Source organism: Nocardia sp. NPDC058633 (genome assembly GCF_042717045.1).
Taxonomy (GTDB): Bacteria; Actinomycetota; Actinomycetes; order Mycobacteriales; family Mycobacteriaceae; genus Nocardia.
This window is the reverse complement of sequence record NZ_JBHXRA010000028.1, coordinates 1-48,066: the sequence shown is the minus strand read 5'-3', so window position 1 is coordinate 48,066 and position 48,066 is coordinate 1. Positions and strand designations below refer to the sequence as shown.

Annotated in this window: 79 protein-coding genes and 1 pseudogene; 71 read left to right on the top strand and 9 right to left on the bottom strand. The window is 67.7% G+C overall.

All coding sequences use genetic code 11. The annotated features are described in order from the left end of the window. Window positions 1–165: 165 nt before the first annotated feature. The 3 genes from ACFWUR_RS28240 (at window position 166) to ACFWUR_RS28230 (ending at window position 2,674) form a co-directional block, all read left to right on the top strand. A complete protein-coding gene (locus tag ACFWUR_RS28240; RefSeq protein WP_378910861.1) occupies window positions 166–1,704 on the top strand; it encodes a tyrosine-type recombinase/integrase in 1,539 nt (512 codons plus the stop codon). 34 nt (window positions 1,705–1,738) lie between these two features. Beyond that, complete coding sequence (locus ACFWUR_RS28235) at window positions 1,739–2,224, top strand: hypothetical protein (RefSeq protein ID WP_378910859.1); 486 nt, start codon at window positions 1,739–1,741, stop codon at window positions 2,222–2,224. Between the two features lie 294 nt (window positions 2,225–2,518). Beyond that, a complete protein-coding gene (locus ACFWUR_RS28230) occupies window positions 2,519–2,674 on the top strand; it encodes a hypothetical protein (RefSeq protein ID WP_378910858.1) in 156 nt (51 codons plus the stop codon). A gap of 14 nt (window positions 2,675–2,688) precedes the next feature. On the opposite strand, the gene ACFWUR_RS28225 is transcribed toward ACFWUR_RS28230, so the two are convergent. Continuing rightward, window positions 2,689–2,955 (bottom strand): helix-turn-helix transcriptional regulator, encoded by a 267-nt coding sequence (locus ACFWUR_RS28225; protein WP_378910857.1) that lies wholly within the window; start codon window positions 2,953–2,955, stop codon window positions 2,689–2,691. 223 nt (window positions 2,956–3,178) lie between these two features. On the opposite strand from ACFWUR_RS28225, the gene ACFWUR_RS28220 reads away from it, so the two are divergent. The 34 genes and pseudogenes from ACFWUR_RS28220 (at window position 3,179) to ACFWUR_RS28055 (ending at window position 18,669) form a co-directional block, all read left to right on the top strand. After that, window positions 3,179–3,406 carry a helix-turn-helix domain-containing protein gene (locus ACFWUR_RS28220; protein ID WP_378910855.1) on the top strand — a complete coding sequence of 76 codons (228 nt, stop codon included), beginning with the start codon at window positions 3,179–3,181 and terminating at the stop codon, window positions 3,404–3,406. Beyond that, on the top strand, window positions 3,403–3,645 hold the full coding sequence (locus ACFWUR_RS28215) for a helix-turn-helix domain-containing protein (RefSeq protein ID WP_378910854.1): 243 nt from the start codon (window positions 3,403–3,405) through the stop codon (window positions 3,643–3,645). Before ACFWUR_RS28220 ends, ACFWUR_RS28215 begins: the two co-directional genes overlap by 4 nt. After that, complete coding sequence (locus ACFWUR_RS28210; protein WP_378910853.1) at window positions 3,642–3,959, top strand: hypothetical protein; 318 nt, start codon at window positions 3,642–3,644, stop codon at window positions 3,957–3,959. The genes ACFWUR_RS28215 and ACFWUR_RS28210 overlap by 4 nt, the downstream gene beginning before the upstream one ends. 213 nt (window positions 3,960–4,172) lie before the next feature. After that, the gene (locus tag ACFWUR_RS28205) at window positions 4,173–4,700 is read left to right on the top strand and encodes a hypothetical protein (RefSeq protein WP_378910852.1); all 528 of its coding nucleotides are present in this window, start codon (window positions 4,173–4,175) and stop codon (window positions 4,698–4,700) included. Next, the gene (locus ACFWUR_RS28200; protein WP_378910851.1) at window positions 4,697–5,032 is read left to right on the top strand and encodes a hypothetical protein; all 336 of its coding nucleotides are present in this window, start codon (window positions 4,697–4,699) and stop codon (window positions 5,030–5,032) included. The genes ACFWUR_RS28205 and ACFWUR_RS28200 overlap by 4 nt, the downstream gene beginning before the upstream one ends. Then, complete coding sequence (locus ACFWUR_RS28195) at window positions 5,025–5,684, top strand: hypothetical protein (RefSeq protein ID WP_378910850.1); 660 nt, start codon at window positions 5,025–5,027, stop codon at window positions 5,682–5,684. Before ACFWUR_RS28200 ends, ACFWUR_RS28195 begins: the two co-directional genes overlap by 8 nt. Next, window positions 5,684–5,992 carry a hypothetical protein gene (locus tag ACFWUR_RS28190; RefSeq protein WP_378910849.1) on the top strand — a complete coding sequence of 103 codons (309 nt, stop codon included), beginning with the start codon at window positions 5,684–5,686 and terminating at the stop codon, window positions 5,990–5,992. The genes ACFWUR_RS28195 and ACFWUR_RS28190 overlap by 1 nt, the downstream gene beginning before the upstream one ends. After that, window positions 5,989–6,159, top strand: a complete 171-nt coding sequence (locus tag ACFWUR_RS28185) for a hypothetical protein (protein WP_378910848.1) — start codon at window positions 5,989–5,991, stop codon at window positions 6,157–6,159. The genes ACFWUR_RS28190 and ACFWUR_RS28185 overlap by 4 nt, the downstream gene beginning before the upstream one ends. Then, window positions 6,159–6,461: a hypothetical protein gene (locus ACFWUR_RS28180; RefSeq protein ID WP_378910846.1), complete on the top strand. Its 303-nt coding sequence runs from the start codon at window positions 6,159–6,161 to the stop codon at window positions 6,459–6,461. Before ACFWUR_RS28185 ends, ACFWUR_RS28180 begins: the two co-directional genes overlap by 1 nt. Further along, window positions 6,458–6,682: pseudogene (locus tag ACFWUR_RS28175) on the top strand (WhiB family transcriptional regulator); the annotation flags it as partial. The gene ACFWUR_RS28180 and the pseudogene ACFWUR_RS28175, both read left to right, overlap by 4 nt. Window positions 6,683–6,981: 299 nt before the next feature. Continuing rightward, a complete protein-coding gene (locus tag ACFWUR_RS28170; protein ID WP_378910844.1) occupies window positions 6,982–7,812 on the top strand; it encodes a PD-(D/E)XK nuclease-like domain-containing protein in 831 nt (276 codons plus the stop codon). Then, the gene (locus ACFWUR_RS28165) at window positions 7,809–9,032 is read left to right on the top strand and encodes a hypothetical protein (protein ID WP_378910843.1); all 1,224 of its coding nucleotides are present in this window, start codon (window positions 7,809–7,811) and stop codon (window positions 9,030–9,032) included. Before ACFWUR_RS28170 ends, ACFWUR_RS28165 begins: the two co-directional genes overlap by 4 nt. Next, window positions 9,029–9,370: a hypothetical protein gene (locus ACFWUR_RS28160; RefSeq protein WP_378910842.1), complete on the top strand. Its 342-nt coding sequence runs from the start codon at window positions 9,029–9,031 to the stop codon at window positions 9,368–9,370. The genes ACFWUR_RS28165 and ACFWUR_RS28160 overlap by 4 nt, the downstream gene beginning before the upstream one ends. Next, the gene (locus ACFWUR_RS28155; RefSeq protein ID WP_378910841.1) at window positions 9,363–9,779 is read left to right on the top strand and encodes a hypothetical protein; all 417 of its coding nucleotides are present in this window, start codon (window positions 9,363–9,365) and stop codon (window positions 9,777–9,779) included. Before ACFWUR_RS28160 ends, ACFWUR_RS28155 begins: the two co-directional genes overlap by 8 nt. Before the next feature lie 62 nt (window positions 9,780–9,841). Further along, complete coding sequence (locus ACFWUR_RS28150) at window positions 9,842–10,600, top strand: hypothetical protein (RefSeq protein ID WP_378910840.1); 759 nt, start codon at window positions 9,842–9,844, stop codon at window positions 10,598–10,600. A gap of 125 nt (window positions 10,601–10,725) precedes the next feature. Continuing rightward, window positions 10,726–11,052 (top strand): hypothetical protein, encoded by a 327-nt coding sequence (locus tag ACFWUR_RS28145; protein ID WP_378910839.1) that lies wholly within the window; start codon window positions 10,726–10,728, stop codon window positions 11,050–11,052. A gap of 319 nt (window positions 11,053–11,371) precedes the next feature. Then, the gene (locus ACFWUR_RS28140; protein ID WP_378910838.1) at window positions 11,372–11,629 is read left to right on the top strand and encodes a hypothetical protein; all 258 of its coding nucleotides are present in this window, start codon (window positions 11,372–11,374) and stop codon (window positions 11,627–11,629) included. Continuing rightward, window positions 11,626–11,973 (top strand): hypothetical protein, encoded by a 348-nt coding sequence (locus ACFWUR_RS28135; RefSeq protein ID WP_378910837.1) that lies wholly within the window; start codon window positions 11,626–11,628, stop codon window positions 11,971–11,973. Before ACFWUR_RS28140 ends, ACFWUR_RS28135 begins: the two co-directional genes overlap by 4 nt. After that, a complete protein-coding gene (locus ACFWUR_RS28130; protein WP_378910835.1) occupies window positions 11,970–12,296 on the top strand; it encodes a hypothetical protein in 327 nt (108 codons plus the stop codon). Before ACFWUR_RS28135 ends, ACFWUR_RS28130 begins: the two co-directional genes overlap by 4 nt. Further along, window positions 12,293–13,027, top strand: coding sequence for a hypothetical protein (locus ACFWUR_RS28125; RefSeq protein ID WP_378910834.1), 735 nt, complete (start codon window positions 12,293–12,295; stop codon window positions 13,025–13,027). The genes ACFWUR_RS28130 and ACFWUR_RS28125 overlap by 4 nt, the downstream gene beginning before the upstream one ends. Further along, window positions 13,020–13,544 (top strand): hypothetical protein, encoded by a 525-nt coding sequence (locus ACFWUR_RS28120; RefSeq protein ID WP_378910832.1) that lies wholly within the window; start codon window positions 13,020–13,022, stop codon window positions 13,542–13,544. The genes ACFWUR_RS28125 and ACFWUR_RS28120 overlap by 8 nt, the downstream gene beginning before the upstream one ends. Further along, a complete protein-coding gene (locus tag ACFWUR_RS28115; RefSeq protein ID WP_378910831.1) occupies window positions 13,537–13,839 on the top strand; it encodes a hypothetical protein in 303 nt (100 codons plus the stop codon). The genes ACFWUR_RS28120 and ACFWUR_RS28115 overlap by 8 nt, the downstream gene beginning before the upstream one ends. Next, window positions 13,832–14,563: a hypothetical protein gene (locus ACFWUR_RS28110; protein ID WP_378910829.1), complete on the top strand. Its 732-nt coding sequence runs from the start codon at window positions 13,832–13,834 to the stop codon at window positions 14,561–14,563. The genes ACFWUR_RS28115 and ACFWUR_RS28110 overlap by 8 nt, the downstream gene beginning before the upstream one ends. After that, window positions 14,556–14,771 carry a hypothetical protein gene (locus ACFWUR_RS28105; RefSeq protein WP_378910828.1) on the top strand — a complete coding sequence of 72 codons (216 nt, stop codon included), beginning with the start codon at window positions 14,556–14,558 and terminating at the stop codon, window positions 14,769–14,771. Before ACFWUR_RS28110 ends, ACFWUR_RS28105 begins: the two co-directional genes overlap by 8 nt. Then, window positions 14,768–15,049 carry a hypothetical protein gene (locus tag ACFWUR_RS28100; protein WP_378910827.1) on the top strand — a complete coding sequence of 94 codons (282 nt, stop codon included), beginning with the start codon at window positions 14,768–14,770 and terminating at the stop codon, window positions 15,047–15,049. Before ACFWUR_RS28105 ends, ACFWUR_RS28100 begins: the two co-directional genes overlap by 4 nt. Beyond that, window positions 15,042–15,680, top strand: a complete 639-nt coding sequence (locus ACFWUR_RS28095; protein WP_378910825.1) for a hypothetical protein — start codon at window positions 15,042–15,044, stop codon at window positions 15,678–15,680. The genes ACFWUR_RS28100 and ACFWUR_RS28095 overlap by 8 nt, the downstream gene beginning before the upstream one ends. Then, window positions 15,677–15,916: a hypothetical protein gene (locus tag ACFWUR_RS28090; RefSeq protein ID WP_378910824.1), complete on the top strand. Its 240-nt coding sequence runs from the start codon at window positions 15,677–15,679 to the stop codon at window positions 15,914–15,916. The genes ACFWUR_RS28095 and ACFWUR_RS28090 overlap by 4 nt, the downstream gene beginning before the upstream one ends. Continuing rightward, window positions 15,913–16,113 (top strand): hypothetical protein, encoded by a 201-nt coding sequence (locus ACFWUR_RS28085; protein ID WP_378910822.1) that lies wholly within the window; start codon window positions 15,913–15,915, stop codon window positions 16,111–16,113. Before ACFWUR_RS28090 ends, ACFWUR_RS28085 begins: the two co-directional genes overlap by 4 nt. Next, window positions 16,110–16,784 carry a RusA family crossover junction endodeoxyribonuclease gene (locus tag ACFWUR_RS28080; protein WP_378910821.1) on the top strand — a complete coding sequence of 225 codons (675 nt, stop codon included), beginning with the start codon at window positions 16,110–16,112 and terminating at the stop codon, window positions 16,782–16,784. The genes ACFWUR_RS28085 and ACFWUR_RS28080 overlap by 4 nt, the downstream gene beginning before the upstream one ends. Next, a complete protein-coding gene (locus tag ACFWUR_RS28075) occupies window positions 16,784–17,002 on the top strand; it encodes a hypothetical protein (protein WP_378910819.1) in 219 nt (72 codons plus the stop codon). The genes ACFWUR_RS28080 and ACFWUR_RS28075 overlap by 1 nt, the downstream gene beginning before the upstream one ends. Further along, window positions 16,999–17,373: a hypothetical protein gene (locus ACFWUR_RS28070; protein ID WP_378910818.1), complete on the top strand. Its 375-nt coding sequence runs from the start codon at window positions 16,999–17,001 to the stop codon at window positions 17,371–17,373. Before ACFWUR_RS28075 ends, ACFWUR_RS28070 begins: the two co-directional genes overlap by 4 nt. Next, window positions 17,370–18,239 (top strand): hypothetical protein, encoded by an 870-nt coding sequence (locus ACFWUR_RS28065; protein ID WP_378910816.1) that lies wholly within the window; start codon window positions 17,370–17,372, stop codon window positions 18,237–18,239. Before ACFWUR_RS28070 ends, ACFWUR_RS28065 begins: the two co-directional genes overlap by 4 nt. Next, complete coding sequence (locus ACFWUR_RS28060; protein ID WP_378910814.1) at window positions 18,236–18,388, top strand: hypothetical protein; 153 nt, start codon at window positions 18,236–18,238, stop codon at window positions 18,386–18,388. Before ACFWUR_RS28065 ends, ACFWUR_RS28060 begins: the two co-directional genes overlap by 4 nt. Continuing rightward, window positions 18,385–18,669, top strand: coding sequence for a hypothetical protein (locus ACFWUR_RS28055; protein WP_378910813.1), 285 nt, complete (start codon window positions 18,385–18,387; stop codon window positions 18,667–18,669). Before ACFWUR_RS28060 ends, ACFWUR_RS28055 begins: the two co-directional genes overlap by 4 nt. Before the next feature lie 54 nt (window positions 18,670–18,723). Here the strand turns inward: ACFWUR_RS28055 and ACFWUR_RS28050 are convergent, their stop codons facing one another. After that, entirely contained in the window at window positions 18,724–19,077 is a 354-nt protein-coding gene (locus ACFWUR_RS28050) for a hypothetical protein (protein WP_378910812.1), read from the bottom strand. A 125-nt stretch (window positions 19,078–19,202) separates the two neighbouring features. Between ACFWUR_RS28050 and ACFWUR_RS28045 the strand changes: the two genes are divergently transcribed. The 34 genes from ACFWUR_RS28045 to ACFWUR_RS27880 all read left to right on the top strand — a co-directional run bounded on the left by ACFWUR_RS28045 (window position 19,203) and on the right by ACFWUR_RS27880 (window position 44,181). Continuing rightward, on the top strand, window positions 19,203–19,388 hold the full coding sequence (locus tag ACFWUR_RS28045; protein ID WP_378910811.1) for a hypothetical protein: 186 nt from the start codon (window positions 19,203–19,205) through the stop codon (window positions 19,386–19,388). Continuing rightward, window positions 19,385–19,783, top strand: a complete 399-nt coding sequence (locus ACFWUR_RS28040) for a DUF6221 family protein (protein WP_378910809.1) — start codon at window positions 19,385–19,387, stop codon at window positions 19,781–19,783. Before ACFWUR_RS28045 ends, ACFWUR_RS28040 begins: the two co-directional genes overlap by 4 nt. A 492-nt stretch (window positions 19,784–20,275) precedes the next feature. Then, window positions 20,276–20,590, top strand: a complete 315-nt coding sequence (locus tag ACFWUR_RS28035; RefSeq protein ID WP_378910807.1) for a hypothetical protein — start codon at window positions 20,276–20,278, stop codon at window positions 20,588–20,590. Next, entirely contained in the window at window positions 20,587–20,778 is a 192-nt protein-coding gene (locus ACFWUR_RS28030; RefSeq protein ID WP_378910806.1) for a hypothetical protein, read from the top strand. The genes ACFWUR_RS28035 and ACFWUR_RS28030 overlap by 4 nt, the downstream gene beginning before the upstream one ends. Continuing rightward, window positions 20,742–21,128, top strand: coding sequence for a hypothetical protein (locus tag ACFWUR_RS28025; RefSeq protein ID WP_378910805.1), 387 nt, complete (start codon window positions 20,742–20,744; stop codon window positions 21,126–21,128). Before ACFWUR_RS28030 ends, ACFWUR_RS28025 begins: the two co-directional genes overlap by 37 nt. 113 nt (window positions 21,129–21,241) lie before the next feature. Continuing rightward, window positions 21,242–21,562, top strand: a complete 321-nt coding sequence (locus ACFWUR_RS28020) for a hypothetical protein (protein WP_378910803.1) — start codon at window positions 21,242–21,244, stop codon at window positions 21,560–21,562. Further along, a complete protein-coding gene (locus tag ACFWUR_RS28015; protein ID WP_378910800.1) occupies window positions 21,540–23,123 on the top strand; it encodes a hypothetical protein in 1,584 nt (527 codons plus the stop codon). The genes ACFWUR_RS28020 and ACFWUR_RS28015 overlap by 23 nt, the downstream gene beginning before the upstream one ends. Window positions 23,124–23,142: 19 nt before the next feature. Then, window positions 23,143–24,504, top strand: coding sequence for a DUF935 family protein (locus ACFWUR_RS28010; RefSeq protein WP_378910798.1), 1,362 nt, complete (start codon window positions 23,143–23,145; stop codon window positions 24,502–24,504). Then, the gene (locus ACFWUR_RS28005) at window positions 24,501–25,976 is read left to right on the top strand and encodes a phage protease (protein WP_378910797.1); all 1,476 of its coding nucleotides are present in this window, start codon (window positions 24,501–24,503) and stop codon (window positions 25,974–25,976) included. The genes ACFWUR_RS28010 and ACFWUR_RS28005 overlap by 4 nt, the downstream gene beginning before the upstream one ends. Window position 25,977: 1 nt before the next feature. Then, the gene (locus ACFWUR_RS28000; RefSeq protein ID WP_378910795.1) at window positions 25,978–26,430 is read left to right on the top strand and encodes a hypothetical protein; all 453 of its coding nucleotides are present in this window, start codon (window positions 25,978–25,980) and stop codon (window positions 26,428–26,430) included. Window positions 26,431–26,461: 31 nt separating this feature from the next. Further along, window positions 26,462–27,394 (top strand): hypothetical protein, encoded by a 933-nt coding sequence (locus ACFWUR_RS27995; protein WP_378910794.1) that lies wholly within the window; start codon window positions 26,462–26,464, stop codon window positions 27,392–27,394. After that, a complete protein-coding gene (locus ACFWUR_RS27990; RefSeq protein ID WP_378910793.1) occupies window positions 27,367–27,834 on the top strand; it encodes a hypothetical protein in 468 nt (155 codons plus the stop codon). The genes ACFWUR_RS27995 and ACFWUR_RS27990 overlap by 28 nt, the downstream gene beginning before the upstream one ends. A gap of 1 nt (window position 27,835) precedes the next feature. Next, complete coding sequence (locus ACFWUR_RS27985; protein WP_378910792.1) at window positions 27,836–28,213, top strand: hypothetical protein; 378 nt, start codon at window positions 27,836–27,838, stop codon at window positions 28,211–28,213. Continuing rightward, window positions 28,210–28,521 (top strand): head-tail adaptor protein, encoded by a 312-nt coding sequence (locus ACFWUR_RS27980; protein WP_378910791.1) that lies wholly within the window; start codon window positions 28,210–28,212, stop codon window positions 28,519–28,521. Before ACFWUR_RS27985 ends, ACFWUR_RS27980 begins: the two co-directional genes overlap by 4 nt. A gap of 3 nt (window positions 28,522–28,524) precedes the next feature. Then, on the top strand, window positions 28,525–28,788 hold the full coding sequence (locus ACFWUR_RS27975; protein WP_378910790.1) for a hypothetical protein: 264 nt from the start codon (window positions 28,525–28,527) through the stop codon (window positions 28,786–28,788). Continuing rightward, window positions 28,785–29,198, top strand: coding sequence for a hypothetical protein (locus ACFWUR_RS27970; RefSeq protein ID WP_378910789.1), 414 nt, complete (start codon window positions 28,785–28,787; stop codon window positions 29,196–29,198). Before ACFWUR_RS27975 ends, ACFWUR_RS27970 begins: the two co-directional genes overlap by 4 nt. 73 nt (window positions 29,199–29,271) lie before the next feature. Then, window positions 29,272–30,093, top strand: coding sequence for a hypothetical protein (locus tag ACFWUR_RS27965; RefSeq protein ID WP_378910788.1), 822 nt, complete (start codon window positions 29,272–29,274; stop codon window positions 30,091–30,093). Window positions 30,094–30,174: 81 nt separating this feature from the next. Beyond that, entirely contained in the window at window positions 30,175–30,498 is a 324-nt protein-coding gene (locus ACFWUR_RS27960) for a hypothetical protein (RefSeq protein ID WP_378910786.1), read from the top strand. Then, window positions 30,495–30,842: a hypothetical protein gene (locus tag ACFWUR_RS27955; protein WP_378910785.1), complete on the top strand. Its 348-nt coding sequence runs from the start codon at window positions 30,495–30,497 to the stop codon at window positions 30,840–30,842. Before ACFWUR_RS27960 ends, ACFWUR_RS27955 begins: the two co-directional genes overlap by 4 nt. Before the next feature lie 107 nt (window positions 30,843–30,949). Further along, entirely contained in the window at window positions 30,950–31,225 is a 276-nt protein-coding gene (locus ACFWUR_RS27950) for a hypothetical protein (RefSeq protein WP_378910783.1), read from the top strand. Between the two features lie 20 nt (window positions 31,226–31,245). Continuing rightward, window positions 31,246–35,193 carry a hypothetical protein gene (locus ACFWUR_RS27945; protein WP_378910780.1) on the top strand — a complete coding sequence of 1,316 codons (3,948 nt, stop codon included), beginning with the start codon at window positions 31,246–31,248 and terminating at the stop codon, window positions 35,191–35,193. Between the two features lies 1 nt (window position 35,194). Then, entirely contained in the window at window positions 35,195–36,160 is a 966-nt protein-coding gene (locus tag ACFWUR_RS27940; protein ID WP_378910778.1) for a hypothetical protein, read from the top strand. A 10-nt stretch (window positions 36,161–36,170) separates the two neighbouring features. Next, window positions 36,171–37,850 carry a phage tail protein gene (locus ACFWUR_RS27935; RefSeq protein WP_378910777.1) on the top strand — a complete coding sequence of 560 codons (1,680 nt, stop codon included), beginning with the start codon at window positions 36,171–36,173 and terminating at the stop codon, window positions 37,848–37,850. Window positions 37,851–37,884: 34 nt separating this feature from the next. Beyond that, entirely contained in the window at window positions 37,885–38,127 is a 243-nt protein-coding gene (locus ACFWUR_RS27930; protein ID WP_378910776.1) for a hypothetical protein, read from the top strand. After that, window positions 38,124–38,810 (top strand): DUF2744 domain-containing protein, encoded by a 687-nt coding sequence (locus tag ACFWUR_RS27925; RefSeq protein WP_378910775.1) that lies wholly within the window; start codon window positions 38,124–38,126, stop codon window positions 38,808–38,810. The genes ACFWUR_RS27930 and ACFWUR_RS27925 overlap by 4 nt, the downstream gene beginning before the upstream one ends. 2 nt (window positions 38,811–38,812) lie before the next feature. Further along, the gene (locus ACFWUR_RS27920; protein WP_378910773.1) at window positions 38,813–39,415 is read left to right on the top strand and encodes a C39 family peptidase; all 603 of its coding nucleotides are present in this window, start codon (window positions 38,813–38,815) and stop codon (window positions 39,413–39,415) included. After that, on the top strand, window positions 39,415–40,335 hold the full coding sequence (locus tag ACFWUR_RS27915) for a glycoside hydrolase family 25 protein (protein ID WP_378910772.1): 921 nt from the start codon (window positions 39,415–39,417) through the stop codon (window positions 40,333–40,335). The genes ACFWUR_RS27920 and ACFWUR_RS27915 overlap by 1 nt, the downstream gene beginning before the upstream one ends. Further along, window positions 40,332–40,604 (top strand): hypothetical protein, encoded by a 273-nt coding sequence (locus ACFWUR_RS27910; RefSeq protein WP_378910770.1) that lies wholly within the window; start codon window positions 40,332–40,334, stop codon window positions 40,602–40,604. The genes ACFWUR_RS27915 and ACFWUR_RS27910 overlap by 4 nt, the downstream gene beginning before the upstream one ends. A 44-nt stretch (window positions 40,605–40,648) precedes the next feature. After that, a complete protein-coding gene (locus tag ACFWUR_RS27905; RefSeq protein ID WP_378910769.1) occupies window positions 40,649–40,903 on the top strand; it encodes a hypothetical protein in 255 nt (84 codons plus the stop codon). Continuing rightward, a complete protein-coding gene (locus ACFWUR_RS27900; protein WP_378910767.1) occupies window positions 40,881–41,483 on the top strand; it encodes a hypothetical protein in 603 nt (200 codons plus the stop codon). The genes ACFWUR_RS27905 and ACFWUR_RS27900 overlap by 23 nt, the downstream gene beginning before the upstream one ends. Beyond that, window positions 41,398–42,309: a hypothetical protein gene (locus tag ACFWUR_RS27895; RefSeq protein ID WP_378910766.1), complete on the top strand. Its 912-nt coding sequence runs from the start codon at window positions 41,398–41,400 to the stop codon at window positions 42,307–42,309. Before ACFWUR_RS27900 ends, ACFWUR_RS27895 begins: the two co-directional genes overlap by 86 nt. Window positions 42,310–42,318: 9 nt before the next feature. Further along, window positions 42,319–42,627 carry a hypothetical protein gene (locus tag ACFWUR_RS27890; protein ID WP_378910764.1) on the top strand — a complete coding sequence of 103 codons (309 nt, stop codon included), beginning with the start codon at window positions 42,319–42,321 and terminating at the stop codon, window positions 42,625–42,627. Between the two features lie 27 nt (window positions 42,628–42,654). Further along, window positions 42,655–42,996 (top strand): hypothetical protein, encoded by a 342-nt coding sequence (locus tag ACFWUR_RS27885; RefSeq protein ID WP_378910763.1) that lies wholly within the window; start codon window positions 42,655–42,657, stop codon window positions 42,994–42,996. A 477-nt stretch (window positions 42,997–43,473) separates the two neighbouring features. After that, the gene (locus ACFWUR_RS27880; protein WP_378910761.1) at window positions 43,474–44,181 is read left to right on the top strand and encodes a hypothetical protein; all 708 of its coding nucleotides are present in this window, start codon (window positions 43,474–43,476) and stop codon (window positions 44,179–44,181) included. 69 nt (window positions 44,182–44,250) lie between these two features. Here the strand turns inward: ACFWUR_RS27880 and ACFWUR_RS27875 are convergent, their stop codons facing one another. From ACFWUR_RS27875 to ACFWUR_RS27845, 7 genes are all read right to left on the bottom strand, one after another. Then, the gene (locus ACFWUR_RS27875) at window positions 44,251–44,442 is read right to left on the bottom strand and encodes a hypothetical protein (protein WP_378910759.1); all 192 of its coding nucleotides are present in this window, start codon (window positions 44,440–44,442) and stop codon (window positions 44,251–44,253) included. Between the two features lie 124 nt (window positions 44,443–44,566). Then, window positions 44,567–45,022: a hypothetical protein gene (locus tag ACFWUR_RS27870; RefSeq protein WP_378910757.1), complete on the bottom strand. Its 456-nt coding sequence runs from the start codon at window positions 45,020–45,022 to the stop codon at window positions 44,567–44,569. A 285-nt stretch (window positions 45,023–45,307) separates the two neighbouring features. Next, complete coding sequence (locus ACFWUR_RS27865) at window positions 45,308–45,580, bottom strand: hypothetical protein (protein ID WP_378910756.1); 273 nt, start codon at window positions 45,578–45,580, stop codon at window positions 45,308–45,310. 14 nt (window positions 45,581–45,594) lie between these two features. Continuing rightward, a complete protein-coding gene (locus ACFWUR_RS27860) occupies window positions 45,595–45,975 on the bottom strand; it encodes a hypothetical protein (protein WP_378910755.1) in 381 nt (126 codons plus the stop codon). Next, window positions 45,972–46,229 carry a hypothetical protein gene (locus tag ACFWUR_RS27855; RefSeq protein ID WP_378910753.1) on the bottom strand — a complete coding sequence of 86 codons (258 nt, stop codon included), beginning with the start codon at window positions 46,227–46,229 and terminating at the stop codon, window positions 45,972–45,974. The genes ACFWUR_RS27860 and ACFWUR_RS27855 overlap by 4 nt, the downstream gene beginning before the upstream one ends. Continuing rightward, window positions 46,226–46,477: a hypothetical protein gene (locus ACFWUR_RS27850; RefSeq protein ID WP_378910751.1), complete on the bottom strand. Its 252-nt coding sequence runs from the start codon at window positions 46,475–46,477 to the stop codon at window positions 46,226–46,228. The genes ACFWUR_RS27855 and ACFWUR_RS27850 overlap by 4 nt, the downstream gene beginning before the upstream one ends. A gap of 153 nt (window positions 46,478–46,630) precedes the next feature. Further along, window positions 46,631–47,926, bottom strand: coding sequence for a helix-turn-helix domain-containing protein (locus ACFWUR_RS27845; RefSeq protein WP_378910750.1), 1,296 nt, complete (start codon window positions 47,924–47,926; stop codon window positions 46,631–46,633). Window positions 47,927–48,066: the final 140 nt, after the last annotated feature.

Genomic DNA, 48,066 nt, shown 5'->3' with positions numbered 1-48,066 from the left:
GGGGTTCGATTCCCCTAGGCTCCACTCCTATTACCGCAGGTCAGAGTATGTTTTTCCGACTTTGACCCGTTCGCGTCCACGAACCGCGTCCACGAAAGTGGTTGCGGGGGTAGCGGTCCACCGTGATCTGAGGGGATTTCGGCAACGACCCATCGAGGATCCGCGATGTCTGCCACCACTCCCCGCAAGACCCCCCGCACGCCCAAGAAGCGCGTTCACACTCCCCGCCCGCGACCCCGTACAGACGGCTCGGTCTGCTGGCAGGTTCGATACACCATCACCCGCAACGGCAAGCCGGTCGCCACGTCGCAGCCGTTCGACGACGAGCTCGAGGCCGTCCGCTGGGCGGCCCTGCTCGACAAGGTCGGCCCCGAGCGCGCCGAGGCGATCCTGTTCGCCCGGATCGGCGCCACCGTCCCCGGCGGCGAGCTCACCATCGCGGAATGGTTGCGGCAGTACGCCGATCGGCTGCGCGGTATCGAGGACGCGACCCGCAAGCGCTATCACCGGTACATCGACCTCGACGTCGTGCCGTTCATGGGCGAGCTGCCGCTCAGTGCGTACACCGAGGAACTCGACGCCGCGTGGGTGCTGTGGCTGGAACACGACGTGTGCAATCGGCCGGGCCGCCCGCCGGGCAACTCGCCGAAGACGATCCGCAACAAGCACGGATTCGTGTCCGAGGCGATGGCCGCCGCCGCGCGGCACCGGCCCGAGCCCCTCGTGCCGTCGAATCCCTGCGCACACACGCGTCTCCCGCGCGTAAACGGCCGCCGTAGGGATTTCCTCACGCCTACCGAGTACGAGCTCGTAGAGGCCGTTCTGTGGCCGAAGTACCGGCCGATGTTCGAGTTCATGGTGATGTCGATGTGCCGCCCCGGCGAGGTGTTCGCGCTCACCGTGGGCGACATCGACCCCGAGACCGGCGCCGTCAACGTCGACAAGGCGTGGAAGTACGACAACGGACGCCGCAAGCTGGGCCCGCCGAAGTCCGAGCGCGGTACCCGGGTGACGCACGTCCCGCTCGAAACGATCGCGCGGCTCGATCTCGACCGCGACCCCGACGAGCTGCTGTTCCCGACCGGCGTCGGCACGGCGTTCACGACGCACGGTTTCTACGAGCAGGTCTGGCTCCCCGCGGTTCGCCGCCTCGAGGCGCTCGCCGATCGAGAGCAGCCGGGCGGGAAGCTGTTCGGGAAAATGGCGCACTGGGAGGGTGAGACGGCCGCCGAGCTGCTCGCGCGGTTCGGGCACAAGACCGTCGACCGGCTGCTGCGGAAATGGCTGACGCCGTATCTGACGCGGCACACCGGGATTAGCTGGCGCCTACAGGATGGCGTGCCGATCTGGGTGGTCAGCCGGGACGCCGGGCACGAGTCGGTGAGCACGACCGACCGCAAGTACGGACACATCGACACCCGGGCCTCGATCGCCGCGGCCGTGCGCGTCGGCGGGCGCCTGCCCTTGCTGCGCGACAACGTGGTCAGTCTCGAGCTTGCCCGCCGGCGCCGACTCGTGCGGATCGGCGAACTCGGCGAGGTCGACCCGCTCGCCGAGGGATTCGAGGCGGTGTGGAAGGACCGGACCGGCGTTGTGCACTCGCAGGTGTTCGACACCTTCGAGGCCGCGGTCGATCATGTCGCGCTGCACGAGGTCGACGACGTCGAGGCCGCGGCCGAGGACGCGGCCGAGGCGGCGGCATGACCGGCGAATTCCATTTCGTATCAGGTGCAATGAAATGAAAAATTCCGCAGGTCACTGCCAGTTTCCGACCGGCCCGGACGCGGTGTGCGGTACGGCGATTCAGCCGCGCACCGGGCCGGGCCGACCGGCGTCGTACTGCGCGGATCCGAACCACACCCCGTTGCGCGCACACCGCGCCGTGAAACGGTTCGCAAAGGAGGCCGAGCAGGCCGAGGCCGGGGGAGAGGCCGCCGAGCTCGCCCGCGCCCGCGCGATCATCGCCGCCGCCGAGCGTGCTCGGCACGGTGCCGAACGGGAGGCACACGCGGCGCGCCGGGAGCGCGACGCCGCGCTCGCACTGCGTGATCTCGCGGCCGAAGATGCGGCCGACGCGAGAGACGCAGCAGCCGAGGCGGTCTCGCGTATGCGGCACGACTGCGATCGTGAAATCGCCGCTGTCGCTGCAGTTGCCGATGCCGAGATCGCTCGCGTGCAGACCGCGCACACCCTCGGCAACCGAGGTGTTCGGCGCATAGCGTAGTCGTCAATACCCCATGACTAGGGGCGTATCACGTTGATACGCCCCAGTTTTGCGTGTCCGAATGTACCGAGTGGTAACGATTCGGCCGCATCGAAAATCGGCCCTGTGGCCCTGCATAGTTCTAGCTACGCTCGTTTGTACCCATCGGTCTATCGACTTGGGGGCAGGGGCAGCGTCGCACCGAACTACGCGGAACCCCCGCAACCGGTAGTATCGAACAGGTGTTCGAACGAGCGAGCCGGGTCGCTCGTGACTGGTGGAGGGCAACGAGTCGATCGAGGGTGCGCAATGGGGATGACCAGGCGTGAGCGATATACCGACGAGCTCGCCGAGGTGATGGCGCGAGCGTGGCAAATGCCCGCCTCGCGATTCATTCTCGAGGTGCAGCACCTCGGCGCCGACCCGGTCGCGGTGTGCAACGAGTTACACGTCGAATCCCGACGCCTGTAGATCGGTCGCGCGTTTCACGAGGTCTGCGACCCGGTGAATCCCGACGCCTGTAGATCGGTCGCGCGCTTCACGAGGTCGCCGACCTCGACTTTGAGAGCCGTCGCAACCTCGAGCATCTTCCGCATGGACATCGATGTTTGTCCGCGTTCGATCATTCCCATGGTCTTAGTGCTGACGCGCACCTTCTTGGCGAGGTCGGTTTGGGATAGCCGGCGCGTCACGCGCAGGATTCGCACCGCTTCGCCGAGGCACCGGTCGAGCAGCGCCGCGGCCTCGTCCATCCGGCGCGCGGCCTCGTCTGCCTCGTCCCGGTGGTCGCCAGGCTCCCCGATTGTGTCCATAGTGACCTATTAACGGTCAATTTTGACCATAGGGCAAGTGGCACGCCTAGGACGACATGACCGCCGCATAGCCGCCGCACGGTTGCCCTATGGTGCCTCTACGGTGACACGCTGGGAACTTTAAGTGTTGCCAAGGGAAGAATTCTTCCCTAATGTGCACAATATGTTCCCAATCGACACGGCGACCGCAGCAGCGGTGCGGGATGTCATCGCGAAGACGGACAGATCCGAGGCGGCCGTCGCCCGGGCGGTGCGACTCTCGCCCTCGACGTGGCATCGCCGAATCCACGCGAAAACTTCCTTCACCGCTGCCGAGCTGGCCCGCATCGTGACCACGCTCGGTCTGACGATCACCGAACTGTTCGACGCGATCGCGGAAAAGCGCCGATGACCAGCGTCGATGAGCTGCGGCTCTACACCCTCGACGATGTCGCCGAGCGCCTGCACGTAACCGAGGACTGGCTGACCAAGCGTTTGCGCGACGGCCGCCTGTCGGGCCGCAAATCCGGTTACCGGTGGACGATGTCGGCGGCCGACATCCGCGACGCAATCGACAAGATGCGGCCGTCTGTCGATGGCGAAAACGACAGTGGCGCAGCAGAAGTTAGCCAAGTGGGTGCGGCCTCATGACCGCCGCCGAATATCAGACGTTCGCCCTTGACGCCGTGGTCGAGCTCACCGGTGCGCCGTCCGTCGACTGGCTGGACCGCCGCATCAAATCGGGCGAGCTGACGGCTGTCCTGTCCGGCCGTGAGTGGCGGATGACACACAGCGATATGTGCCGACTCGTGGACAACATGCGCGCTGCCGCCGAGCAGAAGCTCGCCGAGCGCCTCGCCACCGAGCCCGCCAAGACCAAGAAGACCACCACCCCGGCCGCTGCGAACCGTGCGGGCCTGTCCGCACGCGGCGCGGCCCGTGCACAGCGGCGACAGACCGCATGAGCTTCCCGCGGCGGCGCCTGCCGATGTCGTCGCGGGGATGCGTGACCGGCCGGACGGACCGCCGGGTGCTCCCCTCACACCCGAAATCCGACCGGTCACGCGCCATTACCACCCGACCAGAAAGCGACCCACCAACCCAGTAACGCAGTGCGCCCGCCGAGTGGCTGCTCGACGGGCGCCGTCCCCAGTAACCGAGAACACCAGGAGATCCTAGTGCACTACATCATCCAGATCCTCGACCTGTGGTTCGGGCACCATGCCCGACATGCGCGCGGCTTCGCCGCCGCGCTGACTGTCGCCGCGATCGTGGCCCGACTGGCCGACGAGACGGCCGCCGCTCGCAAGCGGATCGGGGCCCGCGCCAGCGTTGCTCGGCAGGCTGCCGTCGCCGCGGCAATGGACGCGCCCACGCTCACCCTGCCCGTCGTGGTCGGCGCCGTCCGCATCGCCTGGCAAGACCCGGCGACCGCGATCCGCAACGCCGTCATCGTGCAAGGTGGCAAATACATCACCACCCCACCGAAGGCCTTGCCCTCGGCCGATCCCGAGCCGACACTGCCGATGACCCGCGCCGAGCTGCTCGCCCTGGCCGAGGCCGAGCAGTGGCGCCCCGAGGGCTCGCGTCCGAACGAGCTCACAGTGTGGGAGCGCGACCTGCTCGAGCTGGCCGGGCCCGAGGTCGACGGCGGCCGTCCTCTGCACGAGTTGGATTTCGCACTCGTGACCGGCGGTGCGCGATGAGCTGGGATTACCGCGGCCGTGCCGTCACCGTCACCGACCACACGATGAGCCTTCAGCCTTTCGAGCCGCTCACCCTCGCCGCCCTGCGGGCGTTCGTTGACTCAGCGTCACAGCTCGATCCGATCTGCGAGATTCGGATCACCGGCGACGGGCAAGACGACCGTTTCGAGATCAGTGCCGAGATCCGCGAGTCTGTGCAGCTCGACGTCGAGGGCCCGCAGAAATGCCCCGACTGCGAGTTCGGCGTGCGGTTCTCGAGCGCTGGCGACGTCGTCGCCGAGGTCTGCGAGACCTGCAGCGGCACCGGCCGGGCGGCGGCGCGCGATGAGTGACACCACTACCTCGCTCGGGTGCTGCCCGAGTCAGGCCGCCTACATGGTCGAGGCCTTCACCCCCGGCGCGCTCGACGGCTACATCGTGGCGTGCGCTGCGCACACGCGGGCGGCGTCTGACTACCTCACCGACCTCGGATATCGCCCGTTCGTCGGCAGCCCGAACGCGGCCATCATCGAGCAGCAGGTCACCTGCGGTCGGCTCTCGTGGTACCGCGACCGCCCCGAGGTGATCCTCGAGTTCGGCGCCCCACCCGCCGACGTGATCCAACTGGCAACCACCACCCGCGACACCGCAGCCGATGACCTCGACGTACTCGAGGCGCGAGCCTGCAAGAACCGAGGTGCCGACCTGCTCGCGCACTGGGGATGGCTGTCCGAAGGGCTGCGCAGCAAGGATCACCGCGCTCTCGCCGAGATGCTCGCTCTCGCGGCGCTGCGCCTCGACGCCGCCGACCGCGAGCGCCAGGAGCTCGCCGACGAGGCCGAGGCGCTGTGGAACTTCGCCCCGACCGTGCGCGTGTGCATCGACGTCGATTGCCCGGGGTGCGGCTACCCCGAGCGATGGGCCGACGCGCTCACCGACCTCACCCGAATCAAGGTCTACGGCTGCCTCAAGTGCGAGTACCGCAGCCGGGAGCGTGATCGCTGATGTCCGTTCTCACCGACGCCCAGCGCAACGGGCAGGCCTGCGTGCGCTGCGCGATCACGTTCACCGGACAGGTGCGGATGACGCCCCTCGACCCGCACGGCGTCTCCGTCGTTTCCGACGCTGGCGAGCGCCCGATCCTGCTGTTCGTCTGCACGGAGGGCTGTGTCACCGAGGAGATCGGCCGTCTGCGCGCGCAACTCTCCCGCGCCGAGCACACCAAAACGCGGCTCCGTCGCCGCATCCATCGCGCTCGTCGGACTCGTGCGGCACTGCGCGCCAACACTTCCCGACAGGAGACAGCGTCATGAGCCCGCTCGCGCACGTTGTGCAAGCCGCGATCCTCAGCGGCATCACTCTCGGCCTGGCAGTCGTCGGCATCGGGACGGCGGTCGCCGACTACCGGCGAAAACGCGCCGCCGCGCTCGTCGTCCCGGTCGACGAGCAGCCCGTCACCTACTGGCGAGGGGCGGCGTAGTGGACGACACGAATCTCACCGGCGTCGAGTCCCTCGGCGAGGTCGGCCCGAATTCCGCCGACGAGCGATGGGCGGCAGCAATCACCGTGTGCCACCACGCCACCGACGCCACCGACGCCGCCGAGCTGCTCGCCATGCTCGGCCTCACCGGATCGGCGACCCGGATCGCCGATCCGTGCCGCGGCTGCGGTCGACCGATGAGCAACCTCGCGCTCATCGGTCACGCCCGGCGCAGCAGCGGCGGCGGCGGACTGTGCGAAGGATGCCAGCGCACCGCCGCAAAGGTGGTGAACGGCCGATGACCGAACACGCTTCGCAGAGTTGGCGGCACCGCGCCGCCTGCCGGGATGAAGAACCCGAGCTGTTCTTCCCCCTGCACGCTGCCGAGGCCGACGAGCCTCGGTGGGTCTGCCTGATGCTCTGCCCGGTCCGCGAGGAGTGCGGACTCACCGCAGTAAAGGGCGGCGAGAAGGCGGGCGTTTGGGCCGGGTACTTCCTGCCCGACGAGTCCCGGCAGCTCAAGCTGTTCGTCGCGAGTGCCGAGGATCCGATCGCGGTGCGCGCGTGTGACACCTGCGGCAAGGAGATGCACACCCGCATCGCCCTGCGCACCTGCCACCAATGCCGCCACGGCGCGGGCGACATCATCGCCGTACGCCAGCACATCGCCGACCTGCGGGACCGGGGACGGTCGTTGCGGGAGATCTCGACCGACTCGGGCGTCGACCGGGCGACCGTGTCCGAGGTCGCCAGCGGCAAGCGGTCGAGAATCTCGGCCACGTCTGCCGAGAAGATCCTCGACGTCGGTGCGGCGGTGAGCGTGTGAGCGCCCCCACGGTGCCCGGTGTGTACGCGGGCGTGCCCGAGCAGGTGTACCACGGCGATCGAGGCAGCATCTCGTCGTCGCAGGCGCGCCGCCTACTCGAGGTGACCCCGCATCGGTGGAAGTGGGAGCGCGACAACCCGAAACCGCCATCGGACGCATTCGATTTCGGCACCGCCGTGCACACCCTCGTCCTCGGCATCGGCGCGCCACCGGTCGATTCCGGCTACGAGAAGTGGCAGAGCAACGACGCCAAGGCTGAGGTTGCCCGCATCCGCGCCGAGGGCGGGATCCCCTTGAAGCCGAAGGACTTCGCAGCCGCCCGCGCCGCTGCTGATCGAGTTCTCGCTCATCCGACCGCCGCGGAGATGCTCTCGCAGGGCGTGCCCGAGCTGTCCGCGTGGGCACGCGACCCCGCGACCGGAGTGATGCTGCGCACCCGGCCGGACTGGACGCGTTGGCTCGATCCGAACACCGCGATCGTCGACGACTTCAAGACGTCGAGCGAGCCCGGGCCGGACGAATTCCTTTGGAGCATCGCGAAGTACGGCTACCACCGGCAGCAGCCGTGGATCGAATACGTGCTCTTGCTGCTCGGCATCCGTGTCGTCAAGTTCCGGTTTCTCGTCGTCTGTTCTGACCCGCCGCACGAGGTGTACGTGGTCGACCTGCCCAGGCGCGCCGTCGACCTCGGCGCGCGCGACAACCGACGTGCCATCGACCGCTTCGCCGAATGCTCGCTCACCGATACCTGGCCGTCGCACCTCGACGGCGTCCATCACATCGACCTGCCCGAGAAGACATACCGCCAAGAGGAATGGATCTCATGACCACTGAAACCGCCATCGCCATGGTCGACGACGGCCCGGCCGCCCTCGCGCTCGGCACCGTCGACCCGCTCGACAACCTGATGCGCTACGCCAACGCCATCGAGGTGTCGTACGGATTCGCCGAGAAGATCTGCCGCACCGCGATCGTCCCGAAGATCTACCAGGGCAAACCGCAGGACGCCGCGGTCGCGATCCTGCACGGCGCCGAGCTCGGCCTGAATCCGTTGGCCGCGTTGCAGAACGTGTTCCCGGTGCACGGGATGCCGTCCATCTACGCCAAGACCATGGTCGCGCTGCTGAAGTCGAAGGGCTACAAGTTCAAGACCGTCGAGGCCGGGCCCGAGAAGGTGACATTTACCGGTTGGTGGCCCGGCGAGGATCCCGAGACGAGCACATGGACCATCGAGCGCGCCACTAAGGCCGGGTTCGTGCCCACGATCGACGAGAAGACCGGCGAGTTCGCTCGCAACAAGTGGGACAAGCTCATCGGCAACGAGAAGTACCTACTCCAGCCGGAAGAGATGCTGTGGGCGAAGGCTGCCGCAACGGTCTGCAAGCGTCTCGCCCCGCATATCCTGCTCGGCCTCGCCGTCGCCGAGGACCAGGAGGACCGCGCCGACGAGCCCGAGCCGGTGCGCGTCGCCTCCGAGCGCGTCACGCCGCTCGCCCCCGAAACCGGTGTGGCCGCAGGGCCGCTCGTCCAGCAATGGCAGCCGCCCGCCGACGAGCAGACGGTCGACGAACCGGCCTCGCAAGAGGGAGCAAAACCGGACACCGCGCAGGTAGAAGAACCGCCCGCTAAGCCCGCGAAGGCCTCGACCAGCACGCAGCAGAAGAAGGTCGCGAGGCTGCTCGACGAGCGCGGCATCGCTGCCGCCGCCGACAAACTCGGCACACTCTCCTCGTTCTTTGGTCGCCCGTTCGCCTCATCGGCCGAGATGACATGGGACGAGGCCGTGGCGCTACTCGCCCACCTCGAGGACAATCCGGTCGCGACCGAGCAGCAGGTCGAGCGCCTCGGCAAGGCGCTCGACGAGGTAGGCCTGACCGACAAGGTGCCTGCCGATCGGCTCGAGTTCGTCTCGCTCAAGACGGAACGGCCGATCGCCGACCTCAAGCACCTCACCGGCACCGAGGCCGAGACGCTCGCCGGCGCGCTCGAGAACAGCATCCCGTGCGGCCCGACCGGCGACGAGACCCCGGCCGGTGATGTCCAGTGACCGCGTCCATGAAGCCCGGCCGCGAGGCGGCGATCGAGATGCTCGACGGCGCCGCGAAGACCCTCGCCGACATCGACGCCGATATGTCGTCGCCCGTTGACCGGCTCGAGTTGCTCACGATGTCCAACCTGCTCGCCAACTTCGCGAACGTGAACGCGCTACTCGCGATCGAGTCCCGCCTCGGCGAGCTCGTCGAGCAGCAGCGCATCGCGAATGCGCCTGTCGACGTCGCCCCGCGATCGACCATCTCGTTCCCGCCCGGAATGACCCTCGAGCAGGTCGCCGACGCACTGACGAATTCCTGCACCACCCTCATCCCCAAGGAGAACCATGCCTGACCAGACCGCCCCCAGCTTCAACCGCGCCGACGCCCTCGCCGGTCTGCTCGGGATCCTCGCCTCGGTCGAGGCGCTCACCAAGCGCGCCAGCCGGGCCGCCGAGGACGAGCCCTCGACCGAGAGCCCCGACGCGGACGGTCGCAAGGCGTTCCGCACCTTCGCGACCGCGGCCGAGGTGCGCGCCGATTTCCTGTCGGCGAACCGCGAGCTGATGGAAGAGAAGGCCGTCGCGATCGTCGTGCTCACGCCCCGCGGCGAAAACGACGTACAGGCCGCGGTGATGACCCTGCCCGGCATGTGCGCCTACAAGCAGGCGATCGCGCTGCAGGCGGTCGCCGACAGCATCGCCAACACCCACAGCACCGCCGAGTGCGACCGCCGCCGCGCGGACACAACCCCGCGCAACTAACCCAGCTCTCGCACCGCGCGGTTACGGCCGCGCGGTGCGGGCGGCGGACAGGAGATCCGAACATGAACGAGACCGTGATCGTCGGCACCGGCGATCTACGCCAGGCGCTCGCCTCGGTGCGCGTACACGCCAGCACCGACAAGGAAAACCCCTCGATTCACCGCGTGCGCCTGGCGCTCGGCGGCAGGCACCTCGCGGTGAGCGCGACGGACCGATTCACCAACGCGATCGCGATCGTGTCGCTGTGGAGCGAGGAGGGCGCACACGAGGTATGCGGGATCGACCTGCTGCCCGACGACGTCGGCAAGATCCTGTCGTTCTTCCAGGGCGGCAAGGGCGGCAACGGCGGCGCCGAGCCCGAGCACCTGCTACGCCTCGAGCTGCTCGACGGGCACGTGCTCATCACCGACTGCAGCGGAATGATCGACGGCCGCGCGCTGAAAGTCCCGCGGTTGTCGACGGTCGACACCGACCTCGGCAAGGTAACCGGACTGATCTACCGCTACCAGGACGCGCGCACTCGGCTCATTGACGATGTGGCGGTCTCGGGTGACTCTCTCGCCCGTTTCCAGGCCGCGAGCAAGGCCTACGGCGAGCCGCTCGTGATCGAGGGCAAGGGCGCCCCGGGCGGCCGTGCACCGGTGCTGTTGGTGCGCTGCGGCGAGAGTTTCCTCGGCCTGATGACCTCGCGAACCATCATCGACGGGCAGCGACAGCAGCTCACCGATTGGGCCGCCGGGTGGGGCAATCGACTGCCCGCAATGGCCGACGAGGCGCGGCTCATCGACGAGGGGCAGGCGGTCGAGGAGGGCGCGCCGTGAGGTCGGCGGGGGTTGTGGTTTCGGATCCGGGCGCCGTTGGCGGGTGGGCGTTCTTTCTGTCGACCGTGTGGAGGCGCGTGGTGGATTCAATTACGGGCGCACGGCGAGAGCTATTGCCGTGCGACATGTTCGAGTGGCAGCGCGTCGTGCGACGGATCGAGATGCACACCACCACAAAGCTTTTGGCGCTCGTGCTATCGACGTACGCCAATGCGAACGGGTCGCACATCATCCCGGGCACCGAGCGCCTCGTGTTGGTGACGTGCACGAGCAAGGCGACCGTCGCGCGACACCTCGAGTTGCTGCGCAGCATGGGACTGATCGAGCGCGTGAAGCAAGGCAACCGGCACGCGAAGCACAGCGACGAGTACCGGCTCACGCTGCCGCCGAATGTGCTCGATCTGCCGATGCTCGGCCCCGACGACCAGCCGAAGCCTGGGGCGCACCAGTGAGTCCCAGACATTCACCCGCAGCGGCCGGTCTGAGTCGCACCCGCGATCCCCGGACTTATCCACAGGTTGTGAGTCCAGGTCTCACGGGCGAGACCTGGAGTTATCCACAGGCTGTGAGTCTGGGTCTCACCCATGAGACCTGCGCGGGCAGAGCGGCGAAAAGTCTAGGTCTCACCGGTGAAAAGTCTAGGTCTCACCGGTGGCGAGTCTGGGTCTCACCGGTGAGACAACACCAGAACATACCAACCACTTACCAACCGAACCCGCGTCGCTGGCTTCCCAACGCAACCCACTTTCGCGCGAACGGGCTGTGGACAACATGACCCTCGATCGCAGCGGTGACGAGCTCGACGACGACCCCGATCCCGAGGCCGTCTGGCACGACCCGAGATGCCGCAACGGCTGGCTCATCGACGACCCCGACGACCCCGACCCCGACGTGATGCGCGCTTGCCCGATCCACCGGCCCCCGCCGCCCGACGCCGGATTTCACGACTACGCCGCACGACCTCCCAGCCTGCGAGCACAGCAAGCAATCGCAGCAGCAGAACGCAAGGAACAGGACAAGAACCGATGACCGCTCAAACCGCCCAAACCACAACGGAATTCACCACCGCGCGCGGCCGAACTGTCCGAATCGGCCAGCACTACCGCGATGCTCGCGAGAGCAACGTTCGCGATCTCGTCGTCGAAAGCATCGGCGTTTACGCCCCGCCCGAGATCCGAGGCGTGCAGAAACCGCCGATCTGCTCGGTCACGTGCACCGTCACCCGCACGACCGACGCCGGTACCGAGCTCATGCGACCGACGACCATGTCGGCCGAGCGGATGACCGGCAAGGAGTTCCGTCTCGTCGAGGAGTATCGCGGCGATCGCGCCGTTGTCGTCGTCGAGCTGCCCACCGAGGACGGCACGCTGTGAGCACCGAGATCCCCGAGCCGATCGCGACCGTCACCGAGTACGCGATCTCCTGCCTCCCCGAAACGGACAGGGATCGAAAGCACTTCACCTTGTTCGTACGGAAGTCCACCGGCGATCTGTGGCGCGTCTGCGACAGGTGGGGCGACCGCTACGACATGCACGGCAAATACGTTCCCGCGATCGACACCAACGACGAGGATCTGCGACGCACGACCCTCATGCCGCTCGATAAAGCCCTCGAGATCGCCAAGCGTGTCGCGCCGACGCTGACCTGCAACGGCAAGACCGTGTCCGACGTTCTCGCGGCGGGCGGCGCCCGATGACGCGCACATTCGAATTCCACCGGGATGCCGACGTGTCCGGCGTGAGCGGGACCGGAGTCGTCGCGGACGGGATCGTGTTCGACGACGGGCACGTTGCCCTGCGCTGGCGCGGCGAACGCCGGTCAACGGTCACATGGTCGTCGGTCGAGGATGCGATCGCCGTGCACGGACACGACGGCAAGACCCGCCTCGTGTGGACCGACCTCGACGACCCGACCGTGACGCCGCTGGCGTGTGGCTGCACGGCGGTACTCCCGTTCGCCACTGGCGAGCCGATCCCACGGACCGGGCTCGGTCGCCCGCTCGCCGTCGTCGACCCGGCCGAGCTCGCCCGCGCGAACGCCAGCATCGCTCGCGCGGCCGAGTTCGTCGACGAGCTGCTCGTCGACACCGAGCTCGACGCGCACACCACCGGTGGCGACCCGATGTTCGCCGGGCTGCTCGGCCACCTCGAGAAGGCGATCGTCGAGGGCGCGCTGTCGACCGATGCTCAGTGCCGATCGTGCAAGGCGCCGGTCGCCTGGCGAAACAGCAACAACGGCAAGCGCACGCCGATCGACCCGATCCCCAGCGACACCGGCAACGTGCTCGTCGTCGGCGGTCACTGCGGCGTGCTCACGGCCGACCAGATCGCGAACGCGCGAGGCGCCGGCGACCCACTGTACACCTCGCACTTCGCCACCTGCCCGGACGCCGACGCCTGGCGCAGCAAGGGCGGCGACCGTGGCTGAGTCCGCCGACGATTCCGGGTTCACGATCCGGCTCGACCCCACCGAAGCGCCCGCGCGCCGCATCCCCGTCCGGTACTGGCCGAGCCCGAATGCGGTCATCTTCGGGCACCTCACGCTCGGGGAATCGACCGCAGAGGGTGACGTCACCCGCTACGCCGCGACATTCACCGCGGGCCCGCTACATGGCGAGCAGCCGGTCTACGACCTGCACATAACCCCGAAGGAGCCGACCGTGCCGAAGCGACTGCCCGACGAGCAGCTACGGCGGCTCACGCAGTACGTACACCCCGACGAGACCACCGAGTACGTGCGGGAGTGGCTGCACTCAATGGCCGACGAGCTGCTCGAGCTGCGCCAGGAGCAAGCCAAGGTGCGTGCCGCTCTCGCCGGTCACCCGCGCTGCGACGTGATCCCGGACGACGATTTGGTGTCGTGCGGATGGAAACACGCCGTCGTCGATATTCAGCGCGCGATCGACGCGCCCCACACCACCCAGAGGGAGAGCGACCGTGGCTGACCACACCGCCGCCGAGCAGCTCGCCGCGATCGACATCGTCGCCCAACTCGTAAACGACGAGCCATACGACGGGCTCGCCCGTCCCCTCGAGTTGCTCGCCGCGCACATAACGCAGCGACGCGAGCACGACCACGAGATCGGCGTCGCGTTCAACCGCGGCGTGCACAGCACCGGGCAGGGGCGCAACCCCGCCGAGCTGGGCGCACTCATCCGAGCGGCCGTCGAGTCGACCGGATCCACCATCACGCCGCCGATCGTCGACGGCGAAATCGCCGAGGAGTCCGACCGTGATTGACGTACTGATCTTGCCCGGCACGGGATACCGATTCGGCGACGGGATCTCGCTCGCCTTCGCCGATGCTCTCGACCCGACCGTGTTCCGGCCCCGGATCGTCGAGTACGCCGCGGCATACGGCGGGCTCGATATGCCGTACGCCGAGAGCCAGCGCGCCGGGCGCCGGGCGCTGCTTGAGGCGATGAACGGCCGGTGTGTGCTCGCCGGGTACAGCCAAGGCGCGGGTATCGCGGGTGACCTCGCCGCCGAGATCGCCGCGCACATGCCCGGCGCCATCGCCGACAGTGTGCTCGGCTGCGCGCTCATCGCTGACCCGCTGCGCCCGATCGGTGCCGAGATGCCGCACCGCCCGCCGGCGCCCGGCTACGGCATCGCCGGGACGCGCGAGGTGTTCGGCGTGCCGACATGGTGGGCTGCGGCCGAGGGTGACCCGATCACCGCACTGCCCGCCGGTAATCCGCTGCGCTCGATCGCGGATCTGTCCGAGTGGTGGTCGCTGGCGAGCCCGGCCGACGCACTGCTCTGGGGTGCCGACCTGGTCGAGAAGTGCCGTACCGGTCGCTATCAACAGTGGTGGTCGCTGGCGAACTGGCGATCGTGGTCCGGCGCGCTCGCGTTCGCCCGCGGCTACCTGATCGACGGCCGCCACACGACGGACTACGTGACGCACGGGCACGTCCAGGCGCTCGCCGACACGGTGAACCGGGAGGTTGGTCGTGGCTGATCAGATCGACGAGCAGCCCGCGGGCGTGTGGATCGTGGCGGGCAGGATCTGGGGACACGAGGGCCCCGGCTGGGCGATCCCGTTCGCCACCGAGATCGAGGCACTGCGCGCGGTGAACGGCGGCGACGGCGAGCGGGTGTTCTTCGCCCCGTACGCCGTCGACCTGCGCGAAGTGATGAACGCGTGGCCCGAGCAGGTGGCCGGATGACGCCCGAGGAGATCAGGGCCGAGGCGATCGAGCGCGTCGCCCGCGCCGATTGGGAGCGAGACCGCGAGCTAGGCCGCCTGTTCGGCGACGCCGCGACATGGGAGGAGCTCGACAAGCTCGCCCCGGGCGACGAGAACGAATGGCGCGTCGACGCCGCCGTGCTCGTCGACGCACTCGGTGACATGCTGCCCATCGGCGAAGAGTCCCGGTACCTCGGCCGAGGCCTCGACCGACGAGCCCGCTACGTAACCGCATGGCGGGAGGTTCGTCGTGGCTGACCACTCCGCACTGATCGCCGAGGCTCGCGAGTACGCCGAGGTTGCGTGGGAGAAGCCGCGCGAGCTGCTGCTCTCCCTGGTCGCTGCCCTCGAGTCGTCCCAGCGCGCACACGAGGGCGCGCTCGAGATGCTCGACCGAGCGCACGCCCCGCTCGACCAGCCGATCGGGTACACCGCCGGATGGGTCGCACCCGGCGGCACCCTGCCCGTTCTCGACACTTCCGAGGTTCACGCCGACCTCGGCGAGGTGCTCGCCGAGGTCGCCGAGGCGATGACGCTCGACAGCCGCGTGCACTGGAAGGCGTACGCGCTGACTGAGATGCGAGGCGATCTCACCGCGACGGCATCACCCGACCGACCCCAGATTGAAAGGGTCGCAACTGATTTCGAGACCGTGTTGCGCGTCTATATGGACGGATTCGGCACCGGCGCGGCGAGTGCGCTCGCCAAGATCAAGCCCGGCGCGCCGGGGCACGTCGTCGACGAGGCCGCGCAAGCGCTCGTCGAGGCGGTCGGCGTCGACCCGATCGCCGTCGAGCAGCTCCGCGACATGGTGCGCAATCGCCTGCGCGGCGACGTCACCAACGAGACCACCGAGGTAAGCGTGTGGACACCCGAGGAGGGCATGTGAGCAGCGGACAGAAACCACGGACCCCCGAGTACTTCCCCCGGATGAAGTACCGCGCGCGCAAGCGGTACGACCGCGAGGCCGCCTGGCAATCGTTGCCCGTGATGTTCGTCGCGGTAGCCGAGGCGGCCGAGCGGATCCGCGCAGCGTTTCGCCAGATGACAGGCGCATTCGAGCAGAGCCGGGATCTGGCCAACGCCCGCGAGATAGTGCGCCGAATGGGCGGGGGTCACCGATGAGCGATCTCGATTCGCGCCCGCCGTTCTATCTCGTCTACGAGACGGCCGAGGGAAAGCCGTCCGGCGTGCACGCGCACATCGGGCCGTGCACCTGCCCGCCCGAGCTTGCCGAGCAGTACCCCGAGCCCGCGCCGAGATCGCTCGCGGCGGACATGCTCGTCGCAGTGCTGACGCTCGTCGCGAGGCGGATGCCGTGAGCACCATCCGCGACGAGCTCTCGTGGGGCGACATCGGCGACTATCCCGGCGGCCGACCGGCACCGACGCCGACGCGTCTGTTCGTCCCCGGCCGGGCGGTCACACAGGGCAGCAAGGACTACAAGGGCAAGAACGCCCGGGGCAAGGCGATCCTCGTCGAGTCTGCGGACGGGCTTGCCGAGTGGCGCCAGCGCATCGCGTGGGCCGGACACGGGCACGGCTGGCGACCGTTCGACGGCCCGTGCAACGTCGACCTTGAGTTCGTGCTGCCCCGCCCCGTGAGCACGCCGAAATCCCGTACGCCCCCGGCGATCCGCAAACCCGATGTCGACAAGCTGTTGCGCGCCGTCCTCGACGCGCTGACCGGCGTCGCGTGGACCGACGACGCGCGGGTGATCGACACCCGCACCCGCAAGCGCCTGGCAGAGCTCGGCGAGACGCCGGGCGTGTGGATCGCCATCACCGCCGCTGATACGCCGGTGCGCGAGCCGCAGGCGGGTGAGTGGGACTGGCTACACACCATCGTCGACGGCATCGACCGGACCGAGTGCGACGACGACGCGGGTTGGTGGCCGACATCGACGGGCGCGACGTTCGGCGCGCGGGTGCTCGACGAGCTCAAGTCCGCCATCGCCGCGCGGTACGTCATCCGAGGAACCGAGGAGGCCTGATGGGCACACGCATCACGACACGGCAAACGCTGGAAACGAAGCGCTACGCGGTCGCCGACGCCGCCGAGATGACACTCGGCGACGTCCGGGCGCTCATCAACGCCTGCGGGGACATGAGGGACGACGCCGAGATCTCGGTCGCGGCCTGGTCGACACTCGGCCGATTCAAGCGGATGGACATCACCGACCGTCGACCCCCGATCGAGGGTGCGGAATGAGGGCGAGCACATTCCTCAAGGAGCTCACCCAGCGCGCCGTGTGGGCAAACCCGTTCCTGCCGTTCCCGTCGCCCGAGCCCGCTCTGCGACCGTGGGCGAGCCCGGGTCGGGTGAGCCTCGCGGCCGAGCTGTCCGACGAGGACCGGCGTACGTGGGACGAGGCGGTTTCCTACGCGCGCCCCGAATGGCCGCGCACCCTGCGCGGTCTGCTGTGGTCGCACCTGATCGAGCAGCAGCGCGAGCTATGGTCGCTGCCAGACGACCCGCTCGACTCGACCGAGTGGATTCGACAGCAGCGGCTACGCCCGTACGACACGCTCGCACGAGAGATCCTCGACGATCCGGCGCTGCGACTACCGAGGCGCCGGTGAGCGCCCCCGAGTGCGCCGTGTGCGCACGCCCGGTCGGCGACGGACTACGGCTGTGCGTCACCTGCGGCGTCTCGCTGGTCGACGCGCTGCGCGAGATCCCCGACCTGCTCGCCGAGCTCGACACCGCGCGCAGCGGACAGACGAAATTCGCCGGCGAACGGGTGGGCGGCGCGTCGGCCGAGGTGGCGCTACCGATCGCCGATGTAACCCGCGAGGCCGAGCGCGGTGTGCGGCTGCTCGGCGAGCGTGAACGGTCCGCGCTGATCAACGTGCTCATTACATGGGCGCGCACGATCGCGGAAACGAACGGTTCGGAATTCCCGAGCCGCACGACCGGCGGGCTCGTCGAGTGGCTGATCAACCGGCCGCACGAGCTACGCGGGCACGTCGCCGCCGAGGATCTGCACAGCGATATCCTCGGCGCCGTCATCGGGCTACGCCGCATCGTCGACCGTCCGGCCGACCGGCGGTTCGTCGGGCTGTGTCCGGTGATCCGCGACGGCCGAGCCTGCGGTGCGAACCTGTGGGCCGAGGTGGGTGCCTCGTGGGTCCGCTGCCGAACGTGCCGCGAGCAGCACTCGGTGAGCGAGCTCGAGGATCAAGCCGTCGAGTCCGCGCGCCACATGCTGTGCACCATGCCCGAGGTGCTGCGCGCGTGCGAGGCGATGCGACGGCCGATCGGCAAGACGACCGGCTACCGGTGGGCGCGCGAGGGCAAGCTCGTGCGCCGCAAGTGGCTACACCGAACCGAGCACGGCGAACAGATCAGCGACCTATGGGCAGACGGCGCGACGCCGGTCTACCTGCTCGGCGACGCGCTTGAGCTGGCGCGCCGCGAGACCAACGAGGGAGGATCGACAGCATGACCGACACATACGTGTTCACCGTCGAGATCGACGACGACAGCCCCGAGGTGCGATCGGCGATTGTGGGCGCGTTCGGCAGCACCGTCGCGCCCATATTCGGCGGCATCGGTGGGCGCGTCGCGCTGACAGTGAACGGCGAGACCGTATGACCGACGACGACGGGATCGACTTCGACGGGCCCGGCACTGGCGACGATTACGCCGTGCTGCCCGATGGGCGCGTGCCGGTGTGGGTGATGCTCACCGTGGGCGACGACGCGCACTGTGTGACGCCGTGGCACAAGCACAGCACGCCCCTGATCGTGTCGGCCGCGGCGATCGGTCGCGATTGCGAGATGCCCGCGGGCGAGGTCGTCGGGCGTGAGTTCACCGCGGCCGGTAGTCGGGACGAGCCGCTGCACGACTTCCGGCTCGTGCACGATCCGCGCTAGTCTGGTCAACGAGAAGAGCCCCCGGCGGTCACGACCCGCCGGGGGCTCTCTTGCTTACAGTTCCTCGTCGTACCTGATCACTTCGAGTGTGGCAGCGAAGCGAGTCAGTGCGCTATCCGCGATGTCCCCGTAAGTGGAACCATCTCGGGTCTCGGCGAGTTTGGTCATGATCACTGCCTCGAGCCATTCGAGGGCGAGTTGATCGACCAACTCTCGTCGGTGCCAATCGGCGGGCATGTCCCGCAGGATGCTCCGAGCGTGTTCGACGGCTCGCTTGGAGTCGCCCGCTCGGAACTGTCCGCCCCCCAGTTCGGGGAGCTCGATCGGCAGCGCCAGCACTGTCAGGAGCACCTTACGGAGCGCCTGATAGGCATCGAGGAGCCTGCGTGCGCGATTCTCAGATGTCATCTGAGTTCCTTTCTCGCTGTTGAGTTTTCAATGTGTTGTCGGTATCTCTCCGACTCCTCAAGTATGCCAAATGAGTTGGCATAACGCAAGTTGATTGGCCAAGTAATTTGGCCTAAGATTGAGGCATGGATGAACTCGACAAGGCACTCGCCGACCTTGCCCTCGCTGAGAAGCGCGTGAAGGAAATCGAGATCGAGACACTGCGCGAGGGCAAGCGGACCGGCACGCGCGGCGTACAGGCCGACCTCGCGCGCCGCACCGGCAAGAGCCGCGAGTACTACCGGCTGCTCGCCAAGGAGCACGGACTGTGACGATCGGGGAGTTCATCGCGGCGAGGCTCGACGAGGACGAGGAAACGGCGCGCGCCGCGTTCGGCGGCCCCGGCGACAATGGCGTATGGGAACGCGACCACGACCCGTACGCAGCTGAGGTGGTGTTTAGCGATTGGATCCACATCTACGCCGAGGGTGGCCACTCGGCCACACAGGCCGAGCACATCGCCCGCCACGATCCCGCCCGCGAGTTGCGGCAAGCGGCGGCGGTGCGGGCAGTCGTCGAGCTGCATCATGGGGAGTCCTGGTGCGACATCTGCCCTGATCCCGAGGATCGGCACACACACTCACCGATGCCGTGCGAACATCTGCGACACCTGGCCGCGATCTGGACTGACCACCCCGACTACCGCGCCGAGTGGGCGCTACCCTGACCGCAGCGCCCCCGATGGGCGTACGCCGCACCACGACCCGCCCGCAATATCCCCTCCGCAGGCGGGTCGTGTGCTGTCTGCGGCACGCCTGCGACGTCGCAAGATCGAAAAGCCGGTGACCTGCTGCTATTGTGGGTGGCACCTCTAAACCGCTGCTGACGAGCCGACCCTGAAAACGGTTCTCGCGGCGGTTTTCGCATGTCAGGGCACCTCGCCCCCAAACTCCCGCAGCGCGTGAACGCCGTGTCGTTCGGCCTACGGCAAAGCACCCCAACGCGCCGATCTCGACCGCTGCGACGGATACCCGCAGCACGGTCGCTACAACCGGGCAGCCTCTCCCGGGGGTCTGCTGCGTCGCTGCGGGTCAACCATCCGAAAGCCCCACCACACACAGGAGTCCGTCATGGGTAGCGCTGATCCGACCACCATCACCACCACCGCCGAGATCGTGGTGATCATCATTCGAGCCGTCGTCGACATCATCGCCGCGCTGTGACGCTGCTCGACCAGGCGCTCGCCGACATGCGCGCCGGCCTGAATGTCGCGTACGTCGCGACCTCGGGGAAGGCACTCAGTCGGATCGACTACCTCGCCCGCGAGCGCCTCGTCGACGGCGAACGGATGGGCCGCCGCATGATCAGCGGCAGCGGCGACGGCACCGTGACGTTCTGCCTGTACTCGTCGATCCCGCGCGGAATCGTGCTCGACCGCGCGTACTTCGACCACAGCGACGTATACGACGAGATCGCGCCGTGCATGGCGACGAGCGCCGCCTCGGGCCCGCGGTTCGTGCACGGGCTCGAATGAAACTCACCGGTCGCGACGGCTCGGTCTGGCACATCACCGCCGGACCGTCCGGCCACCTCGGCACACCGCTCGACGGCCGGTACGCCCCACCTCGGCGCTGTGCGCGCCACATGCCGGACTGGCTCGACGCCCTGCTCGTGCGCCTCGGCCAATGGCTCGGCGATCGGTCCGGGATCGGCAGGCCGTGACCCGCAAGCGCACCACCACGCAGCGAGGCCTCGGCCACGCTCACCGGCAGCAGGTCGCCGGGCTGTTCTCTCGGCACCGCGACGGCACGCTGTGTTGGTGGTGTGGCCGCCCCATGTATCGCGCTGCCGAGCGGAACTGGGACCGTGCCACCCTCGAGGGCGACCACAGCACACCTCGATCACATGGCGGTCGTGTCGCTGACCGGCTGCTGCACTCGACCTGTAACCGGTCCCGCGGTGACGGCAGCAAGGACGCCGAGCGGCCCGCTGTGACCGGCGTACACCCCAAGACGACCAGCACCCCCGGGCGGCCTGATCTGGGCGTGCTGGCGATGGCCTGGCCTCGGTAGACCCCCCACCCCGAAAATATTCCGGGGTGGGGGGCAAGGTGACTCCCGGTTAGTCATCTCTTTTTTTTGATGGCCGCGAAACCTGGCGGCAGACGCCCGGAAGGGGGCGCCTGATGTCGGATAAGCGATCACGCGGGCGCGAATTGGTCGACTCACTCACCGAGCCGGGCGATCCGCTGTCGCTAACCGTTCTCGTCGTCGAGGCGGGCCGCATCGTCGACCGGCTCGACACCCTCGACGCCGTCCTGTCCGGCGATGCCGAAACCTGGCTACGCCTCGCCGAGGGGCGCGAGGGCGCGATCACCGTGCGCGTCGACTCCGCGCTGACCGAGGCACGCCAGCAAGCCTCGGTGCTGCGTCAACTGCTCGTCGAGATCGCCCGCCGCCGCAAGCCCGACGACGACGACGAAGATGACCCCCTCGACGATCTCTGACGTCGACCTCGACGTCGCGTTCGCCGACATCATCGCGGCGGAATGGCCGAAACTCGTCGGCCGACAGACCCCCGACGCGCTGCTCTACACGCAGGGCGACACCACGCTCGGCCTCAAAGCCGCGGAACTCGGTCGCCGCTCGACGTCGCGGATCCGCACGATGCCCTGGCAAGGGTGGTCGCTCGAGCAGATCCTCGCCAAGAATGCGGACGGCACGTGGACACACCCCGAGTGCTGCCTGATCGTCCCGCGCCAGGCGGGCAAGTCGACGATCCTCATGCTGCGCGTGTTGTACGGCCTGTTCAAGCTGGGCGAGAAGATCATCTTTTCCGCTCACCAATGGGTCACCGCGAAAGCGCTGTGGAAACGCACGTTCGCGATCATCAAGTCGACTCCGTGGATGTGGAAGCGGGTTGTCGGGCATACCTGCTCGCAAGGCCGCGGCACGATCGAGCTCAAGTCCGGCGCCGAGGTCGTGTTCACCACCCGCTCGGCGCACGCGGGCCGCGGTCTCGACGAGATCGACCTCGAAATCTACGACGAGGCCTACGACCTCACCGAGGGCGACATGGCCGCGCTGTCGCCTACCAAGATGGCGGCGACGGATCCACAGACGATCTACACCTCGTCGGCCGTCAACCAAGACCAGCACCCCAACGGAAACGTGCTCGCCTCGGTTCGACGTCGAGGCCGCACCGGCACCGAGACCGGCCTGTTCTTCGCCGAGTGGATGGCCGAGGACGGCGATCGCTCGGCCCCCGAAACCTGGCGCTTGTCGAATCCCAGCTTTGGCGTCATCGCCACGGAGAAGAAACTCCGCACCGAGTACGTCAAATTCTCGACGCCGGCCGGACGGCGATCGTTCGACTGCGAGTACCTCGGGCGCGGCGACTGGCCTGCCGACCAGGACGAGACCGCCCCCGCGATCGACCCGGAGGTCTGGGCGGACATGAAGGACACCAAGCCGCGGCTACGCGGACAGATCGCGCTCTCGATCGCGCAGAGCCAAGACCGGCAATGGTGGGCGATCGGCGCCGCGCAGGCGACGACCGAGGGCCGAAAGCACTTGGAAATCGGCTACTACCGCACCGCGACACATGCCGAGGTCGTCTCGTATGTGCTCGCCGTCATCGCGGCATGGGATCCGTGCGTGCTCGTCATCGACCGCAAGAGCAGCGCCGCGGTAATCGTGCCGAAACTGATCGCCGCCGGAGTCGAGCCCGAGCTCGTCGGCGCCCCCGAGCTCGCCGTCGCGTACGGGCTGTTCTACGACGGCGCACTCGCGCACGAGCTGTCGCACACCGGGCAAAAGATCCTCACCGATGGCATCGAGTCGACGAGTACTCGGAAACTCCCCGGCGGCGACGACGTGTGGGCAGGCGCCGAGCCGCCGCTCATGACGGCTACGTGGGCGCTGTGGGGACTCGAAACGTTCGGCATCGACGTCGCCCCGCCCGCCTCGCCCTCGCGCGGCGCGACGGCACCGATTCACCACCACCGCAGCGGGTCGACGACGGTCACCGACTCGGCGGGCATGGACGTATTCGCGACCGCATTCTGAGGGGAGGTGACGCGCACCAATGGCGACAGACATCAAGCCCGCGACCCCGGCGTTCCGCGAAAAGGGATACGTCAACGGGCAGAACACGGCCACCGGGAGCGGCGACTTTTCCCAGTGGAACGAATTCGAGCAGGTGCCCGATCTGCAGTGGCCCGCCGCGATTCGGATCTATACCCGGATGGAACGCGAGGACTCGCGCGTGTCGTCGCTGCTGTCGGCGATGGCTCTGCCGATGCGGCGCGCAGATTGGCGTATCGCGTCGTTCGGCGCCCGCGACGAAGTCACCGAGTTCGTGGCCCGCAACTTCGGCCTACCGATCGACGGCGCCGACGAGCTCGAGCAGCCGGGACGGCGCAAGGGCCGGTTCTCGTGGTCTCAGCACATGGTGTGGGCGCTCTCGTCGCTGCAGTACGGGCACAGTGTGTTCGAACAGCTCTACCGGCGCGGCGACGATAACCGCGTGTGGCTGGCGAAACTCGCCCCGCGACCCCAGCGCACCATTTCGGCCTGGAATGTCGCCGCCGATGGCGGGCTCGAATCAATCGAGCAGATGGCACCCGCGTCGACCGGCCGCGTCATCTACGGCCCGTCGCCGACAACCATCCCAATCAGTCGACTCGTCGTCTACGCACGCGAGATGGATCCGGGCATGTGGGTCGGCAAGTCGGTGCTACGCCCGTCGTACAAGCATTGGCTGTTGAAAGACGAGCTCATGCGGATCGAGGCCGTCGCCGCTCGCCGTAACGGCGTCGGCGTGCCGGTCGGCACCGCGGCCGAGGGCGCCTCGCAGGCCGACGTCGACAAGCTCGCCGACATGGCGCAGCAGTACCGCGTCGGCGAGCATTCCGGCGCTGGTCTGCCGTTCGGCGCGAAACTGGAATTGCTTGGCGTGCAAGGTAATCTGCCCGATATCCGGGCCGCGATCGCCTACCACGACCAGATGATCGCAATCTCGGGTCTCGCGCATTTCCTCAACCTGTCCGGCGGCGGGTCATACGCGCTGGCGAGCGTGCAGGCCTCGACGTTCAACGACAGCGTGCAGACCGAGGCCGAATGGGTCCGCGACGTGACCAACGATCACGTAATCGAGGATCTCGTCGACGTGAATTTCGGTCCCGACGAGCCCGCGCCGCGGTTGGTCTTCGACCGCATCGGCACGCAGCAGGACGCCACCGCCGCCGCGCTCAAAATGCTCGTCGAGGCCGGCCTGCTCTCGCCCGATGTCCTGGTCGAGCAGACCGTTCGGCAACGCATGGGCTTGCCCGCCAAACCCGCCGGGGATCCGCCGGCACTCCCGACGCCGGGGGCCGACATCGTCGCACCCGTCGCCGCCGGTCGTCGCCGTAAGGCCGCCGCCGCTGGACAGGCGGCGCTCTGGTGACCGCGCCACTTGCCGTGCCGAGCGCGCCGGCGCTTTCGCACCTGCCGCGCGTCGAGCTCATGCACATCGGCACATGGTCGGCGCTGACCGGAAAGCACACGTTCACCGCCGACGACCTGGCCTACGCGGTCACCGCGCTCGACTGCCCGGCCGTGCACCGGCCGCGAATCAAGCTCGGCCACACCGACCCTCGATTCGATGGCCAACCGGCGATCGGATGGATCGACAACATGGCCGTCGTCGACGGCCGCGTGCTGATCGGCGATCTCGTCGGGATGCCCGGGTGGCTCGCCACCCCGGACGAGTCCGGGCACACCGTGATCGCCAGCGCGTACCCACAACGGTCGATCGAGGGGATCTGGGACTACGAGTGCGCGATCGGGCATACACACCCGTTCGTGCTGACCGGTCTCGCCCTGCTCGGCGTCGCCGAGCCCGCCATCGGCACCCTGCAGTCGCTACAGGACGTCGGCGCCCTGTACGGCGTCGCCGCCTCTGCGCCGTCCGGCGGTACTCCCGTCGTCGTCCACATGAAGGGATCGCCCACCATGCCTAGCCCGACACCGCGTCAGGTCGCCGCCGGTGTGACCACCGAGGACGTGCGCCGCAAGTTCTACGACTCCGCGCCCTGGTCGCAGTGGATCGAGGAGTTCCACCTCGACCCGCTGCAGCTCATCGTCATCGACGACGACAGCGGCGCCCGACAGCGCGTACCCGTCGTCGTCGACCCCGCCGGGGACGGTACCGAGGGCGTCACGTTCGGCCCGGCCGTGCCCGTCGTCGTTCGCTACGACGACGCCACCCCGGCGGCCCCCGCCCCCGAGGGCACCCCGGCCGAGCCCGCGCCCGCGGTCGCCGCGTCCGTGCTGCGGTACGCCACCCGCGCCGAATCTCGCCCCGGCCGTCCGGCTGCGGCGTCCACCCCTCCCGCACCTGCGGAAGGGGAAACCACCACAGAAGGGAGTTCGGGCGTGGAGATCACGAACGAACAGCTCGCCGCGCTCCGCACTGCCCTCGGGCTGGCGGACGACGCAGACCTCGCCGCCATCCTGGCGGCCGTGCAGGAGCTCGCGACCAAGGCCGCCGAGGACGCCGCCGCCGCGGCTGCCGCGCAGGCCGAGGGCGCCGAGCAGGTCGCCGCAGGACGCGGCCCCGGCACGGTCGTCGTCGACAGCGAGCGATTCGCCGCCCTCGAGGCCAACGATCGCAAGCTTGAGGCGTTCCTCGCCAAGCAGCGCAAGGACGAGGTCGAGGTCGCCCTGTCGACCGCACTCGACGAGGGCCGGATCTCCCCGGCCAACAGCGAGGCATGGCGAGAGACCCTCGCCAACGACTTCGACCGCGGTCGCGCGCTGCTCGCGACCATGGCCCCCAACTCCGCCGTGCCGGTCGCCGAGCTCGGCCACGCCACCGAATCGGCAGACGTCGCCGACGTCCGCACCTCGGCCTCGTACAAGGAATGGAGCATCTGAAATGGCAGGCATCGCGCAGGTCACCCAGGGTGGCCCGAAGACGTTCACACCGGCCGACAACGAGGTGATCCTCGGCGGCAAGCTCGTCGAGGCGCGCACCGGCGGCCGGATCGGCAACGCTGCGGCGGCATCGGTCAAGGTGCTCGGCGTCGCGCTCAATGACGCCGTCGCGCCCGAGGATTTCCCTCCCGCCAACGGCACTGACGCTCTCGGCCGCCCGGTCGTCTCGGCGGTCCCGACCCCGACCACGGTCGCCGTCGCCTACGCCGGTACCGAGGTCAAGGCGCACTACTCGGCGAACGCCGCGTTCGGCGACAAGCTCGTCGCCACTGCCAACGGCACCGTCGCCCCCGCGGGTGCGACCCCCGACGCTCGCACGATCGTCGGGACCTGCACCGAGCCCGCCGGGGTCGTGTTCGCGACCAACCCCCGCGGTCTCATGCGGATCATCTGACCGGCCCACACCCTAGACAGGAGATAAGTCCATGCCCACAACGATTGTGAGTGTCGGGGACGGGTCGCGTTTCACCGTGTCCGACCTGGTCAAGAACCCCCTTTTCGTCCCGACCAAGATGAAGGAACTCCTCGAGAATCAGTTCATCTCCGAGGCGCTGTTCCGCAACGGCGGCAAGAACGACAGCGGCATCGTGAAGTTCCGCGAGGGCGACCCGACGTTCCTCGACGACGACGTGCAGGATGTCGCCGAGTTCGGCGAGATCCCGGTCTCGTCCGGGCAGCTCGGCTTGCCGCGCGTCGTGTTCGCTGTCAAGAAGGCACTCGGCATCCGCGTCTCCAAGGAGATGCAGGACGAGAACGACATCGACGCGGTCAACAAGCAGATGACCGGGCTGAAGAACACTTTCATCCGCGCCAACGATCGCGCTGCTCGTGCGGTGCTCGGCTCGGCCGCAGTCCCGACGATGGCGGTATCGGACCCGTGGGACGACCCGGCCGGGAAGCCGCGCACCGACCTGGCGAAGGCCATCGAGCAGATCGTTACCGCCGCGCCGGACGAGGCGACCGCCGACGAGGCGTACGGGTTCGAGCCCGACACGATCGTCGTCAATCCCGGCCTGCTCGCCACACTGATGGACAACGAGCAGATTCTCAAGGTCTACAACGGCAACGTAGCGGGCGAGTCCATCGCCTACAAGGGCGCGCTGCCCGCCGAGATCATGGGGCTGCGCGTGATCAAGTCGCGCACCGTCGCGCTCGACCGGGTGTTCATCCTCGAGCGCGGCACCATCGGGTTTTACAGCGACACCCGGCCGTTGCAGTTCACCGGGCTGTACCCCGAGGGCAACGGTCCCAACGGTGGCCCGCGCGAGACCTGGCGCTCGGATGCCAGCCACAAGCGCGCGATCGGCCTCGACCAGCCGAAGGCGGGCCTGTGGCTGACGGGACTGGTGACCCCGTGAGCGCGGCCGCCGAGTACATCCTGATCGCGGACCGGTTCGACCAGATCGTCGAGCGCCGCCCGGACCGGTCGCCGCTGCGCGTGATCAAGCACCGTCGCGGCGACATCGTGACGGGGTTGACCGACGCCGAAACCGAGCGGCTGCTGCTCGCGAACGCGATCGCGCCGTACGTCGAGCCCGTGCTCGACGGCGACCATGGCGACGAGGACGACGCAGACGACGAGGACGGCACCGATTCGCCCGACTCGACCGGCGACACCGATGGCGACCAGGGCGACGACAGCACGCCCGACGACGCGGGCGAGGCCACCTCGGTCGAGAAGCCGTCGCGCACTGGTCTGGTCGCGGACTGGCGGGCCTACGCCGTCACGAAAGGCCTCACCGAGGCCGAGGCGGCGGACATGACCCGCGCCGAGTTGATCGCACGGTTCGGCGACTGACATGGCGCTGATCACTGCCGACGACGTCGTGAAAGGTTGGCTCGATCTCGACACCGACCAGCGCGCCGACGCCGAGCTGCTGATCGCCGCTGCCGAGCAGTGGATTCGCGACCCGTCGCGCCGCCCGGACATCTCCGACGACGACCCGATAGGGAAGCGGGTCGTACTCGAGGTCGTCCGGGCGGCACTCGGCCCGCCGGCGGAATTCGCCGGGCACCTCGCCTACGTCGATCGAATGGGCCCGTGGTCGACCGAGGGCACGCTCGCGACACCGGCGGGCACGCTCGTATTCACGGCCGCGCACGCCGACCTGCTCGGTATCAGTCTCGGTCCCGCCCCGCGCTGGTACTTCGGTGACGCCCCGGCGGGTACGGCGTGAGCGTCGCCGTGATCCGCCACCGGGGCGGCGGCAAGGACGACGACGGCAACCCGATCCCGTGGGTCGACCACGCGCTCGAGGCGGTCGAGGTCGAACCGGTCGAGGGCAGCGAGTACGTGCAGCGTGCCCGTGACGGCGAGAGCATCGAGTGCGTCGTCTACTTTCGCCCGGCCGTCGACCTCACCGGCCGCGACGAGCTCACCGTCGAGGGCGAGCGGTACAAGGTCCGCGTCGGGCAGTGGCGTCCGCGCCGCGGCCGGGCATCCCGTGCGGGCACCGTCGCGTACTGCGTGCGAGGGGAGGGCTGACCGATGGCAGATGTGCGAGTCATCCTCAACCGGCCCGAGGTCGGTCTGCTGCTGCGCACGGCATTCGGCCCCGAACTGGAAGCCGTCGCCCGCGTCGTCGTCGCGCACGCCGGACGTCGAGGGCATCCCCGCGACGTTCGGGTGAGCCGGTACACCACCGATCGGCAAGTCATCGCGATCAGCGTCCCGGCATATCGGCAGGCGCGCTACGGCGCACTGACCAAGGCCGCAGCAGCGGCCGGACTCATTGTGCGCGGGACATTGTGACCGGCAAGCCGCTGCGCGTGCCCGCCGATCCGGCACGCGTCGCAAAGGATTACCTCGCGAGCGTCATTCCCGCGCTCGTGCCACCGTCGCCGCTCCCGACGTTCGGCATGATCGTCCCGCCGTCCTGGACAACCGCGAGCGCTCCGCTCGTGGTCGTGTTCGACGACAGCGGCCCCGCGGTGTGGCCGGTGAGCACGTCGCCGCTGCTGCGGGTCACGGTCTGGTCGGCAGGCCGCGATCGCTCTCGCAGGATCGCGGGCGTGTGCCTCGGCGTTCTGCTCGCGCACCGCATTCCCGGAATCGCCACCGTCACCGATCCGACCTTGCTCGTCGAGGACATCGACCCCAATAACCAAGGGTCGATGTGCAGTTTCACCGTGAGGGCACAAGCCCGCACGCTCGCGCTCTGACGCGCGAATTCCGTTAACCGCCTACCCCTTTCGGGTGGGGGACACCTCAAATCCTCACGAAAGGGGATGACGCATGTCTCTGGAACGCAATCCCGACAAAGTCCAGATCTTCGCTGACGCAGCGATTTTCGTCGGCAAGACACTCACTCCGACGATTCCCGCGACCATCGGCGACGAATTCGATGAGACGTGGGACAACTGCGGCATTCTCAACGGCGACGATGGCGTGAAGAATGCCCGCGAGTGGGACACCACCGAGCACTTCGGTTGGGGAATTGGGTTGTACCGCAAGGGATACAAGAACTACAAAGAGTCGCGTGTGTTCACCTGCCTTGAGGCGAACACCACCACTCGGCGCATCGCGCACCCGAACTCAACCGCATCGCAGATCGTCGTCCCGCGCCCCGGTTTCTTCATGCTGGGATTCGAATTCATCAACGACCTCGGCCTGCCCGAGCGGCTGTTCACCGCGCGCCCGGCGCAGTGCTGGATCCCCAACCTCGACCGCAACGAGTCGGACCCGACGAGCCACGAGATCACCGCGGATATCTTCGCGACCGGCGCCGGGCTGCTGTACACGCGCCAGTACACCCCGGTCAACGAAGTGCAGACGACCACCCTGGTCGGCGGCCCGTTCTCTGCGGGCACTTTCACCCTGACCTACATGGGCGCGACCACGACCGGCATCGCCTACAACGCCGCCGCGTCCGCGGTTACTTCCGCGCTCGAGGCGCTGTCCACGATCGGCGCCGGAAACGTGGCCGTGACCGGATCCGCCGGCGGGCCGTACTCGGTGACGCTGCAGGGCGATCTCGCCGGGCAGGAGAACGAGCTGATCGTCGGCTCGGGCTCCGGCCTCACTCCCGCGGGCACCGTGCAGGTGTCCCCGGCCTAAGACGCGGTCGGCCCGGAGTTCTGGCGTGGTTCGCCGGGCCGATCGCTCTCTTACCAACCGCGCCAGCAAGGAGCCACGCCAATGGCCAACATCCCGACAGAGGACGAGATTCGTTCCGCTGCAAAGGAACTCGGGCTCGCGGACGAGAGCGGCAACTACCCCCGGCACCTGCGAAACCGGATCGCTCGCACGATTCAGATCGCCAAGCAGGAACAAGCCACGGCCGCCGATCCGGCCGCCGGGCTGACCGCCGAGCAACTCGCCCAATTCGCCGCCGAGCTCACCACCGCCGGGCCGTTCACCGCCGAGACCAGTACCGCGGTTCTCGTCGAGGCAGCCCGCTACCTACTCGAGACGCAAGGCCTGCGTCTCGCACCGAAGGACGAAGGAGAAACCACGCCATGACCGCACCTCGCAAGACCGCCACCAAGCGCGCCGCCCCCACCCGCCCGGCCGGTGTGAAGGCGCCACAGGATCACCTCAAGCCCGCCGCGCAGCGCGAGGCCGAGGCCGCCGAAGAGCTCGAATTCGAGCACAAGGGCGTCACCTACGTCGGCCCGCCCAACCTCGAGCGGACGAAGGGAGTCGCGAGGGCGATCGATCAGCAGCGCGTCACGGTCGCGCTTGAGCTGCTGCTCAGCAAGGAAGAGTTCCGTAAGTTCCTCGACACCGATCCGTACGACTCCGAGTACGCGGAAATGCTCAACGCCTGGTCTGAGGCTGCAGGCTTCACCGACTTGGGAAACTAACCACCCTGCTGCGGCTGCTGCGCGAAGTACCGGACAAGGTCGAGCGGGATCTGAGCCGCTTTCACCATGTCCGGTACTCCGACCGGTGGCGCTACGACGACGCCGGGGTGCCGCTGCTGACGTTGCGCGAGATATGGGTGCGCGTCGTCGATCTGCCGCCTACGTCGGCTATCGCGGTGCACGAGAACGGCGGCACGCCGCGGTGGGGGATCGCTGAGTACCTGCTCGCTGATATCTGGGGCGCACTGACCGGCCAAGCACACGCCGCGCGTCCGAAATCTGCTGCCCAACGGGCAATGACAGCCACCCGACGCCGTGCCAAGAAGCGCGTCGAGGCGCGATTCGCGCGCCGTAACCGGGTGATCGGCACTGATACCGAGTAGGGGGTGATCCTTTGCCCGCTATGTACGCCGTCCTCGAGGTAATCCCTACCGTCCGAGGCCTCGGCAACGGCGTCGCTCGACAGCTTTCAGCGCCGCTCACGAGCGCCGGGCAGAAGGCGGGCCGCGACGTCGGACTAGCGATCACCTCGGGGATCGGGTCGGCGAACTACGAGGCCACCGGCCGAGCAGCCGGTACCCGGACCGGGGTCGGCCTCAAGGTGACCAGCGCGAAAGCGGGCGGCGACGCCGGGCGCGCAATCGCCTCGGGGATCCGCTCGGCGAACTACGAGAGTGCCGGCCGCGACGCGGCGGGCCGCTTCCGCAAGGGGTTCGTCGCAGGCGGGCACGCGACCGGCCGCGAGGCCGGTCGCGCCATCGCCGATGGCGTGCGCGGCGAGGACTACCAGGCCGCCGGGCGATCGGGTGCTGATCGACTGCGGTCCGGGTTCATGCTGGGAATCAAGGGCATTGGGACCGGCATCGACGTCGCTACCAAGGGCCTGACGCTGTTCGTGGTCAATGCCTCGACGATCGCGACCGGGTTCGGCCTCGCCGCGAAGATGGTGAAGTCGTTCTCGGCCGCGACGTTCATCTCGGCCGTCGCACTGCAGTCGGTCGCGTCGACCGGACTCGCCAAACTCGCTGGCGCACTACGACTTATCGCCGCGATCGCCTCGCGAGTAGCGAAAGAGATCGGACAGATCACCGCGGCGTTCCTCGTGCTGCAGGGCGTCGTGCGGGTGATCGGCTTCATGACCAATTTCGCGAAAAAGCTGGCCAAGATGACAGTCGGCGCCGCCGCCGCAATCGGCGTGATCTCCGGCCTCGCAACGATCATCGGCGGCGCGCTATCTGCGGCGCTCTCCGCTGGCGTCATGGCGCTCGGGTCGTTCGCTGGGGCGGCTGCCGGTATCGCCGGGCCCGCGATCGTCGCGCTCAAGGTCGGACTGAAAGGCCTCAGCGACGGCGCTGCCGAATTCAACAAGCAGTTTTCCGACGCCGACGAGGCGTTTAACAAAATGGTCGGTCAACGCATGGGGCCGATGCTGACCGCCGTCCGGTCGCTGCGTATGGAAATGGTCGACGCTTTTTCTAAGGAGCTGTCTAAGGAATTCGCTGACGGCGCGGGGACGGCATTCAGCCGGATCGGTGCCATGGCGGACACTCTGCGCCCGAAAATGGGTCTGCTGTCTGCGGTCGTCGCGCAGATCGGCTACGAGGTGACCGCGTCCCTTACCGGGCCCGACTCGACGCGTGCGTTCCAGACCATGACGGACGCCTCGACGAATTTCTTCCAGCACCTCAACGCGGGCGAGAACGGACTCGGGCACGTCTCGTCCGGGCTCGTCCAGTTCGCCGCCACCGCGGCAACCACGTTCCAGGATTCCAGCGCTGGCGCGAACGACTTCTTTCTCGGCCTCGGCGACAAGCTGCGCAGCATCACCCCCGAGCAGATCCGCGGCTCGCTGTCCCAGTTCAAGCAGGTATTCGAGAACATCTCGAATGTCGCCGGTCCGCTGCTGCAGCTGTTCTTGCAGATGGGCCGCATTTCGGCGCAGGCGCTCGCGCCCGGATTCGTCGCTATCGGCAACGCGATCCGCGAGGCTACGCCCGCCCTGCTGAATATGGCCTCGATCATCATGCCCGCGATGGGCCGCGTGATGCAGGAGCTCGCCCCGCTTATCCCTCGGCTCGTCGAGGCGTTCACTCCGTGGGCGACGACGCTGGCGATGATCGCGCCCCACCTGGCCTCGCTGGTCGCGAACATGGCGCCGCTCGCCCCGTACCTGCTGCTGATCGCGACGGGTTTCAAGGTGGCCGGCGCCGCGATGCTGCTGTGGAATGCCGCGTCGTTCGCCGGATCGGTCGCACAGGGCGTGTTTGCCGCGGCTACCGGCCGCAGCGCCGCCACGCTGACCGGCAACACGATCGCCCTGGTCGCGCACCGCGCCGCCATGCTCGCCGGTGCCGTCGCCGGGCATATCTTCGGCGCCGCTATGACGGTCGCGACCGGCCCGATCGGCCTGATCATCGTGGCCGTCGCCGCGATCGGCGTTGCGCTCTGGGCTTTCTTTACGAAGACCGAGACCGGCAAGAAACTGTGGGACAAAATTTGGGCCGGGATGAAAGTCGCCGTAGCGGCGACGGTCGATTTCCTGAAAGGAATCTGGCCCGCAATCCAGACCGGCCTACAGTGGGTCGGCGATAAAGCGAACTGGCTGTGGACCTCGGTTTTTCAGCCGGTGTTCAGATTTATCGGCTCGCTGATTTCGCAATGGTGGACCGGAATCGTGCAGCCCGCGTTCGAGGGGCTGAAAACGGTCATCGGAATTGTCGGCGGCGTAATTTCGTGGTGGTGGGGTAGCGTCGTAAGTCCGGCCTTTTCCGGGGCGTCGACGGCGATCTCGTATTTCTGGGAGAACGTGGGCTCGCCCATATTCAATAATTTGAAGACCATTATCGGGCTGGTCGGTGACGCGATTTCCTGGTGGTGGAACGGCATCGTGAGCCCTGCCTTTTCGGCAGCGGGCGCGATGATTTCGTGGTTCTGGGATAGCGTCGGTTCGCCGGTATTCGAGAATTTCAAGACCGGCCTGACCGTCCTCGGTGAATCCTTTTCGTGGTTCAAGGACAGTGTGATCGATCCCGTTTTCAACGGGATCGGAACGGCGATTTCTTTCGCTTGGGATAATGTCGCATCCCCGATCTTCGACAAACTGAAGACGGGAATCGGCCTCGTCGGCGACGCCTTCGGCGCGGCCGGTGGCGTGATCAAGACCATGTGGGGCGGCGTCGCCGATGCCCTGCGCCCGGCCGTGCATTTCCTCGGCAACCTGCTGGCCAAGGTGCCGAGCAGCATCGGCGGATTCGAGATCCCGGGCGCCGGGATCGCGAACGATCTGGGTAACAAGATGTTGTCGTTCCGCAAGGGCGGCCCGGTGTCCGGTGCTGGCACCGGCACGAGCGACAGCATCCTTGCCGCGGTATCGAACGGCGAGTTCGTGGTGCGCGCGCAGTACGCGAAACAGTTCCTCCCGCTGCTCGAGGCGATCAACAACGGGAGGGTGCCCGCGTACGCCAGCGGCGGCCTCGTCGATGTGCAGAACTTCTTGCGCGGCGAGGCGGGCAAGAAGTACCAGTACGGCGGCACGGGCAATCCGAGTTGGGACTGCTCGGGCATCGCGGGCGCCGCGTGGGCGAAGGCGACCGGCAAGCCGACCGGTGCGCGCTACTTCACAACCGACTCGAATTTCAGTTCGCTTGGGTGGCGGTCCGGCCCCGGCGGCGAGGGCGACATCACCATCGGCACCAACGGCGGATCCGGCACGGGCGGGCACATGTCCGGGCGCGCTGGCGATCTGAAATTCGAGTCGTCCGGCACCGATGGCGTCGAGGTCGGCGCCGGTGCACAGGATCCGTCGAGCTTCCCGACTCAGTGGCACTGGCCGGTCGGCGGCAACCCGCTCGGCAGCGGCAACGGCGGCGCGAGCTCGGGCGGCACCGGCGGACTCAGCACCGGCGGCGGCACGGGCGGCGCCGGGGGATCCGGCACGAGCGGCGGCGCGAGTTCGTCGGGCGCTGCCACCTCGCGGCCGTCCGGCACCGCGATCCCGGTGTGGGTCGACAACATGCCCTCGACGCTGAACAGCAGCAGCTCGGCGACGAGCAGCTCGTCGACGGACACCGCCGACTCGTCGACGTCGAGCGTGAGCCCGACCAGCGACACCACGGACGGCACGTTCGACCAGGCCGCCGCGGTGAACGCCGCGTTCTCGAAATTCAACACGTCGATGGCGTCGGCGGGCTCGGACTGGACCAAGGGGCAGAAGTCGAGCATTCCGGGCATTGGCGGCTCTATCGAGGGGATCGAGAAGCAGGTGTCAAACGTGAACATCGTTGTTGCGGACGTCTATTCGGCGGTCGACGCCTGGACTCGCGAGCAAAAGCGCCAGACGGCGGGTAAGTGACATGGGCGTCTACGCGAACGTCGAGCTTCACGGGTGCGATGGGTCGTTCTTCTGTCTGTCGGGCGAGGACGCGGGCAACCAGAAAGTTGTCTTGGCGTCGGGCCCGCAGGGTCTCTACGACGCCCCGGTCAAGGTGTCGATGAAACGCGGCGCTTTCGAGGTTGGCGGGCACCCCACGAAGATCGACCGCCCGCACCGCGAGCTCGATATCTCGCTCGGCGCGTTCTCCGATGACCCGGAGGAGTGGGCCGAGATCGACTCGCGGTTGCGCGGCGCATTCGATTACGAGATCGATCCGTGGGATCCGGCGGCGCACAGTGCGCGGCTCGTGATCAGCACGCCACGCAGCGGCCCGCGCTGGCTCGACGTGCTGCTGCTCGAGTCGCCGATCATGGCGATGGACACCGACCCGTTCGATTACGGTCACTCGCTGCTACCGCTGCGCCTGGTCGCCCCGCAGCCGATGTGGGCACAGGACGATTGGGTCGGCGACGCCGAGCACCCGGCCGGATGGCAGCTCGAGGGTGCCTCGTCCGGCTCGGGCGAGGTGTGGCTGTGCAATCCCACCGATCGCCCGATGGCGCACGAGTGGGTGATCACCGGCGACGGGATCGCGCACCTGCCCGATTTCTCGTGGACCGGGCCGAAGGGCAAGCGCGTCCCCGGTATCGACTTCCGCACTGGGCGCGACGACTCCGGTCGCGTGCTCAACCTCCCGCCGATCGGGGCGATCAACGGGCACGGCGCGACCTGCCGCACGAACAGGATGCGGATCCCGCTCGAGGACAAGACGAACACCAACCTCACGGCGCTCATGGGCGGCAACAGGTTGCTCTACGTGATCCCGCCGTACACCCCATGGACCGCGGTCCCGGTCTCGGCGTCGTCGGTGACCTCGGACGTGTTCGGGATTCTCGCCAAGCAACCGCGGCTCTGGTCGCGGCCGTGGGGATTGGAGCGGTTCTGACATGGCCGTGATGACCGACGACACCCTCGCCGAGTGCCTGGCGATCTGGGAGATCACCGAGGAGCGCGAGCGCCAGCGCCAAGCGCAGCGCCTCGAGCCGCCGGATACGACGATCTACGACGGCGATTTCAACATGATCGGCTGGCTCGACGCCGAGTATCTGGGCGACTTCGAGTGGGTCGAAAACGACACCGGCGCAGGGCAGACCGAGATCCCGTGGTCGCACTACATCGCGCAATGGATCTGGGACGAACACGGGCGATTACAGCGCGGCGAGAAGCGCGACGTTCACATCGTCGTCGAGTGCCGCAACGGTGCGAGATGGTCGGGAAAGCTCGACTCGTGCTCACCCGAGAAGCGCGACGACGGCACGAAAACCCTTGCGGTGCAATGGCTTTCAGACTACGAGACGCTGAAATGGTACACCGTATGGAGTAACGCGGCCCTGCCGAGCATCTTCCAATTTCCAAGGGTTTTCCTCCTGGCCGGGGGCGCGCGCTGGTGCCTCCTTACCGCCCTCCACCTGCAGGTAATGAGGGAACAGCAGAACTGGTGGAGTCTGCCCGACGACCCCCTCGACCCGTCCTCGTGGGTACCGGCGTCCGTGTCCGACTGGTCGGTTGTCGTCAAGCCGCATTCATTCCTCGACGACCTCGAGGACGGCATCTCATGGGCGCTGCTGTCGTCGCGATTCAAGCAGTGGCACAACCTCGCTGGCCCGATCCTCGAGGACGCCGAACTGTCGGTCGTCTGGCGCCGGTACCTCCCGCACCTCGGCGACGAGCAGCCGATCCCCGGACAGACGTTGCGCCCCGGCGCGCTCGTCATCGACATCGCCGACAAGAGCGGCTACTACAGCCAGGGCACGAGCAATGGCGGCTCACTCTGGGATGGGTTGGTGCGCACCGTCGCATCGTTCGTCGGCGACTTCATCGACCCCGTCGTCGAGGAGATTGCCGACATCGACGAACCGCTCTACAAGATCCCCGGGTTCTTCACCACCACCAAGACGACCCCGTATTGCGTCTGGCTCGAGGGCGAAGAGACCGGCATCCAGTCGTCGAAACTGACGCGTTGGCCGTCCAAGGGCGTGCAGGTCTTGTGTGGCGGTCAGTCCATGTACGGCGTGAATGAGGCGATCTCAGCAAGCATCCAGCTAGCTTTTGATCTACTTAGTGCAGCCTTATTTATACCGGCCGTTGGGGGCAGCGTGGATACGCTGCTGGCGCCGCTGTACACCGGGACAGTGCTCGCATGGATGAACGTCAAATCCATTGAGCGAGCGAGTAATTCGGGCTGGGCCGCGTACTTTGAATACTTCCAAGATGGCGCGGACCGCGCCTTCACGCTAGAGAGTCTGCTCGTCCTCCGAGCGGGTTTCTGGGCCACTCGGACGCGGTTCGCAGCCGAGGTGAATGTTGCTGATGGTTCGCCATGGGTGATCGGCGATCAGGGCCTCGGGCATTGCTGGCTCGGCGATCGCGTCGGTTTCGGTCTGCTCGGCGACCGCACCGGCCGCATTCACGTCGACCGGATCCGCTCAATCCGGTTGCGCTACAGCGATTCCGAGCCAATGAGTTGGATCCCGATTATCGGCGACAACAGCGCCGACAAGGATCCGGCCGTGCGAGCGATCGAGCGGCTCGAGGGCGCTTTCAGTGCGTTGCACGACCTCGGCGTCTTCGGCTGAATCCAAAACCACGCCAACAGGATTGGAGGCTGTCGTGTCTCAGTTCGTCTACGTTCACATACCGGCCGCGTCACCGAAGTGTCGGGGCAAGCCTGTCGACCTCGGGTACGGCGGCGCGATCGACCGCACGCCCCGCATGGCGCTGCGCCTGATCGTCGGCGAGGTCGCGCAGTACGACGAGTGCGAGGACGAGTGCGACGAAACCTCGCACGTCCCCGTTCGATACCGGGGTCGCGTCGCCGCCGCCCCGCTGCGCGCGATTCGGCCGATCCTGTGAGCGACGAGACCGCGCCCCCTCAGGCACCCGGCGCTGACCTGCCGCCCCCGCAGCGGCGCATGTGCCCGGTCTGCGGCACGCGCCGGTGCCCGTGCCAGTACTGCCACACCGCGTGCGGGATCGATCACTCGCCGTGGCTGCCGACCGGAACGTTCCCCACGGTCGCGCTGTGCAATCCGAACTGCCCCGACGAGGCATTTTTGCCGTTTCTCGTGGGCCTGCCGGGTATGCGCGGCGCGGCGATGGCGATCCCGATCTCGGGCCTACGGCAATGGTCGGTCCGGCTGTGGAACGGCGGCGCCCGGCGCGTCGCCACACAGGTCGAGTTCTACTGGCCACCCCCGGCCGGTGAGCTCAATCCGATGTTCGCCGCAGGTGATTGGAAGCCCGAGGCGCCCCCCGACGACCTGCCAACCGGGGTCGATATCAACGCGCTGTCGGGCGTGATGCAGAGCGAGCTCAAGAGGCAGTTCGACGAGCGCGAGGCCGAGGCCGCGCGCCCGCCCGAGGTCATTCGCGCGTCGGTCTCGCGAATCACCCGATTCGACCCCGCCGAGCACACCGTCGTCGAGGTGCTCGCCCACCTACGCACCGCGAGCGACGCCGAAGTGCGGCGCGTGATCGCGCTTGAGGCCGAGGGCAGCAAACGGGCCGGAGTTCTCAAGCGTCACAAGGAGGTATGACCATGTCCGAGAGAATCCTCGACTACGCCTACTCGGTGCAGGAAACGGGTTGGTGGTGCGGGCCCGCAAGCACTCAGATTGCGCTCACCGCCCGCGGGATCCACGTGCCCGAGCGCGAGCTCGTCGACGAGCTCGAGTTCCTCGAGGACACCCCGTGGGACGACCAGGACGGTACCGACTCGATCGAGCAGGTGACCACGGTCCTTGCCCGTCGCACCGAACAGCCGTACGTCACCGTGCAGATCCCGAGCGATCCACCCTCGGGCGCGCAGGTCGGGCGGCTCTGGGATGACGTGGTGGGCTCGATCGACGGCGGCAACGCGATCGTCGCGAACATCGTCGCCGTGCCGGGTAATCGCCCGCCCGGCTATCCGGCGCAGACGATCTACCACTACGTCACGGTTGTCGGCTACAACGCCGACACGAGCTCGGTCCTCGTCGCCGATCCGGCACGGTTCGGCGGGAACGAGAGCTACTGGCTCACCGTGCACAAGCTCGCGACCCTCATCGCGCCGAAGGGCTACAGCGCCGCACCGACCGCCGGGGATGAGTCCGACGCCGCGGTGTGGGCCGACGTGCTGACCCAGTTCGTAGGGGGTGCGTGATGCCGAGGTGGGGCGTAGACATCTCCGGTTGGCAGGCCGGGATCGACCTCGGTCGCGTCGAGGCCGAGAGCTTCGAGGCCGTGATCGTCAAGGCCACCGAGGGCAGCGAATACACGAGCCCGGAGTACGCCGAGCAAAAGGCCGGCGCCACGCGCGCAGGCCTGCGATTCATGGCCTATCACTACATTCTCGCCAGCGTGCCCGCCGTCGAGCAGGTCGACCGGTTCGCCGCCGTCGAGCCGGACCGGTCGGTGCCGGTGATGCTCGACCATGAGAACAGGTCGGGTGGCGTCGACGTGCTGCGCGCCGTGCACGCCGAGTTCGTGCGCCGCGGCTACACCGTCGCCCTGATCTACATTCCGCGCTGGTACTGGCAGAAGATCGGCAGCCCTGATCTGTCCGGCCTGCCGCCGCTCATGGCCTCGGCCTACGGCACCGACCAGCCCGGCTACGCGAGCGCGCTGTACCCGGGCAACAACGCGGACGGGTGGGCGCCCTACGGCGGCAACGTGGTCGCGATCCTGCAGTTCACTCAGCGCGCTCATGTGGCCGGTCGCCAGATCGACGCATGGGCATTCCGCGGCAGCGCTGACGAGCTCGCCGCACTGTTCACCGCAACCCCGAAGGAGTCCACGATGTCCGAAGCGCAGGCAGTAGCAACCCAAATGGTCGGCCCCAACTGGCAGGGTTTCGAGATCCTCGGCAGGGCGGTCGAGACCGACCCCGAGCGAGATCGGTACCTGACCGAGGCCGTCGCCGCAATCCTGTCTCAGCTCGCGGGCGGCCCCAATTTCGAGGGCTGGCCCCAGCTCGGCGACGGCGAGAACAGCGAGACCCCGGCCCGGACCCTCGTCGACGGCATCGCGCACGTGATGCGGCAGAACGAGCAGATCCTCAAGGCGCTCGGGGGGCGGGCATGACCACCGAAAGGCGATCCATGAATCCGCTCACCTACCGCCCCACGCAGGTCGCAAAGGCACTGGTCGCCGTGCTCACCAGCGTGGTGGCGCTGCTCGGCCTGGCCGCCGCGACCTTCGGTGAGGGAACGCTCGCCACTGTCGGCACATGGGCCGCCGCGGCGGCAGTGTTCCTGACTCCGATCCTGGTCTTTCTCAAGAAGGCCGAGCCGTGGATCGGGATGCTCGACGGCATTTTCCCGGGTGCCGGCGAGCAGCACATCGAGGACTGAGCAGGTAACGGGGTTGGCGCAGGTGTGGGAGGCGGTGAGGCGACGTGGACGAGAACGGCCTACTCGTGAAGGTGCTCGCGTTTATCGCGGTGATGGCCAGTGTCGGGTGGTTCATTTGTTTCGTCGCCGTCCCGATTTTTCAGCAGGACTACAAGCCGCCACCGGAGGTCGCCGTCGTGCTGACGGCGGCGATCACCGCGATCAGTGGCCTGCTCGGCGGCGTGTACTTCAAGGCGAAGCGGGCCGCCGACGAGGACGACAAGGACGGTCCCTCAGATGGTGATGCAGATGATCGGTAACTACTGGCTCGCTGTGCTGATCGGCTTAGCGATCGGCAGCGCTGTCACCGCGTCCGGGATGTACGTCCTCGGGTTCCGCAGGGTGCACCGTGGCGGGCGCACCCTGCTGGTACCCGAGATCGACCGGAGGCCGATCGGTGTCCGGTGGCGGGGGTTCCGCGCCCGCCTCGCTGCCCTCGACCCTCGTCGACCGAGGGCGTTCGTGGCGCTCGTCATTCTGATGGCGCTGGCGGTGATGGGCGGGCTCGTGCAGAACACGGCGTTCACGTACCACCAGCGCGATTGCAATGCTGATTTCCAGAGCACGAGCTTGGAATTGCGGCGCATCGCTGCCGAGGATAGGGCGCTCGAGGCACTCGACGACCAGCTGCGAAACGAGCGCGACGACGCGATGACGCTGATGATCGAGACCCTGCTGTCGCCGCCGGCACCAGGGCAGCGAGTCGACGCGGTCGCAGCGCTGAACACCTACCGCTCGACGGCTCATGCAATCGATGTCCGGCGCGATCAGCTCACCGCCGAGCGTGCTGAACTCGAACGGCAGCGACGAGCGCAGCCCGCCCCGGAACGGCGGTGTTGAGGTGACTCAACCAGACGGCGCGAATCCCGGCGGCGCGAAGAACCCGACACACCCCGGCGCCTTCTACGAGTGGCAGCACGAGACCGAGGCCTCGATCTACAACAAGCAGAAAGCGCCGATCGTCGGGTCGACGGGCAGCGCGACCCGGGCGCAGCAGGACATCGCCGCCACCGATGGCAATGTCATTCCTAGCGGTAGCGGTCTGTGGAACAGCTTCACCCGCAACGCTGACGCGACCTTTCCTCGGATCATGCTCGAGCCGCTGGCCGACCGCACCGGCGGTGGCGGGTCTGGCGAGGGTGCGCATTCGCACTCGATCACCTTCGATGATCCGCCCGACTATGTCCCGGCGGGTGGTGGGGCGAACCTCCTCGAGCTCGGATTCATCGAGACGACGAAAGACCGGCGGTACCAGCGGGTTACGTTCGGCACCGGCAACAGCGTGACGCACCTCGGGATCACCGCGATGTATGCCTGCGCCTATCTGATGGATCCGAGCACGGGCAACCTGAACCTTATGGCCGCCACGGGCAACATCACGACGCTCGTCGCCGACACCAATCGCGAATACACGTTCGAATTCCCGGCGCCTGTCGACGCGCTCAAGTCGGATATCTGGGCAGTCGGAAACTTGCAGGTCACTACCGGTTTGCAGAACTGCAAGAGCATCCTCGCGAAACCCGTCTGGGCAATGTCGGCCCCGCCCGGTTTCAAGCCCGCCGCGCTGTACGCCTACGCCGGTCCATACACCTCGCCGCCGTCGTCGATCGCATACGGCTCGTTGACGTTCGGTTCGTCGTTTGTTCCTTACTACGCCCTGAGCTAGGAGGCTGTGATGCCGATCGGATGGCGCCCGATTCAGGACAACATCGACTTGAGCAATGGCGATTTCATCGTCGAGCGCACACACCCCGGCGGGCCGCTCCCACCCGGCACAACGGCCGAGATTGTTTGGGCCATCTCGCCGACGCCGATCACGTGGCCGGCGACCGTCGAGGGCGCCGTCGTCTCGTGGCTTGTGCAGCAGGCCGAGGTCGCGCTCATCCCGGCCGGGACGCCTTTTGCGATGTGGATCCACTACCCGAACGCCGAGACCAGCGGCGTTGACGATTACGAATGGATCAAGGGCGTAGCGCGCCGGTGATCCCTTGAGTAACAAGGAGGTTCGGAAATGGCAGCAACTACCGCCGAAAGGAACGCGCACGCCGAGTACTGGGCGTCACGCGGCAACACATTCTCCGCGCACACCGGCGACCCCGGCGCGGCTGGCACCTCGAACGAGGTAGTCGGCGGCGGGTACTCGAGACAGAACACGACCTGGCCCGGATCGGCGACCGGCGGCACGATCGCCGGATCTCAGCTGACGTTCCCGGTGCCCGGTGGTACCAACGTGACCCACCTCGGCCGATGGAACGGGTCGACCTACCTCGGCTCGATCGACTCGCCCGACGCCTCGGTGAGTCCCGCCGGCGAAATCAAGCCCACCCCGAGTTACACCTACTCGGGCGACTAGATGCGCTGGCCGGGCTCTGACGCGCAGGTCGTCGAGTTCCCGGGCCCGGACGCGCACGAGGCTCGGTTTCCCGGACCCGACCGCAGCGTCGTTTTGTGGCCGACTCCGCCGACGTTCGCGATTGTCGTTGTCGCCGAGGCGTTCGGCGTCGGCACGGCGACCGCGACGGTATCGGCCGTGTCGTTGCCTGTCGCCGCGGCGAGCGGTTCGGGCGTCGGTGCTGCCAGCGTCGCGACCGCAGTCGAGATCGACGCGCCCGCGGCCGGTAGTGGGGCGGCAACGGCGGCCTACCTTCCGTCCGAGGTCGACGCGGCGGCGGCCGGGACCGGCACGGCGTCGGCGTCGGTGATCTCTCGTGTCGCTGTCGTTGCCAGTGCGGCCGGTGCGGGTGCGGCCTCGGCCACTGTCCAGCACGCGGCGATCGTTGCGGCCTCGGCAGTTGGGTCCGGTATCGCGGCTGCCTCGACAACCGCGCGCGTGTCGGTCGCAGCAGCCGCGGCGGGTAGCGGTGCAGCCTCGGCGACTGTTGCTGTCGGCTACCGGTACTCCGACGATTTCAACCGCGCCGATAATGCGTCGCTGGGCGCCAACTGGCGCGTCGATCGCAACGGCTCACCGCGGATCTCGACTAATCGCGCGCAGATGAAGACCATGAGCAGCGGCGGGCGGCAAGGCTGCTGGGCGAGTCGCCAGGGCGAGGGCACCCAAGACAGCCGATTCGCAACCGACAACTACTCGGTCGAGGTGCAGTTCATCGCACCGATCGGCAACCTCGCATCCGACAACATGACCGGCGTCATTCTCGCTGTCGCCGACACGTTCGGCGCCGGGGTCATGTGCTATTTCGTGGCGACCACCGCGAACGGCTGCGCGATCTATACCCAGAGCGGCCTACCGCCGACAACGGGTATCTCGACCGGGCAGACCGGCCAGACGCAGCGCGCGGTTACGGCGACCAACGCCGCCGTAACCGACCTGTTCCGATTCCAGCGCGTCGGAAACGTTTTCACGCTGTACCGCAATGGATCGAGCTTTCTCAGCTGGACCGACGCCAGCAACGTCGTCTCGTCCGGCGCAACAAACCGCCGGTGGGGCATGTTCTTCGAGGGCAACACGGTCGTTTTCCCGGCGGCCGACTACCGCAGCCCTGCTATCGACGCGATCACCGAAGCCCGCGACCTGTAGCAGTGCCCGAAACGAAAGCGCCCCCGCCGATTCGGCGGGGGCGCTTTCGCGCGTCCGGGGCAGGAGAGGTCAACGACCGCCGAGCCCGTTCTTTTTCAGCCACGCATCCACCGACGCCGCCGCTCCCTGCTTGTCCAGCGTCGGCCAATTCATCTGCAAGAGCTGAACCACGATGAGCATTCTCGCGTCGTCCGCGCTCGACCGGCCAGCCGCGGCGGCGCCCGAGCCCTCGATATTCTTCAGATCCTTCATGATCCCCATATGGCGTCCCTACCTATCCGACCAGTGCCAGCGCGGCAACGGTTCTCGTGATGCGGGCACGCTACGCCCCGGCAATGAGGTACGCGCGCCGAATTGACGGACGGACCTCACTCCGTTGACCGGATCAGGATTTCATCACGAACGACACGGCGAACCGCACCTCGCCGGGCCCCTCCGACGTACCGAACGCGCACATCGCGCGCCACGTATACGGGGTGTCGAGCGCGAGATCCTTGACGGTCGAGTGCCATTTGTAATCGGCCGGTACCGCGTCGTGCCGGTCGTGATAATTCGAGACGCCGTCGACCGAGGCGACACACGACATCGTGTTACCGGCGATGATCGCCTGCACATCGGGCGCGAGGACGAGCGTCCAGAACAGCCGGTTACTGAATCCGGTGTCGCTGGCGTAGGCGACGTCACCGGTCCACGTGCCGTGCTTCTTGTAGACGGCGGACTGATTGCCGTGCGTGAAAGTGACGATCTCGGGGACTTGCGCGCCCGCCGGGCCGAGGTCGAGAACCGCGGCTAGGGCGATGAGTGCTGTTGCGAGGACGGACGTACGTGTTCTGCTCGACATGTGAACTTTCCTTGAGGTGTCCAGTCGATCACGACGTCGACCGGCAGCCCCTCGCGTACCTCCGCGTAGCGAAGCCCGTCGAGGTTGGAGACGTGAAACCAGCAGTACGTACCGTCGTCGGTCAACAGCACGCCGGTGCCGTTAGTCGCCTTCCAGCGGTACACAGTTGCGGCGACCACGGTCGTCTCCTCGGGTTGGCTGCGCGGATGAGTACATGATCGCGCGAATTCATGAATCTGTGCGTGAGGCGGCCCCGGCCGCCGACCTCCCCCTATCGTGTGGCGGCTAGTTCCAGGCGGATCGCGGGAGCGTGACGCGCGGTGTGACGACGTCACATGCCAACGTGATCACGCGTTCTTTCCCGTCGAGGTGACTGAGCGCGGGGACGATTACCGCGGCGACGGCGTACTCGAGCACGGTGAAAACGGTGAGCACGGTCGGCATCTCGGTGTTCGCGTCGACCGTGAGGATTCCGCGCAGCTCGTATCCGCGCTCATCCGCGACTGAGTGAATCGTCGCCGCGTCGGCGGCCGGGTTGCGGGTGACGGATGTGCGCACCAGACCAATCGCCTTCAACGGTGCCACCCGGGCCGGTCGTCGACCCACACCACCGGCCCCGCGATCGTGCCGTCATAGATGCGTGTCCACAGCCTGTCGCGCGCGACGCGGTGACGACGCCGCACCTCGGCTGCGTCGGCGAAAGAGACGAGCGGCGGACGCAGGAACGGCGACCCATCCGGCGACCACGCTCGGATACACGCCAGCGACCAACCGGACCACCGACCGACCTCGATATCGGCCGATGGCACCCACACGCGCTCGCTCCATCGCCAGTCGAGGAGTTGCTGATACGGCGTGCCGGACAGCATCGCGAAAGCCCCGAGGCTGTAGTAACGCCGAATTCCAGCGTCGCGAGAGTCGGGCCGGGGGAGGGCTATGGCAGCGCTCGTCACTGTGACACCTCGGTATCGGTGACGGCGACCGGGTCGACGTCGACGACAGCGAACTGTCCGATCGCGGCGAGTGCCGCCTCGGCGTCGTCCTCGGCGTACTCGAGTTCGTCGAGCGTGGTGAGTGCCGCGACGGGCCACTGAATCCCGTAGGCATCGACGACCCACAAAGAGCCGTCGTCGCGTTGCATCCACGCTGCGGGCCGCGGTTCGTGGCCGCCGTCGAGTTCGTCGAGGCGGGCAAGCTCGGCGTTCATCCGAGGTTCTTCGAATTGCGCGGATCCGGCACGACGTGCCCGGCCTCGACGAGTACCTTTTGCGCGGCGCGCTTGCGGGCGCAGGCATTGACCGGGCAACCGGCGTGCCGTTGCATCGCGCGGTGCGCCTCGTCTGTCGAGAATTCCCTGTCGGGTGCCTCGTGCGGCCAATTGAGCGGGTACACCGAGCGATTGAGAAGTTCGTCCTCGGCGGCGATGAATGCTGCCACTTCTGGTGATGCGGCCATGGGTTCCCCCGGCAGGCGGTAGAGGTTTGGGTTCCACCGCCGCCAGCGATTCGGGGATCAACTGGCGGCGGCGTTGGCCTAAGACTCCGCTGCTGGGGTGTCCTGTGTCACTGACAGTTTCGGTTCGCGTCGATCGAAACCGTCAGTTTCGGGTCATACTTCGAGGTGAACGAGGTCGGCGAGCTCGCGCATTTCCTCGGTGAGAGTGCGACGCCGGTCGATCATGGCGCCGACGATGTCGCGCGAATAGCGTTGCTGCACGATCCATTCCGGCGCAGCAGCGGCGAGCGAGTTCAACTCGCCCATCGCGTCGCCCCAGTTGCCGAGCTGCGTGTGCGCATTGGCAACGTCGAGGCGATGCCGCAGACGACCGGCAGCACCCGGCAGCAGATCCGCCGCCGGCGTCCGCTCGGCGATGGTGAGCGCGAGCCGCGGCTGCTCAGTGAGCGCAGCGGCCTCGACGGCGACGTGCTCGACCGTGATCGGCCCGAACTGTCGTGTCGTCGACGCCTCAGTGAGAACCTCGCGACCGATCCGGCTCGCGGCAGCACGGGCGAGGCCGATCGCGTCCTCGTACTCGTGCTGTCGGTTGTCGCGCACAGCGATCGTGGCGACGAAAAGCCACAACCGACCCCATGCTGCAAGCTGCCCGAGCGAGGCTCGCGAGAACTTCGGTTCGATTCGGTCCGCCCACTCAAGCGCGAGCGCCCGCGCCGGGTCGAGGTGACCCTGTCGCAGCTCGCCCCATACGCGCGTTGCGACCGCAGCGGCGGCCGTGGTCTCGTCGTCGGCGGCCTCGATCGCCTGGTCGAGCACGAGCGCGGCGTCGTCCCACTGTCTGTTTTGTGTGAGCAGCCACCCCACCATCCCGAGCGAGTGCGAGCGCAGGCCGCGGTCGTCGATCGCTGCCGAGGCGCGCAGCAGCGAGGGCACGTCTGCGGCCATCGCCTCATAGTTGTGCGCGGCCATCTCGCTCTGTAGGCGCAGCAGCTCGGCACGCACCTCGGCGGCGGTCGCCGGGTCGCCGTCTGCCTCGGGCGGCGCTGCGAGCGCGTGCCGCACCGGTTCCCATATGTCGAGCGTCGCCGTGTCGGCGGGCTCGGCGTCGCCCTGGCCGCCCTGCAGGATGGTCGTGGTGACCCCAGAGCCGAGCCCCTTTGCCAGCTTGCGCAGCGTCGCGAGACGCGGGTTGCGGCAGGATGGATCGCGGTTCTCGAGTTTGGTGATGTACGAGAGCGACAGCCCGGACGCCCCGGCGAGGTCGAGCTGCGAGAGGCGGCGACGTTTGCGGATCGCGAGGACGCGGTCGGCGAGGTCGCGGTCGGTATGATCGGGCACTGAGTCCTCCGGTGTCGAGGAGTCCGCACCCCCGGCGGCTGCAACCGTGCGGGGGTCTTTCGTTCCTACGGTACGCGTTGGGCCGTGTGGGATCTCGTGGACGGCGTCCACGAAACGGCCTATTGTGAATCCCGACCAGTCCCGACGAGATCCCCACGAATCCCGACGAACCGCAGGACATGAGCGCAACGGCCACCGTTGTCGCAGGTAGAAAGGGTGCCGGACTGGGGTTCGATTCCCCTAGGCTCCAC

What these genes read in the sequence shown, in the direction of transcription:
- ACFWUR_RS27985 (WP_378910792.1), top strand. Translation starts at nt 27,836, where the DNA reads ATGGCGCTGATCACTGCCGACGACGTCGTGAAAGGTTGGCTCGATCTC.
- ACFWUR_RS28070 (WP_378910818.1), top strand. Translation starts at nt 16,999, where the DNA reads ATGAGGGCGAGCACATTCCTCAAGGAGCTCACCCAGCGCGCCGTGTGG.
- ACFWUR_RS28195 (WP_378910850.1), top strand. Translation starts at nt 5,025, where the DNA reads ATGAGTGACACCACTACCTCGCTCGGGTGCTGCCCGAGTCAGGCCGCC.
- ACFWUR_RS28200 (WP_378910851.1), top strand. Translation starts at nt 4,697, where the DNA reads ATGAGCTGGGATTACCGCGGCCGTGCCGTCACCGTCACCGACCACACG.
- ACFWUR_RS27850 (WP_378910751.1), bottom strand. Translation starts at nt 46,477, where the DNA reads ATGGCCGCATCACCAGAAGTGGCAGCATTCATCGCCGCCGAGGACGAA.
- ACFWUR_RS28010 (WP_378910798.1), top strand. Translation starts at nt 23,143, where the DNA reads ATGGCGACAGACATCAAGCCCGCGACCCCGGCGTTCCGCGAAAAGGGA.
- ACFWUR_RS27960 (WP_378910786.1), top strand. Translation starts at nt 30,175, where the DNA reads ATGGCCAACATCCCGACAGAGGACGAGATTCGTTCCGCTGCAAAGGAA.
- ACFWUR_RS27935 (WP_378910777.1), top strand. Translation starts at nt 36,171, where the DNA reads ATGACCGACGACACCCTCGCCGAGTGCCTGGCGATCTGGGAGATCACC.
- ACFWUR_RS27870 (WP_378910757.1), bottom strand. Translation starts at nt 45,022, where the DNA reads ATGTCGAGCAGAACACGTACGTCCGTCCTCGCAACAGCACTCATCGCC.
- ACFWUR_RS28030 (WP_378910806.1), top strand. Translation starts at nt 20,587, where the DNA reads ATGAAACTCACCGGTCGCGACGGCTCGGTCTGGCACATCACCGCCGGA.
- ACFWUR_RS28165 (WP_378910843.1), top strand. Translation starts at nt 7,809, where the DNA reads ATGACCACTGAAACCGCCATCGCCATGGTCGACGACGGCCCGGCCGCC.
- ACFWUR_RS28125 (WP_378910834.1), top strand. Translation starts at nt 12,293, where the DNA reads ATGACGCGCACATTCGAATTCCACCGGGATGCCGACGTGTCCGGCGTG.
- ACFWUR_RS27955 (WP_378910785.1), top strand. Translation starts at nt 30,495, where the DNA reads ATGACCGCACCTCGCAAGACCGCCACCAAGCGCGCCGCCCCCACCCGC.
- ACFWUR_RS27965 (WP_378910788.1), top strand. Translation starts at nt 29,272, where the DNA reads ATGTCTCTGGAACGCAATCCCGACAAAGTCCAGATCTTCGCTGACGCA.
- ACFWUR_RS28055 (WP_378910813.1), top strand. Translation starts at nt 18,385, where the DNA reads ATGACCGACGACGACGGGATCGACTTCGACGGGCCCGGCACTGGCGAC.
- ACFWUR_RS27895 (WP_378910766.1), top strand. Translation starts at nt 41,398, where the DNA reads ATGTCCGGCGCGATCAGCTCACCGCCGAGCGTGCTGAACTCGAACGGC.
- ACFWUR_RS27900 (WP_378910767.1), top strand. Translation starts at nt 40,881, where the DNA reads ATGGTGATGCAGATGATCGGTAACTACTGGCTCGCTGTGCTGATCGGC.
- ACFWUR_RS27940 (WP_378910778.1), top strand. Translation starts at nt 35,195, where the DNA reads ATGGGCGTCTACGCGAACGTCGAGCTTCACGGGTGCGATGGGTCGTTC.
- ACFWUR_RS28210 (WP_378910853.1), top strand. Translation starts at nt 3,642, where the DNA reads ATGACCGCCGCCGAATATCAGACGTTCGCCCTTGACGCCGTGGTCGAG.
- ACFWUR_RS27885 (WP_378910763.1), top strand. Translation starts at nt 42,655, where the DNA reads ATGGCAGCAACTACCGCCGAAAGGAACGCGCACGCCGAGTACTGGGCG.
- ACFWUR_RS28075 (WP_378910819.1), top strand. Translation starts at nt 16,784, where the DNA reads ATGGGCACACGCATCACGACACGGCAAACGCTGGAAACGAAGCGCTAC.
- ACFWUR_RS27945 (WP_378910780.1), top strand. Translation starts at nt 31,246, where the DNA reads ATGTACGCCGTCCTCGAGGTAATCCCTACCGTCCGAGGCCTCGGCAAC.
- ACFWUR_RS28140 (WP_378910838.1), top strand. Translation starts at nt 11,372, where the DNA reads ATGACCCTCGATCGCAGCGGTGACGAGCTCGACGACGACCCCGATCCC.
- ACFWUR_RS28235 (WP_378910859.1), top strand. Translation starts at nt 1,739, where the DNA reads ATGAAAAATTCCGCAGGTCACTGCCAGTTTCCGACCGGCCCGGACGCG.
- ACFWUR_RS27890 (WP_378910764.1), top strand. Translation starts at nt 42,319, where the DNA reads ATGCCGATCGGATGGCGCCCGATTCAGGACAACATCGACTTGAGCAAT.
- ACFWUR_RS28220 (WP_378910855.1), top strand. Translation starts at nt 3,179, where the DNA reads ATGTTCCCAATCGACACGGCGACCGCAGCAGCGGTGCGGGATGTCATC.
- ACFWUR_RS28045 (WP_378910811.1), top strand. Translation starts at nt 19,203, where the DNA reads ATGGATGAACTCGACAAGGCACTCGCCGACCTTGCCCTCGCTGAGAAG.
- ACFWUR_RS28150 (WP_378910840.1), top strand. Translation starts at nt 9,842, where the DNA reads ATGAACGAGACCGTGATCGTCGGCACCGGCGATCTACGCCAGGCGCTC.
- ACFWUR_RS28060 (WP_378910814.1), top strand. Translation starts at nt 18,236, where the DNA reads ATGACCGACACATACGTGTTCACCGTCGAGATCGACGACGACAGCCCC.
- ACFWUR_RS27875 (WP_378910759.1), bottom strand. Translation starts at nt 44,442, where the DNA reads ATGGGGATCATGAAGGATCTGAAGAATATCGAGGGCTCGGGCGCCGCC.
- ACFWUR_RS28190 (WP_378910849.1), top strand. Translation starts at nt 5,684, where the DNA reads ATGTCCGTTCTCACCGACGCCCAGCGCAACGGGCAGGCCTGCGTGCGC.
- ACFWUR_RS28145 (WP_378910839.1), top strand. Translation starts at nt 10,726, where the DNA reads ATGTTCGAGTGGCAGCGCGTCGTGCGACGGATCGAGATGCACACCACC.
- ACFWUR_RS27855 (WP_378910753.1), bottom strand. Translation starts at nt 46,229, where the DNA reads ATGAACGCCGAGCTTGCCCGCCTCGACGAACTCGACGGCGGCCACGAA.
- ACFWUR_RS28015 (WP_378910800.1), top strand. Translation starts at nt 21,540, where the DNA reads ATGACCCCCTCGACGATCTCTGACGTCGACCTCGACGTCGCGTTCGCC.
- ACFWUR_RS28135 (WP_378910837.1), top strand. Translation starts at nt 11,626, where the DNA reads ATGACCGCTCAAACCGCCCAAACCACAACGGAATTCACCACCGCGCGC.
- ACFWUR_RS28050 (WP_378910812.1), bottom strand. Translation starts at nt 19,077, where the DNA reads ATGACATCTGAGAATCGCGCACGCAGGCTCCTCGATGCCTATCAGGCG.
- ACFWUR_RS27995 (WP_378910794.1), top strand. Translation starts at nt 26,462, where the DNA reads ATGCCCACAACGATTGTGAGTGTCGGGGACGGGTCGCGTTTCACCGTG.
- ACFWUR_RS28185 (WP_378910848.1), top strand. Translation starts at nt 5,989, where the DNA reads ATGAGCCCGCTCGCGCACGTTGTGCAAGCCGCGATCCTCAGCGGCATC.
- ACFWUR_RS28085 (WP_378910822.1), top strand. Translation starts at nt 15,913, where the DNA reads ATGAGCGATCTCGATTCGCGCCCGCCGTTCTATCTCGTCTACGAGACG.
- ACFWUR_RS28025 (WP_378910805.1), top strand. Translation starts at nt 20,742, where the DNA reads ATGGCTCGGCGATCGGTCCGGGATCGGCAGGCCGTGACCCGCAAGCGC.
- ACFWUR_RS28155 (WP_378910841.1), top strand. Translation starts at nt 9,363, where the DNA reads ATGCCTGACCAGACCGCCCCCAGCTTCAACCGCGCCGACGCCCTCGCC.
- ACFWUR_RS27975 (WP_378910790.1), top strand. Translation starts at nt 28,525, where the DNA reads ATGGCAGATGTGCGAGTCATCCTCAACCGGCCCGAGGTCGGTCTGCTG.
- ACFWUR_RS28000 (WP_378910795.1), top strand. Translation starts at nt 25,978, where the DNA reads ATGGCAGGCATCGCGCAGGTCACCCAGGGTGGCCCGAAGACGTTCACA.
- ACFWUR_RS27920 (WP_378910773.1), top strand. Translation starts at nt 38,813, where the DNA reads ATGTCCGAGAGAATCCTCGACTACGCCTACTCGGTGCAGGAAACGGGT.
- ACFWUR_RS28225 (WP_378910857.1), bottom strand. Translation starts at nt 2,955, where the DNA reads ATGGACGAGGCCGCGGCGCTGCTCGACCGGTGCCTCGGCGAAGCGGTG.
- ACFWUR_RS28230 (WP_378910858.1), top strand. Translation starts at nt 2,519, where the DNA reads ATGACCAGGCGTGAGCGATATACCGACGAGCTCGCCGAGGTGATGGCG.
- ACFWUR_RS28020 (WP_378910803.1), top strand. Translation starts at nt 21,242, where the DNA reads ATGTCGGATAAGCGATCACGCGGGCGCGAATTGGTCGACTCACTCACC.
- ACFWUR_RS27910 (WP_378910770.1), top strand. Translation starts at nt 40,332, where the DNA reads ATGACCACCGAAAGGCGATCCATGAATCCGCTCACCTACCGCCCCACG.
- ACFWUR_RS28240 (WP_378910861.1), top strand. Translation starts at nt 166, where the DNA reads ATGTCTGCCACCACTCCCCGCAAGACCCCCCGCACGCCCAAGAAGCGC.
- ACFWUR_RS28215 (WP_378910854.1), top strand. Translation starts at nt 3,403, where the DNA reads ATGACCAGCGTCGATGAGCTGCGGCTCTACACCCTCGACGATGTCGCC.
- ACFWUR_RS27915 (WP_378910772.1), top strand. Translation starts at nt 39,415, where the DNA reads ATGCCGAGGTGGGGCGTAGACATCTCCGGTTGGCAGGCCGGGATCGAC.
- ACFWUR_RS28100 (WP_378910827.1), top strand. Translation starts at nt 14,768, where the DNA reads ATGACGCCCGAGGAGATCAGGGCCGAGGCGATCGAGCGCGTCGCCCGC.